Origin of the sequence: Arthrobacter sp. zg-Y750 (assembly GCF_020907365.1) — a bacterium.
Lineage (GTDB): Bacteria > Actinomycetota > Actinomycetes > Actinomycetales > Micrococcaceae > Arthrobacter_B.
Genome location: NZ_JAJJOC010000013.1, coordinates 509,424 through 556,529 on the forward strand (window position 1 = coordinate 509,424; position 47,106 = coordinate 556,529).

General features: G+C 65.5%; 38 protein-coding genes (1 of these 38 cut by a window edge). 16 read left to right on the plus strand and 22 right to left on the minus strand.

The genetic code is table 11. The annotated features are described in order from the left end of the window. From LOC57_RS10280 to LOC57_RS10290, 3 genes are all read right to left on the minus strand, one after another. On the minus strand, positions 1–267 hold the 5' portion of the coding sequence (locus tag LOC57_RS10280) for a fluoride efflux transporter FluC (protein ID WP_229959510.1). 192 nt of this gene lie to the left of the window's left edge; only the first 267 of its 459 coding nucleotides appear in the window; it begins with the start codon at positions 265–267; its stop codon lies beyond the left edge, outside the window. Positions 268–420: 153 nt separating this feature from the next. Continuing rightward, positions 421–3,978, minus strand: coding sequence for a S41 family peptidase (locus LOC57_RS10285; protein ID WP_229959512.1), 3,558 nt, complete (start codon positions 3,976–3,978; stop codon positions 421–423). 47 nt (positions 3,979–4,025) lie between these two features. Next, positions 4,026–5,837 carry a protein kinase domain-containing protein gene (locus LOC57_RS10290; protein WP_229959514.1) on the minus strand — a complete coding sequence of 604 codons (1,812 nt, stop codon included), beginning with the start codon at positions 5,835–5,837 and terminating at the stop codon, positions 4,026–4,028. Positions 5,838–6,001: 164 nt separating this feature from the next. Here LOC57_RS10290 and lipB point away from each other — a divergent pair, with 164 nt between their 5' ends. From lipB to LOC57_RS10305, 3 genes are all read left to right on the plus strand, one after another. Beyond that, on the plus strand, positions 6,002–6,727 hold the full coding sequence (gene lipB, locus LOC57_RS10295; protein ID WP_229959516.1) for a lipoyl(octanoyl) transferase LipB: 726 nt from the start codon (positions 6,002–6,004) through the stop codon (positions 6,725–6,727). Then, entirely contained in the window at positions 6,724–7,728 is a 1,005-nt protein-coding gene (gene lipA, locus LOC57_RS10300) for a lipoyl synthase (RefSeq protein ID WP_227910892.1), read from the plus strand. The genes lipB and lipA overlap by 4 nt, the downstream gene beginning before the upstream one ends. 93 nt (positions 7,729–7,821) lie before the next feature. Then, on the plus strand, positions 7,822–8,574 hold the full coding sequence (locus LOC57_RS10305; protein ID WP_227910891.1) for a DUF4191 domain-containing protein: 753 nt from the start codon (positions 7,822–7,824) through the stop codon (positions 8,572–8,574). Between the two features lie 51 nt (positions 8,575–8,625). On the opposite strand, the gene LOC57_RS10310 is transcribed toward LOC57_RS10305, so the two are convergent. Continuing rightward, positions 8,626–9,723 carry an NAD-dependent epimerase/dehydratase family protein gene (locus tag LOC57_RS10310; protein WP_229959518.1) on the minus strand — a complete coding sequence of 366 codons (1,098 nt, stop codon included), beginning with the start codon at positions 9,721–9,723 and terminating at the stop codon, positions 8,626–8,628. A gap of 37 nt (positions 9,724–9,760) precedes the next feature. After that, complete coding sequence (locus LOC57_RS10315; protein WP_229959519.1) at positions 9,761–10,201, minus strand: RDD family protein; 441 nt, start codon at positions 10,199–10,201, stop codon at positions 9,761–9,763. Between the two features lie 248 nt (positions 10,202–10,449). Between LOC57_RS10315 and glnA the strand changes: the two genes are divergently transcribed. Together glnA and LOC57_RS10325 are read left to right on the plus strand one after the other, a co-directional pair. Then, the gene (gene glnA, locus LOC57_RS10320) at positions 10,450–11,874 is read left to right on the plus strand and encodes a type I glutamate--ammonia ligase (RefSeq protein ID WP_227910888.1); all 1,425 of its coding nucleotides are present in this window, start codon (positions 10,450–10,452) and stop codon (positions 11,872–11,874) included. Between the two features lie 440 nt (positions 11,875–12,314). Next, entirely contained in the window at positions 12,315–15,578 is a 3,264-nt protein-coding gene (locus tag LOC57_RS10325) for an RHS repeat domain-containing protein (RefSeq protein ID WP_229959521.1), read from the plus strand. A 949-nt stretch (positions 15,579–16,527) separates the two neighbouring features. On the opposite strand, the gene LOC57_RS10330 is transcribed toward LOC57_RS10325, so the two are convergent. Together LOC57_RS10330 and LOC57_RS10335 are read right to left on the minus strand one after the other, a co-directional pair. Continuing rightward, positions 16,528–17,181, minus strand: a complete 654-nt coding sequence (locus LOC57_RS10330; RefSeq protein WP_229959523.1) for a hypothetical protein — start codon at positions 17,179–17,181, stop codon at positions 16,528–16,530. A 168-nt stretch (positions 17,182–17,349) separates the two neighbouring features. Then, positions 17,350–17,526: a hypothetical protein gene (locus LOC57_RS10335; protein WP_227910886.1), complete on the minus strand. Its 177-nt coding sequence runs from the start codon at positions 17,524–17,526 to the stop codon at positions 17,350–17,352. A gap of 296 nt (positions 17,527–17,822) precedes the next feature. On the opposite strand from LOC57_RS10335, the gene LOC57_RS10340 reads away from it, so the two are divergent. Then, positions 17,823–18,506, plus strand: a complete 684-nt coding sequence (locus LOC57_RS10340) for an alpha/beta hydrolase family protein (protein WP_229959525.1) — start codon at positions 17,823–17,825, stop codon at positions 18,504–18,506. A gap of 16 nt (positions 18,507–18,522) precedes the next feature. On the opposite strand, the gene LOC57_RS10345 is transcribed toward LOC57_RS10340, so the two are convergent. After that, the gene (locus tag LOC57_RS10345; protein WP_227926567.1) at positions 18,523–19,074 is read right to left on the minus strand and encodes a dihydrofolate reductase family protein; all 552 of its coding nucleotides are present in this window, start codon (positions 19,072–19,074) and stop codon (positions 18,523–18,525) included. A 93-nt stretch (positions 19,075–19,167) separates the two neighbouring features. Between LOC57_RS10345 and LOC57_RS10350 the strand changes: the two genes are divergently transcribed. Continuing rightward, entirely contained in the window at positions 19,168–20,064 is an 897-nt protein-coding gene (locus tag LOC57_RS10350; RefSeq protein WP_229959527.1) for an alpha/beta hydrolase fold domain-containing protein, read from the plus strand. A gap of 24 nt (positions 20,065–20,088) precedes the next feature. Here the strand turns inward: LOC57_RS10350 and LOC57_RS10355 are convergent, their stop codons facing one another. From LOC57_RS10355 to LOC57_RS10385, 7 genes are all read right to left on the minus strand, one after another. Then, positions 20,089–21,102: an ATP-dependent DNA ligase gene (locus LOC57_RS10355; RefSeq protein ID WP_227910882.1), complete on the minus strand. Its 1,014-nt coding sequence runs from the start codon at positions 21,100–21,102 to the stop codon at positions 20,089–20,091. A gap of 9 nt (positions 21,103–21,111) precedes the next feature. Further along, positions 21,112–21,519 (minus strand): SdpI family protein, encoded by a 408-nt coding sequence (locus LOC57_RS10360; RefSeq protein ID WP_229959529.1) that lies wholly within the window; start codon positions 21,517–21,519, stop codon positions 21,112–21,114. A 68-nt stretch (positions 21,520–21,587) separates the two neighbouring features. Beyond that, positions 21,588–22,277 (minus strand): NUDIX hydrolase, encoded by a 690-nt coding sequence (locus tag LOC57_RS10365; protein WP_227910880.1) that lies wholly within the window; start codon positions 22,275–22,277, stop codon positions 21,588–21,590. Between the two features lie 57 nt (positions 22,278–22,334). After that, complete coding sequence (locus LOC57_RS10370) at positions 22,335–23,063, minus strand: amino acid ABC transporter ATP-binding protein (protein ID WP_227910879.1); 729 nt, start codon at positions 23,061–23,063, stop codon at positions 22,335–22,337. Beyond that, on the minus strand, positions 23,060–24,520 hold the full coding sequence (locus LOC57_RS10375; protein WP_229959531.1) for an amino acid ABC transporter substrate-binding protein/permease: 1,461 nt from the start codon (positions 24,518–24,520) through the stop codon (positions 23,060–23,062). The genes LOC57_RS10370 and LOC57_RS10375 overlap by 4 nt, the downstream gene beginning before the upstream one ends. A gap of 110 nt (positions 24,521–24,630) precedes the next feature. Then, positions 24,631–27,645, minus strand: a complete 3,015-nt coding sequence (locus tag LOC57_RS10380) for a bifunctional [glutamine synthetase] adenylyltransferase/[glutamine synthetase]-adenylyl-L-tyrosine phosphorylase (protein ID WP_229959533.1) — start codon at positions 27,643–27,645, stop codon at positions 24,631–24,633. Positions 27,646–27,665: 20 nt separating this feature from the next. Beyond that, the gene (locus LOC57_RS10385) at positions 27,666–29,006 is read right to left on the minus strand and encodes a glutamine synthetase family protein (protein WP_229959535.1); all 1,341 of its coding nucleotides are present in this window, start codon (positions 29,004–29,006) and stop codon (positions 27,666–27,668) included. Between the two features lie 162 nt (positions 29,007–29,168). Between LOC57_RS10385 and panB the strand changes: the two genes are divergently transcribed. Then, the gene (gene panB / locus LOC57_RS10390; RefSeq protein ID WP_229959538.1) at positions 29,169–30,035 is read left to right on the plus strand and encodes a 3-methyl-2-oxobutanoate hydroxymethyltransferase; all 867 of its coding nucleotides are present in this window, start codon (positions 29,169–29,171) and stop codon (positions 30,033–30,035) included. Here the strand turns inward: panB and LOC57_RS10395 are convergent, their stop codons facing one another. Next, positions 30,036–30,200, minus strand: coding sequence for an SPOR domain-containing protein (locus tag LOC57_RS10395; protein ID WP_227926574.1), 165 nt, complete (start codon positions 30,198–30,200; stop codon positions 30,036–30,038). It abuts the gene before it with no gap. Between the two features lie 69 nt (positions 30,201–30,269). On the opposite strand from LOC57_RS10395, the gene map reads away from it, so the two are divergent. Continuing rightward, the gene (map, locus tag LOC57_RS10400) at positions 30,270–31,148 is read left to right on the plus strand and encodes a type I methionyl aminopeptidase (RefSeq protein ID WP_229959546.1); all 879 of its coding nucleotides are present in this window, start codon (positions 30,270–30,272) and stop codon (positions 31,146–31,148) included. A gap of 36 nt (positions 31,149–31,184) precedes the next feature. Further along, a complete protein-coding gene (gene ppgK / locus LOC57_RS10405) occupies positions 31,185–31,988 on the plus strand; it encodes a polyphosphate--glucose phosphotransferase (protein ID WP_227910872.1) in 804 nt (267 codons plus the stop codon). Between the two features lie 115 nt (positions 31,989–32,103). Here the strand turns inward: ppgK and nrdR are convergent, their stop codons facing one another. From nrdR to LOC57_RS10420, 3 genes are all read right to left on the minus strand, one after another. Beyond that, the gene (nrdR, locus tag LOC57_RS10410; protein WP_227910871.1) at positions 32,104–32,604 is read right to left on the minus strand and encodes a transcriptional regulator NrdR; all 501 of its coding nucleotides are present in this window, start codon (positions 32,602–32,604) and stop codon (positions 32,104–32,106) included. A gap of 133 nt (positions 32,605–32,737) precedes the next feature. Next, positions 32,738–34,096, minus strand: coding sequence for a histidinol dehydrogenase (gene hisD / locus LOC57_RS10415; RefSeq protein ID WP_442860716.1), 1,359 nt, complete (start codon positions 34,094–34,096; stop codon positions 32,738–32,740). A 55-nt stretch (positions 34,097–34,151) separates the two neighbouring features. Then, positions 34,152–35,333 carry an ROK family transcriptional regulator gene (locus LOC57_RS10420; RefSeq protein WP_229959550.1) on the minus strand — a complete coding sequence of 394 codons (1,182 nt, stop codon included), beginning with the start codon at positions 35,331–35,333 and terminating at the stop codon, positions 34,152–34,154. A 262-nt stretch (positions 35,334–35,595) separates the two neighbouring features. Here LOC57_RS10420 and LOC57_RS10425 point away from each other — a divergent pair, with 262 nt between their 5' ends. The 6 genes from LOC57_RS10425 (at position 35,596) to LOC57_RS10450 (ending at position 41,778) form a co-directional block, all read left to right on the plus strand. Further along, positions 35,596–36,324: an amino acid ABC transporter ATP-binding protein gene (locus LOC57_RS10425; protein ID WP_229959583.1), complete on the plus strand. Its 729-nt coding sequence runs from the start codon at positions 35,596–35,598 to the stop codon at positions 36,322–36,324. A gap of 48 nt (positions 36,325–36,372) precedes the next feature. Then, on the plus strand, positions 36,373–37,323 hold the full coding sequence (locus LOC57_RS10430) for a glutamate ABC transporter substrate-binding protein (protein ID WP_227910868.1): 951 nt from the start codon (positions 36,373–36,375) through the stop codon (positions 37,321–37,323). 101 nt (positions 37,324–37,424) lie between these two features. Next, positions 37,425–38,069 carry an amino acid ABC transporter permease gene (locus LOC57_RS10435; RefSeq protein ID WP_227910867.1) on the plus strand — a complete coding sequence of 215 codons (645 nt, stop codon included), beginning with the start codon at positions 37,425–37,427 and terminating at the stop codon, positions 38,067–38,069. After that, positions 38,066–38,986, plus strand: coding sequence for an amino acid ABC transporter permease (locus LOC57_RS10440; protein WP_229959553.1), 921 nt, complete (start codon positions 38,066–38,068; stop codon positions 38,984–38,986). The genes LOC57_RS10435 and LOC57_RS10440 overlap by 4 nt, the downstream gene beginning before the upstream one ends. Positions 38,987–38,998: 12 nt before the next feature. Continuing rightward, on the plus strand, positions 38,999–40,033 hold the full coding sequence (locus LOC57_RS10445; protein WP_227910865.1) for an asparaginase: 1,035 nt from the start codon (positions 38,999–39,001) through the stop codon (positions 40,031–40,033). A gap of 41 nt (positions 40,034–40,074) precedes the next feature. Beyond that, positions 40,075–41,778, plus strand: a complete 1,704-nt coding sequence (locus LOC57_RS10450) for a copper homeostasis protein CutC (RefSeq protein WP_229959555.1) — start codon at positions 40,075–40,077, stop codon at positions 41,776–41,778. 30 nt (positions 41,779–41,808) lie between these two features. Here LOC57_RS10450 and dnaE read toward each other — a convergent pair whose 3' ends face one another. From dnaE to lspA, 3 genes are all read right to left on the minus strand, one after another. Beyond that, positions 41,809–45,285, minus strand: a complete 3,477-nt coding sequence (dnaE, locus tag LOC57_RS10455) for a DNA polymerase III subunit alpha (protein ID WP_229959585.1) — start codon at positions 45,283–45,285, stop codon at positions 41,809–41,811. Between the two features lie 150 nt (positions 45,286–45,435). Beyond that, positions 45,436–46,371 (minus strand): RluA family pseudouridine synthase, encoded by a 936-nt coding sequence (locus LOC57_RS10460; protein ID WP_227910862.1) that lies wholly within the window; start codon positions 46,369–46,371, stop codon positions 45,436–45,438. Beyond that, positions 46,368–46,952: a signal peptidase II gene (lspA, locus tag LOC57_RS10465; RefSeq protein ID WP_227910861.1), complete on the minus strand. Its 585-nt coding sequence runs from the start codon at positions 46,950–46,952 to the stop codon at positions 46,368–46,370. Before lspA ends, LOC57_RS10460 begins: the two co-directional genes overlap by 4 nt. Positions 46,953–47,106: the final 154 nt, after the last annotated feature.

The following is a 47,106-nucleotide window of genomic DNA, read 5'->3' on the forward strand; positions in this document are numbered from 1 at the left end:
GAAGCCACCGCAGAAACCGGTGCCCAGCAGCAGCTTGAGGTTCGCACCGGTCGGACGCGCCTTGTCGAGACGGGTGACCGCCTCGTAGAGGTAGCCGAGCAGAAACGCACCCACCACGTTGATGATCGGGATCGCCACCGGCACCGAGCCGAGATTCGGGATCACCAGACTCAGACCCTCGCGGCTCGCGGCACCCGCTGCGCCGCCGAGGGCAACAAGCCCTATGGGCCCCCAGCGCAGATACGAAGGGCGGATTCCGGTACTCATTCCTTGCTCCCATCTTGAGCGGTGCCAGCGACGGCTGGTTGCTTGGGGAAATCGCGGGAAATGCCCATCTTTGCGAGGCTACTCCTACGCCCCCACGCCTTCAACGCCGGAAGGGCCCGGACTGCGTATTGAAGTCCAGGCCCTTCGACGCCGTTAGTGCCGGTTGTCCTTGGCACCGTCATTACCTGCCGCGCCTGCGGACACCGGTGCCGGAATGGACAGGCCGCCGTCGTCCTGCGGCCGCTCCCCCTGCCGGCCCTGCGGCCGGGGCGGCAGGGGTGCGGGCTGGAGGACGGGATAGCCTTCCCGGGCCGGAGGCTGGTCCGTGGGCAGTTCAGTGAGCATTTCCCGCAGGATTCCCACGCCGTGCTCAAGCTGGGGATCGTCGCCTGCAACGTAGGCGTGCGGCGGGAAGGCCACCTCGATGTCCGGTTCCACGCCGCGGTTCTCCACTCCCCAGCCCACCCCGCCGGTAAACCAGTAGGCGTAACGCGGCTGGTTCACTGCGGTTCCGTCCACCAGTTTGAACCGGCCGTCGATGCCGACCACACCGCCCCAGGTGCGGGTGCCGACAACCGGACCGATCCCCCGAAGTTTCGAGGTCTGGGTGATGATGTCGCCATCGGAACCCGCGAACTCATCTGTCAGGATCACTACAGGTCCGCGCGGTGCGTGCGCCGGATAAGTGGAAGGCTGGCCGCCGCGCGGGTTTTCCCATGCCGTGACCTTCCGTCCGATCTGCTCGGCAACCAGCTGCGAGGTGTGGCCGCCGCGGTTGCGGCGGACGTCGATCACCAGCGCCTTGCGGGAGGCTTCCTCATCAAGGTCACGGTGCAGCTGGGACCAGCCGTTGGCCACCATGTCCGGGATATGCAGGTAGCCGAACTCGCCGTTGGAGGCCTCCCGGACAGTATGCCGGTTGGCGCTGACCCAGTTTTGGTAACGCAGCCTCTCTTCCGAGGCCAGCGGAACGACGGCGATGCGCCGCTGTCCGGGTGCCTCGCCGTCCGCGGACGCAGAGACGATTGTCAGCTCCACGGCGCGGCCGGCAGCACCGGCCAGCAGGGCAGCCGGTCCCTGGTCCGCCGGAACCGGAACGCCGTCCACTGCGGCGATGATGTCTCCGGGGTGGACATCGGCACCCGGGGCGCTCAGCGGCGAGACCGCCTGCGGGTCGGAAGACTCGGCGGCCAGGATCCGTACCACTTCCCAGCCTCCGGCTGCCGGGCGCAGATCCGCACCCAGGAAGCCCTGGGCGCCGGAGCCGGGCTCCGCTGCAGGAGCGGGGGTGACATAGGCGTGGGAGGTACCAAGTTCACCGTGCATTTCCCAGAGCAGGTCAACCAAGTCATCGTGGCTGCCGAGGTTCTGCACCAGCGGGCGGTAGCGGTCCCGGACGCCTTCCCAGTCAATCCCGGCCATGTCCGGGGCCCAGAAGAAGTCGCGTTGCAGCCGCCATGCCTCGTCAAAGGCCTGGCCCCACATCTTGACCGGGTCAATGCGTACCCGGATCCGGCCCAGGTCTACCCGGACGTTGTCTGCTGAGTCTTCCTCCACGCGGGAAGCGGTCGGGACCACGCGGAGGTTCCCCTCGTGCTGCAGCACGAGCCGCGAACCGTCAGCGCTGACTTCGTAGGTATCCAGTGCGGGTACCAGGACAGACACGTCCTTCTTGGCAAGGTCGAACCGTTCCAGCCGTGATGCCGGTTCCCTGTCTGCAGACGTAGCCCGGCCGTCACCTGTGACGCCGAAGATGTCCGTGGCCTGCCACAGGAGGGCATTCCCGGCAGTGCGGAGCTTTTCGTAGCGGCCTTGCGGCACCGGTACGGCAATGATGCGGTCGGCGATGCGTTCAGCGTCAACCCGGACTTCAGGGACCGGCTGGTTCTCCTCTTCGCTGCCGCTGGTTTCCTCTGCTGCGGGTGTTCCGCCGGACACCGCCGGACCGAACGGCGACGGCGTGCCGGCGGCAAGGGCGACCATGAAGGGCTTGGTGGAGGACGGGAAGCTCAGATCGAACCGGTGTGTGTCATATACCGGGTCAAAGCTGCGTTCGGACAGGAAGGCCAGGTACTTGCCGTCTTGGGTGAAGGCCGGGTCATGATCGCTGAAGCGGCCGTCCGTGACGTCGATGATCCCCGCTTCGCTGCTGCTGCTGACAGACCGCAGCCGGATCCGGGACCGCCCACCGCCCGCACTGGCCGGCTCCGCCCACGCGAGCCACTGCGAGTCCGGGGAGAATGCCAGGTGATCCACTGCGCCGAAATCAGAGGAGGCTACCGGGTGCAGTTCCCCGGTCCGGACGTCCAGGAGGAAGACTTCGCCGTATTCGGTGGCAACGCCCACGCTGTTGCCGTCCGGGCTGGCCGCCAGCTGGCTGACGCGGGTGGGGCGGTCAAATTCGATGCGTGCCGTTCCGGCCGGCGAATCAGCATGGCCGGAATCGCCGGGCTCGGGCGTCTCACCCTGGTGATCGTCAACCGGTGAGGCGACCGGCGTGGCGGCTGCTGTGCGGCCCGTTCCCGCTGCGGAAACCGGGCGCGGAAGGACAAGCCCGCTGGCCGTGTCCGCCGCCGGCGCCGATTCGGTTCCCTTGCGGCCCGCTGTCCCGGCAGCCGGAAGGTCCTCGAAAACGTTTCGAATGTAGACGGCCTCTTCGCCGTCACGGTCGCTGACGTACACCGCACGGGAATCTCCCAGCGGCCGGCCGAGCCGGGCACGCACCGAGGAGTCCGCTTCGATAACACGGGAGGGTCCGTCCCGGTGGGCAAGCCAGTGCAGCGTGCCGTGGGTTTCCACCACGCTCGCGTTGCCTGCGGCATCCGGCACGGCTTCGGCGAGGTGCTTGGCAGCGTCGAGCGGCCGGGGGCGCCGTGCGGTGCCTGCCGAACCGAGGACAATGTCCAGCGGCTGCGCTTCGGCATCCAGCGACGGCAGGAGCCAGATGCGGCCGGCGGATTCGAACACGATGCGGCTGCCGTCCGAGGACGCGTGCCGGACGTAGAAACCTTCAAAGTCAGTGTGGCGGCGGAGGTCCGTTCCCTGCGGCGTCACGGAGTAGAGGTTGCCGTAACCCTCGTGGTCGGAGAGGAAGACAACGCGGCCGTCGATCCACATGGGGTCCGAAAGGTTGCCGTCCAGTTCGGGCACCAGGCGCTCGAACTCGCCGTTGCCGTCGGCATCAATCCACAGCTTGCCTGCGGTGCCGCCGCGGTAGCGCTTCCACCAGGCCTGCTCGCGGGTGAGCATGCTGCCGATCACCAGCGGGCGTTCATCACCGACGGCGGGGCCCTGGGCCAGCGTTTCCACCGGACCGTAGGGCAGTTTGACGGGCGCCGCACCGTCCAATGGAACTTCGAAGGCCCAGCGGAGCCGGTTGTCCTCCTGCTCCACGGACGTGGTCGCGATGACCCGTCCGGCGGAATTGAACCCCTTCAGGCGCGTGCTCTGGCTGCCCCAGTAGGTCAGCTGGCGGAAGTCTCCGCCGTCGGTATTGGCCGTAACGATTTCCGGCGCGCCGCCCTGCACTGCCTGCCAGGCCAGCCGGGTGCCGTCCGGGGAGAACTTGGGGCTGCGGGCCGGCAGCCCCATGGCGGACACCCGCCAGGCCCGGCCGCCGGCGACGGGAGCCATCCATACATCGTCTTCCGCCACAAAGGTGACCAGGGCGTTGTGCAGGTCTGGGTAACGAAGGTAAGCAGTTGGACTCATAGACCGATCCTATCTTTCAGCTCACGCTAGATCCGGCAGCAACCTGCCTAATCCGTGCCGAGGACGGTGCTGATCTTCCAAGTGCCGCCGCTTTGCACGAGCACCAGCACCACTTCCTGCTGCCGGGCGGATGCGTCTTCCAGGACCAAACCGTCCCTGCCCACGCGCTGGTAGGCAGAAACCTCCAACCTGACCCGCAACTGCACCGTGACCTCAGCCGGCGCGGCGGATCCGCCGGCAGCGGGGGTGTCCGGAGCCAGCACACTTGCCTGCATCTCCAGACCCCGCAGGGCCTGTCCGTCCCGGGCCAGCCTGCCCACCTGTTCCTCATCTGCGGACAAAGCCGGCGATTCCGGTGCGTCCACATGGGCCAGCAGGCGCGGGTCGCCTGTACGGAACGCCCGGGCGCGCAGCTCGGCGAGCGCCGGGACCGCCTCAGCCGGATCGGCGGCAGCAGCCGTGGCCAGCAGGACCTCCACTGCCGGCGTTTGCTCCCCCTGCATCCCCTGCGCCTCTCCCCTCCCCTGCCCGGCCGCACCGTAACCCGTGTCATCGCCGGAGGCTCCGTCCGGATTGCCGTGCCCAACATCCTCTGTACGGGTTTCCGCGCCCTCGCCGCTGCCGCGGTCCGGCCGCGGTTCCACGGGAGCATCCTTGGCCGGCCCGGCGGACCGGTTGGTTTCTACCTGGAGAAGGTCGGGCGCTGCGAGCGCCACTCCGGCCAGCAGAAGCACTGCAGCCACCAGGACAGTGGCAGCAACGCGGACAAAGGTGCCCGCCGACCTGCGCCGGTGCGGAGGAAGCGGCCGCCGGAACTGCCGCGTACCCCTCCCGCTGATGCGGCCCCTTCCCCTGTTCCGCTCCCCCTCCCTGTTGGGCTCCTTCTGGGGGCGCCTTCCCCGGCCCTTCTTCGTTCCGCCTGCACGGGCAGCCGAACCTGTCCGCCGGGTCAGCAGGTCCGGGCGCACCTCGGGGTGGGCGGAAGCCACCAGGTCCACCGGCAGCGGGCGGGCGCCGCGGTAGGCCCATGCCGCCATCTCGTCTGCCCCGGGACGCACGCCCGGGTCCTCCGAGAGTCCCGCCTCCAGCAGGGCGGGCAGCTCCCGCCCCACCCCGGGAACCAGAATCGACAGCGGCGGGCGGTCCCGAACAGGCGGAGGAGGCTTGCCGGTGAGCAGGAACCAGCCCACGGCGGCGAGCGCATAAACATCGGCGGCTGCCCCGAGGGTACTTTGCCGGGAGCGCTGCCTCTGGCGGCTGCCGCCAACCTCCGGCGCTTCGAACCCCGGGGTGGCCGGCGCCGAGGTTCCCGGCTCTCCCAGCAGGCGCGCCTGGCCGAAGTCGGCAAGCTGCGGCTTGCCCTCGGCCGTGAACAGGATGTTGGCCGGAGAAACATCTCCGTGCGCTGCCCCGCGCGCATGGAGGTAGCCCAGCGCCCCGGCAATCCCGACCAGCACAGTGACTGCTTCACCGGGTTGAACCGGTCCCCTGGCAGCGACCAGGGCTGCGGCGCTGCCTCCGGCGGCATACCCCACCAGCAGCCCCTCACCCTGGTCGGTCTCGGCCACCCCGTGCAGCTGGACCAGATGCGGATGCTCCATCCGGGCCAGCACGTTCACTTCCCGCCGGGCTTCAAACCCGTGGTGTCCCGCCCCGGCCGGGACCTTAAGGGCAAAGGCCGAGCCGGCGGCGTCGCGCACCAGCCAGACGGCACCGCTGCCGCCCGTTCCAAGCAGCCGGTCCACGGAGAACCCCCGTACAGCAGGAGCGGTGCGGCCCGGGGCATCGGTGCCGGCTTCCGGGGAAAAGGTCTCATGCGGCGGTACGCCTGGGCGTCCGTCATTGGGCGTGGTGTCCATGGCACCCAAGTGTTAACCTGCCCCGGACGGGCACGCCGGTTATCCACAAGGTAGTCGCCCCCGGGGGCCGGGCCGGGGCCTGCCGCAGCCGCGCGGAACCTCCGCCTGCGCCGCCGTCGGGGATGTGGTCCACATTACGTCTGCGGGGGTTTAGGCTAGGCCCCATGGCTTTGGAGTTCACCCGCGTAGGCCTGGCTCCGCACTACGTGGATTATTCAGCAGGCTGGGATCTCCAGCAGCAGCTGCACCGGCAGGTCCTTGAGGGTTCTTCCCCCGATACGGTCCTGCTCCTTGAGCACACCCCGGTATACACGGCGGGGCGCCGTACCGAACGGCATGAGCGCCCGTTTGACGGAACTGCCGTGATCAACGTGGACCGCGGCGGAAAACTCACCTGGCACGGCCCCGGCCAGCTGGTGGGCTATCCGATCCTGCGCCTGGCCGATCCGGCCCACGTGAAGGCATACGTTGCGGCCCTGGAGGCCGCCGTCATCGCCGTCCTGCAGGAATACGGGATTACCGGCACCCGGATCGAGGGCCGCTCGGGAGTGTGGCTGCGCGGAGACGGGCAGCCCTTCGGCACCCCGGACCGCAAAATCGCCGCCGTCGGCATCCGCGTCCACCAAGGCGTAACCATGCACGGCTTCTCCCTGAACTGCAGTAACGACCTTTCTCCGTACAGCCAGATCATTGCCTGCGGCATTACCGACGCCGGCACCACCTCCATCAGCGCCGAAACCGGCAGGACCGTGTCTCCGGCCGACGTCGTTGACCGGATCGAGTCCGAGCTTGCCGCCCGTACGGCGGAACTGACCGGCACCACCCCGACAGAACTCCCCGGCCGCGGCGCCATCCCTGCCGACGGCCGGCCGAAAGGAGCCCTGCTGTGACCCTCGCCCCTGAAGGACGCCGCCTGCTGCGCATCGAACAGCGCAACGCCGCCGTCCCGGTGGAACGCAAGCCCGAATGGATCAAGGCCAAAGTGAACATGGGCCCGGAATTCGTGGAACTGAAGAAGCAGGTGAAGAAGGAAGGCCTGCACACCGTCTGCGAGGAGGCCGGGTGCCCGAACATCTTCGAGTGCTGGGAGGACCGCGAGGCCACCTTCCTCATCGGCGGGTCCGAATGCACCAGGCGCTGCGACTTCTGCCAGATCGACACCGGCAAGCCCTCCGCCCTGGACCGGATGGAACCGCTCAAGGTGGCACGCTCGGTGCAGCAGATGAACCTGCGCTACGCCACGGTGACGGGCGTGGCCCGGGATGACCTGGAAGACGAAGGTGTCTGGCTCTACGCCGAGACGATCCGCAAGATCCACGAACTCAACCCGGGCACCGGCGTCGAAATCCTCATTCCCGACTTCTCCGGCAAGGTGGAGCACATCATCGATATCTGCGAGGCGAAGCCGGAAGTCTTCGCCCACAACGTCGAAACGGTGCCGCGCCTGTTCAAGCGCATCCGGCCCGCATTCCGGTACGAGCGGTCCCTGGATGTGATCACCCAGGGCCAGAACATGGGCATGGTGACCAAGTCCAACCTCATCCTGGGCATGGGCGAGACCCGCGAAGAGGTCTCCGGTGCCTTGAAGGACCTGCGCGATGCCGGCTGCGACCTGCTCACCATCACCCAGTACCTGCGCCCCAGCGAACGCCACCTCCCGGTGGACCGCTGGGTCAAGCCGCAGGAATTCGTGGACATCAGTACCGAAGCAGAGGAACTGGGCTTCCTGGGCGTGATGAGCGGTCCGCTGGTCCGTTCCTCCTACCGCGCCGGCCGGCTGTGGGCCGGAGCAATGCGCCGCAAGGGCCGGGAACTGCCCCCGCAGCTGGCACACATCGAGGATTCCGGCACCACCCTGCAGGAAGCCTCCTCCATCCTCGCCCGCAGCTGAGGCACCCGCCCCGCATACCGTTGCACCACGGCGCGTGTCACATCCGCACGCCCTTCAATACAGCACGCCCGCATCACGTAGAATTGACTTATTATGGCCAAAAGCACTGATTCCGACGCATCCCAGACCCCCCGCAAGGGCGCCTTTTCCCGCAAGCCGAAGGGGGAAAAGAAGCCCAAGAAGCAGGGGCGCATGAAGCAGATGGTGGACATCTTCAAGATGACCCGCCGGAATGACCCGAACGTTGTATGGCTGATGCTTGGTGCCTTCTTCGGCATCATCGCCGTGGGCCTGCTGATCGGCCTGCTCATCGACAACTGGATCACACTGCTGATCATCGCCATCCCGCTTGGCCTGCTCGCCGCGGTGTTCATCCTGTCCCGGCGCGCAGAGCGGGCGGCGTTCTCGCAGATCGAAGGACAGCCCGGTGCCTCCGGTGCAGCCCTGAGTGTGCTCCGCCGCGGCTGGATCCTCGAAGAGCAGCCCGTTGCGGTCAACCCGCGCACCCAGGAAGCGGTGTTCCGCGCCATTGGCCGTCCCGGCATTGTCCTGGTCACCGAAGGCTCCCCGACCCGCGCCCGTGCACTGGCCGACGGCGAACGCCGGCGCATGAACCGCATCGCCCCCAAGGTTCCGGTCACCGTCATCCAGACCGGAAACGGTGAAGGGCAGGTCCCCCTGGCCAAGGTGGCCCCCACGGCCAAGAAGCTGCCCAAGCAGTTGACCAAGCAGGAAGTCGCCGCCGTCAACCAGCGTCTCTCCGCACTGGGAACCCGGCTGCCGATCCCCAAGGGCATTGACCCCTACCGTGCCCGCCCGGACCGCAAGGCTACCCGCGGACGCTAGCCGTTCCTACCAAAAGGGCCCCTCTCGAGGGGCCCTTTTGTTGTATCCGGCCTAGGACTCGGCCTTTCCCCGTCCAGCCGTGACCGCGCCTGGGCCAGCATCAAGGCGCGCCAGCAGTTCCCGCTCTTCGTTGCCGGACAGACCGGCGCCGCGGGGCCGGTCGATGCCTTCGTTCTCTTCCCAGGCCAGTGTGTCCGCAAGGGTCTGCTCCAGGGGCCGGAGCGTCAGCCCTGCCCGGCGCGCCCGCGCATTCGAGCGGGCATTCATGCCTTGCCAGTCCTGATCTTCCAGCCACAGCGGGAGCGAGCGGGGACCGGACCATTCCCCCACACCCTGCTCACGCAGCCACTGCTGGGCGACGGCGACGGCGCTGCCCTGTTTCTCCCCGGCCGCACCGGTGCTTGCCGGTTCGTGCTCCGGCAGCGGTATTCCGGGGCCTGCGGCGGAGGCGGCGGCCGCCAAGTGCTGCGCCAGGGGAACGGTATCCCCCACGGCATTGAAAATCCCCGCGGTGCGTTCCCGGGCCACGTCCACCAGCCACTGGGCGAGGTCGCGTACATCAATGAGCTGTGTGGGCTGCGCGCCGGCGTCGGGCACCAGGACCCTGCCGCCGGCGTCGGCGGGATGCGCGAAGCGCAGCGGCCAGTATCCGCTGCGCCCGGAGTGGTCGCCGGGACCGCCGATCAGCCCCGCCCGCACGATCGCCCGCCGCGACGGGCCGAACCCGGACGTTACGGCCTGCTCGCAGGCCACCTTGGCCGGGCCATAGCTCTCCATGGACTCCATGACGTCGGACGCCAGCGGTGGCAGCAGCGGTGCGTCTTCGTCCTGCCCGTACTCCTTCTGGCTGGCATAGACGTTCCCAGTGGAGACAAATACGTAGAAGTCCGCCGCGTCGGCCAGGTCCCGCACGGCCCGCCGGACCTGCCCGGGCTGCCGGGACACGTCGATGACCGCGTCCCACCGCTGCCCTGCCGCTTCCGCCAGGCCGCCGTCGGCGTCGCGGTCAATCGACAGGAACGCGGCCCCGGACGGCGGGGCGCCGGAGATGCCGCGAGCTGCGCAGGTGACCTCATGTCCTTCCGCCGCGGCGGCCAGTGCGGTGCGGTGTCCAAGCCAGGCGGTGCCGCCGAGAATAAGGAGCTTCATGCCCCGAGCCTGCCGCAGGCATGCGGAAAAGGAAAGCTTAGTGTTTAACCTTCACCAGGACGGTTCCCATGGCACGGTCGTGCAGTCCGCGCTGGTCGGCGTCGAATACAACAGCCGGGAGCACCAGGCACAGCAGCAGGGTGCGGACAATGCCGGCCGGAATACCCGCGGCCCGGCCGTCCATTTTCTGCACCTGCAGGCTGAACACACGGTGGCCGATGCTGTAGCCGAGCAGGCTGACCAGGACTATCTGTTCGACGGCGAAGATGCCGAGGATCGCGAAGTCGTCACCGCCGAAAAGCCAGTAGGCGATCAGGGAAGCGATGGCCCAGTCAATGACCAGCGCGCCCAGGCGTGGCCCTACGCGGGCTATTGAACCCGGACCCGTCCGGGGCCGGCCAAGGCCCTTGCCCGGCCAGGTGCTCTCGTCGGAGGGAGGGCCTTGCAGCCAGGAACCTATATCGCTTCTATCGACCACGGTTAAAGACTACCCGGGTGGCCGGGCCGTAAATAAACCTCCTATTATCACTGCCCCGGACAGTTGCGGATAGGGTGGAAGGGAGACCACCGACTGCGTAACGTGCCGGAAACACACGTGTCACCGCCGGGAAACCGGGTCCTTCTAAGGTCAAGGTGTTGCGCCGGACGGTCAAAGGACCGGGCGCCAGCTTTGGTCTTGCAGCCCGAGGTCCTCCATCCAAACAGTTGTATAGGAGCACAGAAACGATGTTCAAGAACGCGGACGAAGTCCTCAAGTTCATCGCTGACGAGCAAGTGAAGTTCGTCGACATCCGATTCACCGACGTTCCCGGAGTGCAGCAGCACTTCAACGTGCCGGCCAAAACCGTAGATGCCGATTTCTTCGTCAACGGTCAGCTGTTCGACGGCTCATCCATCCGTGGCTTCCAGGGCATCGCCGAATCCGACATGCAGCTCATCCCCGACGTCACCACGGCGTTCCTGGATCCGTTCCGCATCGAGAAGACGCTGGCCCTGAACTTCTCCATCGTGAACCCGCGCACCGGCGAGCCGTACCACCGCGATCCGCGCGGCGTGGCTGAGCGTGCCGAGGCCTACCTCGCGTCCACCGGCATCGCCGACACTGCGTTCTTCGGCTCCGAGGCCGAGTTCTACATCTTCGACAACGTGCAGTACGAATCCGCCCCCAAGGGCAGCTTCTACAAGGTGGATTCCATCGAGGCACCGTGGAACAGCGGCCGCGAGGAAGACGGCGGCAACCTGGGCAACAAGACCCCGTACAAGGGCGGCTACTTCCCGGTGGCCCCGGTTGATAAGCAGGCCGACCTGCGCGACGCCATCAGCGTCGAGCTGGACAACGTGGGCCTCGCCGTCGAACGCGCCCACCACGAGGTCGGCGGCGCCGGCCAGGCCGAAATCAACTACAAGTTCACCACGCTGACGCACGCCGCTGACGACCTGCAGAAGTTCAAGTACATCGTCAAGAACGTCGCCGACGCCTGGGGCAAGTCCGCCACCTTTATGCCGAAGCCGATTTTCGGTGACAACGGTTCGGGCATGCACTGCCACCAGTCGCTGTGGAACGGCGGCGAGCCGCTGTTCTACGACGAGAAGGGCTACGCCGGCCTTTCGGACCTGGCCCGCTGGTACATCGGCGGCCTGCTCAAGCACGCTTCGGCTGTGCTGGCCTTCACCAACCCGACGGTCAACTCCTACCGCCGCCTGGTCAAGGGCTTCGAAGCCCCGGTGAACATGGTCTACTCGCAGGGCAACCGCTCCGCTGCCATCCGCATCCCGATCACCGGTTCCAACCCGAAGGCCAAGCGCCTCGAGTTCCGCGCACCGGATCCCTCCTCCAACCCGTACCTGGCTTTCTCGGCCCAGCTGATGGCAGGCCTGGACGGCATCAAGAACCGCATTGAGCCGGCGGACCCGATTGACAAGGACCTCTACGAGCTGCCGCCCGAAGAGGCCAAGCACATCCAGAAGGCTCCGGGTTCGCTCGAAGAGGCACTGGTGGCCCTGGAGAACGACAACGAGTTCCTGCAGGCCGGCGGCGTGTTCACCCAGGACATGATCGACAGCTGGATCGAGTACAAGCGTGAATACGAGATCCTGCCCCTGGCCATGCGTCCGAACCCGTTCGAGTTCGAGCTCTACTACGGCGTCTAGCTGGAATCCGCGGCTAAACGGGGTTTAGTCCGCAAGGAGTCCGCACGAGCGGCCAGCACTTCGGTGAGGGCTGCACGTGCGGACTCTTCTTTATCCGGGAACATTTGCCCGTTAGTATCCAGTGTCACCTTCACTGAGACGTGACGCAGGCACCGCGGAACTACTTTCACATCGAGGCCTTAAGCAATCAACAATGAGGCGCACCAGTAGGCAGATAGGGGTTGGTGCTGAAGGTGCGGTGAGAAATTTCCTCGAAGTCATTGAGACGCATCCCCTTCGTTCCCGGCGTTGCCTCGAAGTTCCAACAATCTGCAACTACCTGTATTTCGGCGAGAAAACGGGTATTCCACTGCTACAGACAAAGGACATGCCCCAGGCTTTGCGTGCACTCACCGGAGCAATCAGCCTCCGCGTCAGTCTCGGATTTCTCGGGGGTCATCATGTCAATAGCGCTATCCCGCCGTGCCCAAAAAGCCGGCTCACTCGCTGCCGCCGCAACGGCCGCAGCCCTGGTCCTGGGCTTCGCCGGCCCGGTCCAGGCCTACGCACCCTTAGCCGTTCCCGGTGCATCAACCGGGGCGCAGAACACTATAGGACTCCTGGGGTCCCGTCCCGGGGCAACCCCGTTACCAGTCCCGGTCAGCGATACAGTCAGCGCCTCAGTCGACGTCGGAACTGGCAACCTCTCCGTGTCCATCGGTGCCCTCAGCCTTCCCGGCATTAACGGCGACGCGAGCCTGGGCATGGTTTACAACTCCCGTTCCACGGACGACGCATCGTCGTTCACCAGTCCGCGCTGGAATCTAGCCCTGGCTTCCGCCGGCACCCTCTCCACCACTTCCAAAGGTGTTCTATTCACTTCCGGGGACGGCTACTCCGCCCTCTTCACCCCGGTTTCCGGTTCCACCACAGCTTTCACTCCCCCGGCGGGTGTGAAAGCGGACCTGGTTAAGACCGCCACCGGTTACACGTTGACCTCCCGTACCACCGCCGAAGTTCAGACGTTTAACGCGGACGGCAAAGCCGTATCCCTGGCCGACCGCAACGGCAACAAGACGACTCTGACCTACAACGGTGCCCGTCCCACGAAGATTGTCGGCACACGGGCCAGCGAGGCGGCCCGCACCGCCACCGTCAGCTACGGATCCCAGAGCGGACTGGTCGAAAAAATCAGCCAGACCGCTGGCAGCAACACCCGGTCCGCGACCTTCGGCAAGGACGACTACAGCCAGAACATGGTCATCTACCAGGACGTGAACGGCAAATCCACAAAGTTCGGTTACAGCGGGTCGCTGTTGACCCGGATCACCTCACCCACGGGATCGGCAGTGACTTTCACGTACGATAACCAGGGCCGCGTCACGAAGATCGAGCAGCTGAACGACAGCGCCGGCTCTCCCGGCGATTCCACCACCAGGCTCTCCTACGTCTCGGCCACCCAGGTGCTGCTCGCCGGACCGAATACCGATCAGGCCGCCGCCGTGAATGCCGTCCCGCGCACCACCTACACCCTGGACGGCACCGGACGGGTCACCAACGTTGTGGACGCGGCCGGACGTACCCGTTCCAGGACCTACACCGCAGACTTCGACACCCTCACCGCAACCCAGGGCACCGGCACCAGTGCCGGAACCACCACCAACACCTACGGGGCCAACACCGGGCAGTCCCTCACCGGCTCATCCTCGGCAACGGGCGCAAAGGGGGCGGCCGAATACGGCAACACCGCAGCGAACACCAAGTACCTGGCCACCTCCAGCACCGACGATGCCGGGAACAAAAGCACCTACACCTTCAACGGGTCCGGGAACATGCTCTCCTCCTCCGATGCCCTCGCCGCCACTGCCGCGTTGACATACAACGCCGACGGCACCGTGGCCACCGCCCAGGCACCGGGCAACGGCACCAACACCACCAAATACACCTATAACGCCGAACACCAGCTCACCCGGGTCACCCCGGTGACCGGCTCTTCCCTGGCCGCCAAGGACTTCACCTACGACGAATGGGGACGAACCAAAACGGCCACCGACGGGCGCGGAAACACCACCACCTACACCTACGACACCCTCGGCCGGATCCTCACCCAATCCTTCTCCGACGGCACCGGGAAAATCACCTACACCTACAACGCCGACGGCCGGACCACCAAACGCGTCGACGGCTCCGGCACCACCACCTACGCCTACGACCGGCTCGGACGCCTCACCTCGCGCGCCAACTCCGCAGGCGGCGGAACGATCGACTACGGATATGACAAAGCCTCCAACCTGGTCGCTACGACCGACAGCCGCGGCACCACCAAATACGAGTTCGACGACGCCGGGGTGCCGGCCACCTTGAAGTATCTGCTGGACGGTACGGAAAAGACCCTCGCGTTCGCTGTCGATGACAAAGGCAGGCGTACCGACTCCTGGCTGCAGGCCAACAAGGACCGCACCGGGTGGGCCGCCCACACCCACACCGACTACGACTCTGCTGGGAAGGTCACCCGCGTCACCGCCCAGACCGGGCCGGGCAATACTGACAACACCCCGGTGATGGACTTGTCCTACTGCTACACCACAGGCACCACGGCACCTAACTGCACACCCAACCCCGCCTCGGACCGCACCAAGGTCCAGTGGATTAAGGACAACCTGTCCGGGGCTGTCTCCGCCTACACATACGACGGGGCAGGACGGCTCACCAAAGCAGTTGTCAACGGCGGGCCATCCCCGGCAACCTACACCTACACCTACGACGCCCGCGGCAACCGGCTCACCGCCGGCGGCCCCTCCGGCACACAAACCCTGGCCGCGAACGCCGCCAATCAAATCACCACCGCCGGGTACGCCTTCGACGGCGCCGGGAACCTCACCGCCGATCCCGCCGGATCATACAAATACAACGGGGCCGAACAGATGACGACAGCCACCGTTGGCGGGAAGGCCTACACCTACAAATACGCAGGCCCAGCCCAGAACGAGCTGCTGTCCCAGACCACGCCTCAGGGCACCTATCAGCTCACCTACGGCCGAACGGACGCCCAGGGCCAACCGGTGATCGAACAGTTGAAGAAGGACAACCTCACCGCCTATGTGGAACACGACCCCGTCACCGGTGAACCGCTGATGCTGCGCACCAGCTCCGGCATGCAGTCCCTCTACGTTTACGACGGAACCGGCAACCCCGCCGCCCTGATCACCAGCGGCAAGTATGTGGCCTTCGCCTACGCCTACGACCCCTACGGCAAGCCCACCCTCACCGAAGACTCCGGGGGCCTGGGTGTGCCGCAGAACCCGTACACCTTCAAGATCGGGCTCCAAGACCGGGCCACCGGCTGGGTAAAATACGGACAACGCTGGTACAACCCGGGCATCGGCCGCTGGACCCAAATGGACACCTTGGACGCGCCCCTGGACCCAGCTAATGCCAACCGTTATGCTTACTCCGCCAATGATCCAATCAACAACTCGGACCCACTCGGTCTCCTGGCAGGCGAGTGCGCTTTCTCTCAAGGAGCGCTGCTGGTGTCAGCTGCGGCTATCGTGTTTTCGGCCGCATCTATTCCCGTGACGGGTCCAATCGGCGCAGGAGCGGCTATTAATCTGTCCCTGGCCTTGATAGGCGGAGCAGCGGCGGGAACGTCCACCGTCGTTGCTTGCGACGATCCTTTTTATCCGCGTCAAGCTCTACCGCCCGTTCCACTGATAATTGATTAAGATTACGTCTGCGGTAGGTATGGCCGTCGAAAGGAGACACTTTGGGCCGTCGGCTTTGGCTTATCTCTATGTCTTTATACACAATATTTTCTGTGATGCTCTTAACAAGCGCCTTGATAAGAACTAGTTCTTTGGCTTGGCTATACGCAGCCATGGCCTTACTCGGCGTAGCCGCAATCGCGGGAACCGTCTACCAATCTAGACGTCGATAATTTTTGACCTTGATCCTAGATTCGCTATTTCTTACAAACAGCGGGGCCGGAACCTTCCGTGGGATTCCGGCCCCGCCCTGTCTTTGTTGTTTCCATTCGGAAGTGCACTGTCAAGCGTGAAAGACTAAGTAGATTTGCTGACTCCAGGTTCCGGGTTTTTGTGCCTGGCAAACCGGTGGAGGACCCAAACGGAACCGGCACGCTTCTCATGTTCCCTATCTTTGGCTGTATCGCATTTGGAGTGTGTCTCATAATATTTTCCATAACTGGTGTTCTAAAATGAACCCTTGAGCATAAGGGGGACCATGTGGTCGCTGTTGGTAATATTGATGATCGTCGGTTGCCTTTGCGGTGTCACGGCGTTCGTACACGCGATTACCCATAATCCACCAACGCGGACTTGCACCCACGGAATTCTACTATCGCGATACTCTTCATAGTAGCGGCGCGGACTGCATTTCTATTTTTCTGAGCACGGCTAGGAACGATACGTGGAGTTGCATTTTTGCGCTTATAGCTGATGTGCAAATCCACTGTCAGGTCGCTGATCGGTTTAATAATAGGCACTGAGATACGGCCGAGCCGACCAATTGGCAGACCGCCCGCCTAATCAAAATCGTAGGCCGGAGATCAGGGTGGCTACAGCGAACAGTTATCCCACGGCTTGAAATTGATGTCACACGACTTCCCATCGACCGTCGTGCTGCTCCAGATAGAGGATGATCGCCGGCGCCGTCCTACAGTGTCACGCCGTCGGGCAGATCCGGGGCGTCAAACTTCTGCCGTTCGCACTCCGCGGCCAGCTGCGGATAGGTAGCGGCGATCAGGTCCAGGATCCGGTTGCGGACCACCAGGTACGCTTCACCAACGCCCACCACTCCTTTGAACTCCTTGAGCTCCGCCTCGTAGGAGGTCTGCTGGTGGCGCAGGTAGTTCACGGTCAGCCGGTTCAGCCGGGACGGAGCAGTGGACATGCTCGCCGGAGACTGCTTGCCGCGCAGCCGGCCGTTGAAGTGTTCAATCGCCTTGCGCTGCACGCTCTCCCACGGCTCCGGGACGATGCGCAGGTCCAGTGACTGCGCGACGCCGACGGCGGCCTTCTTCTTCACCAGGGCACGTTCCCGGGCGGCCAGCTGGCGGTTGCGGGAGGCTTCGCGGGCCTTCCGGTACTCCGGGGTAGCCTCGAGGGCTTCTACGCGCTCGAGCGCGTATAGCTTCATCGGCGCGGCCTTGCGGGAGAACGGGTTGCGCGCCGTCTGATCCGGTTCCGGCAGGAAAGTCTTAATCTGTCCGTCCGTCCAGCCGCGCTCCTTTTTCAGGTCGTTGGCGATGAGCAGTCCCTCGCTGTTGGCCGGCTTGGGACGCGGTGGATGGTGTTTGCCTCTGGGCACGGTGCTCCTGCGCGAATGTAGTGGTTGTGTGCCCTCCATTCTAGGAGCGCCCGCCGACGGACCGGAAAAGCCCAAAATAAAACGCCGCCATTCCCGGTACGGGAACGACGGCGGAGACTTCGTTGCGCCCCGTGTACTGCAGGCGCTGCACAGTGTGCTGCTTGTGTCCTAGGCGGATGCCTCGGCGATGACCGGGCTCGGGGCCGGTTCCGCGGTCAGCATACCGATTTCGGCTGCGGATACTCCCCCGGCAACCAGCGCGCAGGCGGCCGAGATAGCGGCGATCTGTGCGGTGAATCGTGAAGTGGTGGTCCTGGTGCGCGTCACGGCGACGTGCTTCAACATATAGTTGATGCTCCCTTCAGAGGCATGTGGTGGAACTCCGGGCACGCCGAACACCGGCGGGTTCCTTCTGGTGTGGCTTCAGCGCCGGAGTGGTGACTGCGGTTCGTCGCCCAAGGCGGACCGCGGGGTTTCAGGAGAGGCTGCGCTGTGTACATACGATCTACATATGCGATCTATACGTGCGCTGGCGCCGGTAAGCGCGCCTTGGCCTTCAAATCCTGTCCGTTATCCAGTCTAGAGGCATTGACGCCCGCTCTCAAGGAGGAGACGCCCGGGACTGCAGTAGATTAGGACACATGCAGCCCGAGCCGTTGTCTCTCTCCGTTGGCGAAGCAGTTCCTTCAGCGGTTTTCGCCCGGCCTGCACAGCCCGCCGCCGTCGTCGTTGTGGCGCACGGTGCCGGAGCCGGAATGGAGCACCCCTTCCTGACGGGATTCACCGATGCGCTGAACGACGCCGGTCTGGCCACGCTCCGCTTCAATTTCCCCTACCGGGAGGCGGGCAGGAAGTTTCCGGACAAGGCGCCGGTAGCCGTCGAGACGTGGAAGGCGGCCATGGACGCAGCGCTTTCGCGCGGCGGCGATCTGCCGGTGTGGGCGTGCGGGAAGTCCTTCGGCGGGCGGATGGCGTCCATGGCGGTAGCAGAGGGAATGCCTGCCGCCGGGCTGGTGTACCTGGGTTATCCGCTGCATCCGCCGGGGAAGCCCGAGAAGCTGCGCGATGCCCACCTGTACGGACTTCCCCTGCCGATGCTGTTCCTGCAGGGCACAAGGGATCCGTTTGCCCTGCCGGGCGAACTCGAACCTGTCGCCGAACGGATCGGTCCCAATGCCGTGATCCAGCGTGTTGAGGGCGGGAACCATTCGTTCGAAGTCCGCGGGCAGAAACGGCCGGCGGACGTCATCGGAGCCGGATTGGCAGGGCCGGTGGCAGACTTCGTCCGGGCGCACTTGCCGGCAGCTGATCAGCCCGCAGGCTGATCAGTCCGCACGCTGGTCAGTCCGCACGCCGTGCGTACGTGAGCAGGGCATTGCCGGAGGACGTGATCCGGGAGCTTTTCAGTTCAAGCCGGGTAGTGGGGTCTTCCGGCCGGAAGAGCCGCTCACCTCCGCCGGCGACGACGGGGTGGACCATTAGGGTCAGTTCGTCCAACAGCCCCGCGAAGAGCAGTTGCCGGACCACGGAGATGCTGCCCTGGATGCCGATGGTGCCGCCTTCGCTCCCGCGCAGGGCTGTGACGAAGTCTTCCAGCCCGCCCTCGATGAGCGAGGAGTTTTCCCATTCCAGCGGTCCGTCCAGGGTCCGGGACGCCACGTATTTCCGGACCGGGTTGATGAAGTCTCCGAACTCGTCATCATGGGCGGGGTCCGGCCAGTAGCTGGCCCACTGCTCGTAGGTTTTGCGGCCCATCAGCACCGTGTCCATATCGGCCAAAGCGGCTTCCATGGCCGGGCCCATGTCCTCATCGAAGTGGTCGAACTGCCAGAGATTGGGTGATTCCACCACGCCGTCAACGGAGCTGAACAGGGACGAGGTCACTTTGCGCATGGCAGCAACGTTCCGGGCTCAGGTGGTGCGTGTCAACCGTGTAGTCTTCCGGCAGGTTTGTGTCTTGTTCCAAGCGGGGTGAAGGGGTGTTCGATGGCTAGTATGCCGCTGAGGCTGTTGACGCCATACCTGCGGCTGACCCGGAAACCCCTGACGGCAACCGCGGGGCGGGCGGAGAAACGGCTCACAGCGCCCAAGCGCCCGTCGCCTCCGCCCCGCCGGCTCCGGCGCGGTTTCCGGGTGGACGAACGCACCGTCAACGGCTTCACCTGTTACAGCGTGCAGCCCCGCGACCCGCGCCCTGCCTCCGCCTCCGCCTCCGCGGTGATGTATCTGCACGGGGGCGCCTACACCAGCCCCATCACCGGCTGGCACTGGCGCTTTATCGCCGGGCTGGCCGCCGCCGGCCACCGCGTTGAAGTCCCCTTGTATGGCCTGGCGCCCCGGTACAGCCACCGGGACACGACTGCGCTGCTGGCATCGCTCTACCAATCGATCCTGGCCGACATCCCGCCGGAGCGGGTGGCTTTGGCGGGCGATTCGGCCGGCGGCGGACTGGCTTTGGCCTTCGCCCAGCAGCTGCCGGCCCTGTCACTGCCGGCCCCGGGCCGCATGGTCCTGCTGTCCCCCTGGGTGGATCTGGCGATGGAGAACCCGGAACTGGACGAGGTGGAAAAGCATGATCCGTGGCTCAGCCGCACCGGGCTCCGTGTGTCCGCCCGCGCCTGGGCATCAGGAACCCCGCTGACGGATCCGCGCGTCAGCCCGCTCTACGGCGGCCTTGCCGGGCTGCCGCCCACCCTGCTGTTTGCCGGGACCCGGGACCTGCCGTACCCCGACATCCGCAAGCTGGAAACCCGCATGCGGGCTGCAGGCGGCCAAGTGTCCCTGCGGGTGGCCGACGGCGGCGTCCACGTCTATCCGCTTCTGCCCGTCCCCGAGGGCAGGAAGGCGCGGAAACAGGTTCTGGGGTTTCTGGAAGAAGCCTGATCCGGCACCGGTGCCGGCCCCCCCTCAGCGCAGCGCGGCAGGCAGCTCAATGTCCCCGGGATCCATGTCCGGACGCGGACGCAGGAAGCGCAATGCATGCCGGAACGAGGTCCCCGTAAACGCGGTGTCCGCCGACACCTCAACCACCACAGGCTCCACGCGGATGATCCGGGTGGGCTCCGCTCCAGCGTTGAACCGGTCCATGGCAGCGGACTTGATCAATTCCGGCCAGGGGTGGCCGTCGCCGGAAGCGTTCAGGTGTGCGGCCAGCATCCGGGCAGCAGCAGGCTTCAACGGGGCGCTGCGCCCGACTATCCGCAGTTCGCCGTCAATGACCAGCCCGGCCACCACCTCCTGCGGACGTGCCAGCGAACCGGTGACCGCCCCGCAGAGGACCTCCACGGTGTCCCGGTGCCGCAGCTTCAGCCACTGACGCTGCCCGCCCGCGTAGGCCTGCCCGGCCCCCTTGATCACCAGGCCCTCGACGCCCGTGGCAGGCAGGTCCCGCAGCCACTGCTCAGCCGTGTCCGGATCGGATGTTACCGGCGAAAGGTTCAGCGGGGCCTGCCAACTCCGGGCCAGTTCCGTCAGCAGCGCGCGGCGGTCCCGCAGGGGTATGCTCCGGATGTCCTGTCCGTCTACGGCCAGCAGGTCAAACACTGCCAACGACGCCGGTTTTGCACGTACCAGGGCGGCGATTTCCCGTCCTGCCACCAGGCGTTTCTGCAGGGCATCAAAGTCCAGCCGGTCGCCGGAAAAGACCACGGCTTCGCCGTCCAGCACGTACCCGGGCGGCACCTGGTCCGCCGCGGCGGCGGCCAGCTCCGCAAACACTGCGGTGAGGTCCTTCCCGTTGCGCGACTGAACCCGCGCACCGGCGCCGGTGACTATGACGGCAACCCGGAAACCGTCCCATTTGGGTTCATACAGGCATCCGCCCGGCAGCGCACCGGGACCGGGGAGCCGGTCCACCGGCCGGGCCAGCGCGAGCTCGTAGCCGCCTTCAGGGACGGATGCACGCAACGGTTCCGGCGTCACGATCCGGCCCTACTCAGGGGCAGACTGCCCTGGCTTGCTACCGTGCGGGACCGGAACGCCCGGGACCGCCCGTTCCTGAGCCACAACCCGGTAAGCGGCCCGGTTGGCTCGAACCGCGGCCCACAGGACCAGCCCCAGTACCGCCGCTGATCCGGCGATCACCGCAAAACCGGCCACGTCTTCCGAGCCGCGGAAGACAAGCGCGAACACGCCAAGTAGGGCGAAAACAGCGGCCGCCGCATGGGTCGGGACCCGGGCTGCACGGTGGCCGGCGAGCCACGCCGCATCGGAAGCGGTCACGTAACCCACCCGGATGCCAACCAGGGAGTTGATCCCCATCCGGCCCCTGGCGGTGGCCTCAGCCGCCCACGAAAGCACAGCACCGCATCCAATCATCAAAACCCCGGTAAACCCCATGCAGGGAGTGTACCCGCCGGAACGCATGCCCACGGAACAACACCCGCCGCCGGCCCTCCCCGGTGCAGCTAACTGCGTTCGTACCGCCAGTTCGTCCCGTCCATCACCAGGCGGTGCCGGGGCGCCGGTGATCCCGGCACTGCCGACGTTCCATCCACCGGGGACGCCGCGCCGTCGTACTCTGCGTCCCCTTCCCAGCCGACCACCTTGACTGTGCCGTACCCGGCAAGCGGGCGGGTCCGGAAGGTTTCCGGTTCCGCGGCGGAGATGCGGGCCAGGGCGGCATCGGCGCCGCTGTCCTGCTGCAGGCCGTACAGGGTGACCCATGTGGGCGGTACCAGCTGCATCAGGCCGTTGCGGTGCCGGTCCAAGGCTTCAGCGGGGGCGAGCCACAAATGGTTCAGCAGCTCTCCCGGGTTGAGCCGGATATCGCCTGCTGGTGCCTTTACCGCGAAAAACCAGGTCTGGTACCGGCGAGGGATGTTCTCCGGCGGATACCAGCATGACAACGGCACCAGGTCTTCCGGATGCAGCAGCAGGCCGGTCTCTTCACCGGTCTCGCGGGTCCCGGCCCGACGGGCGGCCGCGGCTTCGGGTTCACCGCTGCGACGGTCCCCGGGGTCCACCCGGCCGCCGGGAAAGACCCAGGCGCCGCCGAAGGAACCCGCCGTCGGGCGCTCCAGCAGGAGCACCTCGGGCCCGGCGCCGGAGTCCCGCAGCAAAACGACAGTGGCCGCCGTACCGGTCAGTTCAGTCATGCCCAGAAGCATAACGAACAACGGCAGGCGGCCACTGCGGGCACAGCTGGGCTCGGGCTAGAGCACCTTTGCCAGGAAGTCCTGCAGGCGGGGTGCCTGCGGGCTGCCGAAGAGCTGGTCGGGGACGTTTTCCTCCACGATGTGCCCGTCGGCCATAAAGATCACGCGGTCCGCCACTTCGCGGGCAAAGCCCATTTCGTGGGTGACCACCACCATGGTCATGCCCTGCTTGGCCAGGTCACGGATAACCTGCAGCACCTCGCCCACCATCTCCGGGTCAAGGGCCGAGGTGGCCTCGTCGAAGAGCATGATGTCCGGCTTCATGGCCAGCGCACGGGCAATGGCCACGCGCTGCTTCTGGCCGCCGGAAAGCTGTGCGGGGCGGGCGTTGGCCTTGTCTGCCAGGCCCACCCGGTCCAGCAGGGCAAGGGCGGTCTTGCGGACCTCGGCCTTGGATGCCTTCTTCAGCTGCACCGGGGCCAGCATGATGTTTTCCAGCACGGTCATGTGCGGGAACAGGTTGAAGTGCTGGAAAACCATGCCGATGTGCTGGCGGACCGAGTTCAGGTCCACCTTCGGATCGGTCAGGTTGACGCCGTTGACCGAGACCGTGCCGCCGGTGATGTCTTCCAGCTTGTTCAGGCAGCGCAGGAACGTGGACTTGCCGGAGCCGGAGGGACCGATGACGCATACTACTTCGCCCTCGGCCACAGCCACGTCCAGGCCCTTGAGCACCTCGTTGGAGCCGTAGGACTTCCGCAGCCCGATGGTTTCGATCTTGCTCACTTGTTAAACCTCTTATCCACGACGTCAGCCAGCTTGGTCAGCGCCGTAATGACGATGAAGTACAGCGCAGCCACAATGAGGAGGACCTCCGCGGTGCGGAAGTTCACGGCGTAAACCTGCTGGCCCTGGTAGGTCAACTCCGCGAAGCCGATGACGGCCAGCAGCGACGTGTCCTTCAGCGTGATGACGAACTGGTTGATGAAGGACGGCGTCATGATCTTGATGGCCTGCGGAATGATGACCTTCTGCATGGTCTTCACGTAGCCCAGCCCCAGGCTGCGGGCCGCTTCCATCTGGCCCGGGTCCACGGACTGGATGCCGCCACGCACAATCTCCGTCATGTAGGCACCGGCGTTCAGGCTCAGTGTCAACACGCCGGCAGTCAGGACATCCACGGGACGGTCGATGATCTGCGGCAGGCCGAAGTAGAAGAAGAACGCCTGGACCAGAACGGGAGTGCCTCGGAAGATGCTCACGTAGATGGTGGCGATGCCGCGCAGGACCTTGTAGTTGCCGACCTTCAGGAAGCCGAAAAAGACACCCAGGATCAGCGCGAAGAACAGGGACAGTGCGGTGGCCAGCAGGGTCAGGCCCAGCCCCTTGGCGAAGGCCGGAGCGTTGTCCGTGACCAGGGCCCAGAAGCTGGAATCCGCGGCGCCTGCCTCAAGATAGGTGTCCAGGATTTCCTGGTACTCCCCGCTCGCCTTCAGCTCGGCGAGGCCCTCGTTGAAGGCCGCAAGGAGTTCGGCGTTGGTGCCCTTGTTAACGGCAAAGCCGTAGGAGCTGCCGGCTTCCTTCTCCGTGACGGTTTTCAGCCCGTTGCCGGACTTCACGCCGTAGGCAAGCACCGGGTAGTCATCGAACACGGCAACGGAACCGCCGGCTTTGACGTCGTCGTACATCTGCGCGGACTGCGCAAAGGCAACCACTTCGAAGCCGTATTCGCCCTTAATGGACTCTGCGAACGTCTGGCCCTCGGTGCCGGTCTTGACGGCAACACGCTTGCCGCGCAGATCCTCATAGCCCTTGACGTCATCATTGTTCTCGGCAACGGCCATCTGGATGCCGGACTCAAAATACGGGTCCGAGAAGTCGAAGACCTTGCGGCGTTCGTCGGTGATGGACATGCCCGCAATGACGCCGTCCACCTGGTTGGACTGCAGCGACTGCAGTGCAGCGTCAAAGCCCAGGGACTGGATTTCGACGCCGAAACCCTCTTCCTCGGCGATGGCGTTCATAAGGTCCATGTCGATGCCCACGAGTTCGCCGTCCTGGCGGAACTCGAACGGCGCGAAGGTGGTGTCGGTGCCGACGATGAAGGATTTATCCTCCACGCCGTCCGCTGCGAAAGCCCCGGCCGCAGGTACACCCAGCAGCAAAGCCAGGGTTGCGAGGAATGCGGTCAGCGGTACGGCCAGTTTAGCCGGGCCCTTAAAGGCCCGTTTGCCACTAAGCAAAGTTAACGTCTCCTAGCTCTTTCACTGCGGCTGGCGCCGCAAATGCCCCCATAGAGACTACCTAGAGCAGTGGCAATGCAACGAACCGGAACGGCCCGTAGAAACGTGAGCTACGTCCCGTAGCCGTAGAAATACCGTTCGAAAACGGCCCGCGCATGCCGGGTGTCGCGCAGGTAATCCTCCTCCAGGACCCCGCCCTGACCTGCGCCGTAGCCGCACCAGCGGGCCACGGCATCCAGTTCCCGGCGGGACGAGGGCAGGACATCGGCGTTGCGGCCGCCCCGGATAACGTTTGCGCTTCGGATCCGGCTGGCGAGCAGCCAGGCGTGCCGCAGCGTCTCGACGTCGGCAGCAGGAAGCAGCTTGGCGGCCTCGATCGCGTCCAGTGCCGGTATGGTCGCCGTGACGCGCAGTTCCGGGATCCGGTGGGCGTGCTGGAGCTGCAGCAGCTGTACCAGCCACTCCACGTCGCTCAGCCCGCCCCGGCCCAGCTTGAGCTGCCGGGAGGGGTCGGCGCCGCGGGGCAGCCGTTCCGCCTCCACCCGGGCCTTGATGCGCCGGATCTCGCGCACATCCTTGTCGGTAACCTCGCCGGGGTAGCGCACCGGGTCAATCAGCGCCATGAAATCTTCGGCGAGGGCGTCGCTGCCGGCCATCGGACGGGCCCGCAGCAGGGCCTGCGCTTCCCAGGCCAGGGACCACCGCTCGTAGTAGCCGCGGTAGGATTCCAGGCTGCGCACCAGCGGACCCTGCCGCCCTTCGGGCCGCAGCCCGGCATCCAGCACCAGGGTGCGTTCGGCCAGGATGGCCGGGGTGCAGGGCTGCTGCAGGAAGGTCGAAATGGAGGACACGATTTTTTCGGCCTGGGCCTGCGCCGCCGCCGGATCAGCCCCGGCCAGGGGCCGGTGCACGTACATGACGTCCGCATCCGAGCCGTAGCCGATTTCGCGGCCGCCCTGCCGGCCCATTGCCACCACCAGCATGTCCGTAAGTTTGCCGCTGCTGCCGAAGACTTCCCCCTCCGCAACGTTTAGGGCGCCGAGGACAGCAGCCCGGTCGGCGTCGGCCAGCGCCTGTCCCACCTCCTGCTGGCTGAGCAGTCCGGCGCTGTCGGCCACCGCAATGCGCAGCATTTCCCGGCGGCGGATCAGCCGGATCAGCCGCATGGCCTCCGCCGGCCGGGGATGGCGGGACATTTTGGACTGGATTTCCTGCCACTGCGTGGCGAAGGGGACGGGGACCAGGTCCTTGTCGGAGCCGAGCCAGGCGGTGGCCTCGGGGGAAACTTCCAGCAGGTCCGTGATGAACCGGCTGGAGGACAGGATGGAGCACAACCGCTCCCCCGCCGCCGAGGAGTCCCGCAGCATGCCCAGGTACCAGTGGGTGTCCCCCAGGTTCTCGCTGAGCCGCCGGAACCCCAGCAGCCCGGCGTCGGGATCCACGCCGTCGGCCAGCCAGGCCAGCAGCACCGGCAGCAGCTGCCGCTGGAGGGCTGCGCGGCGGCTTACCCCCACGGTCAGGGCTTCAATGTGGCGCATGGCTCCGCGGGGATCGGCATATCCGAGCGCGGCCAGGCGGGCCTGCGCGGCTTCGGGGCTTAGCCGGACCTCATCGGCGCTGAGGTTCGCTGCGGTGCTCAGCAGCGGACGGTAGAAGATGCTCTCATGCAGCTGCCGGACCAGCCGTTTGGTGCGCATCCACTGCTCACGCAGGCGGTCTGCGCTGGGGCGCTCTGCAGTCAGCGATCCGGCGCTGGCCTTCGCCAGGGCGCGCAGGGCGGTGTCGCTTTCGGGCATCAGGTGCGTGCGGCGCATATGCACCATCTGGATCCGGTGTTCGAGTACCCGCAGGTAGCGGTAGGACTCGTCCAGTGCCCGGGCGTCGGTGCGGCCGATGTACCCGGCGTCGCTCAGGGCGGCAATCGCCGCCGTAGTACCGCGCACCCGCAGCGACTCGTCGACGCGTCCGTGCACCAACTGCAGCAGCTGGACGGTGAATTCGACGTCGCGCAGCCCGCCGCTGCCCAGCTTCAGCTGCCGGGACTCCTCGTGGGCTGGAATGTTCTGGGTGACCCGGCGGCGCATGGCCTGGACCGATTCCACAAACCCGTCCCGTTCGGAGCTGCTCCAGATCAGGGGTGCAACCGCTTCCTCATAGCGGCGTCCCAACTCCGCATCCCCGGCCATGGCACGCGCCTTCAGCAGGGCCTGGAACTCCCAGCTGTGCGCCCACCGCTGGTAGTAGTTCAAGTGCGAATCCAGGGTTCGGACCAGGGGCCCGTCCTTGCCCTCGGGCCGCAGGTTCGTGTCCACTTCCCAGAGCGGCGGCTCAGGTGCGGAGGCATTGATGGCCCGGGAGATGCCGGCGGCCAGTGCCGTGCCGATGGCCGAGGCGCGCTGCTCGTCCAACCCGTCGCCGTCGATCACGTAGATCACGTCCACGTCGGAGATGTAGTTCAGCTCCCGTGCTCCCGCTTTGCCCATGCCGATCACCGCCAGCTTTACGGCAGCAATATCCTCGGCCGGGTAGCTGGCCGCAAGTTCCGCGCGGGAGACAGCTAAGGCAGCTTCCAGTGCCGCACCGGCGAGGTCGGCCAGTTCGCGGCCGGCCGCCGGGAGGTAGTCCGTGGGCGACGCCGCCCCGAGGTCGCGGACGGCCAGGTCCAGCACGTGCCGGCGGTACCGGGCGCGCAGCTCCACGTAGGCATCGGCGCCCGTAACCCCGGCCACGGGGGCTGCTCTGCTGCCGGCGTGTACGGCGTCCAGCAGCGAGGCGCGCAGCGCCGCCCCGTCGGTACTGCCGGGCTCGGCACGCAGCTGGCGCTGCAGCACCCCGACGTCACCGGGATGGCGCATCAGGAACTCCGCCAGGGCCTCGGACGCGCCGAGCAGGCGGAACAGCGCTTCGCTCTCTTCGGCACCGGCGTTGACCAGGTCCACCAGTTCCGGTGCACGGCCGATCAGCCGCACCAGCGACTGCAGTGCCAGGTCCGGATCCGCCGAGAAGTTGAACCCGGCAAACAGTGCGTCCTCATCCACCGGGGCAAGTTCGGGCGCGGCCAGGAAACGGGTGCTCTTCTCCAGGTCGTGGAACCCCGTGGCGATCATCCGCCGGGACAGACTCATGGGTAGTACCGTGCCTTCGCCTAAAGGATGCCCAGGTTTTTCTGCAACTCGAACCGGGTCACGTGCTGGCGGTACTCGTTCCAGTCCGCCCGCTTGTTGCGCAGGAAATTCTCGAAGACCTGCTCGCCGAGAATGTCCGCCACCAGTTCGGATTCCTCCATAACGCGCACGGCATCATGCAGCGACGCCGGCAGCGGGTCGTGGCCCATGGCGCGCCGTTCCGTGGCGCTCAGGCTCTCAATGTCGTCTTCGGCGCCCGGCGGCAGCTCGTAGCCCTCTTCGATGCCCTTCAGGCCGGCACCAAGCAGCACGGCGTAGGACAGGTACGGGTTGGCGGCGGAGTCGATGCCGCGGTATTCGATGCGGGCGGACTGCCCCTTGTTCGGCTTGTAGAGGGGCACGCGCAGCAGCGCCGAGCGGTTGTTGTGGCCCCAGGAAAGGTAGCTGGGTGCTTCCCCGCCGCCCCAGAGCCGCTTGTAGGAATTTACGAACTGGTTGGTGACCGCAGTGAATTCCGGAGCATGGCGCAGGATACCGGCCATGAACTGGCGGGCAGTCTTGGACAGCTGGAACTCGGCGCCGGCTTCGAAGAAGGCGTTGGAATCGCCTTCGAAGAGCGAGAAGTGCGTGTGCATGCCGGAGCCCGGGTGGTGCGAGAAGGGCTTGGGCATGAAGCTGGCGTAGCAGTCGGTCATCAGCGCCACTTCCTTGACGACCGTGCGGAAGGTCATGATGTTGTCCGCGGTCTGCAGGGCATCGGCGTAGCGCAGGTCGATCTCATTCTGGCCGGGGCCGGCTTCGTGGTGGCTGAATTCCACCGAGATGCCCACGGCTTCGAGCATGGACACAGCGGTGCGGCGGAAGTCCTGGGCAACGCCGCCGGGCACGTGGTCGAAGTAGCCGGCCCGGTCCACGGGAACCGGCTCGCCGTTTTCATCCAGCTGGTCCGACTTGAGCAGGTAGAACTCGATTTCCGGATGGGTGTAGCAGGTGAAGCCCATGTCGGCGGCCTTGGCGAGCTGGCGCTTCAGGACGTTGCGCGGATCCGCGGCGGAGGGCTGGCCGTCCGGCGTCAGGATGTCGCAGAACATCCGCGACGTCTGCTCCTCGTCGCCGCGCCAGGGCAGGATCTGGAAGGTGGAAGGGTCCGGCTGGGCCAGCATGTCGGACTCGAAGATGCGTGCCAGGCCCTCGATCGAGGAGCCGTCGAAGCCCAGGCCTTCCTCGAAGGCGCCTTCCACTTCCGCAGGTGCCAGCGCCACGGACTTCAGCGAGCCCACGACGTCGGTAAACCACAACCGCACAAACCGGACATCGCGCTCTTCAATGGTGCGCAGAACGAATTCCTGCTGGCGGTTCATCCTTACCTTCTTTCTGTACCTGCTCAGGGGCATGTGAAACTTTCTTCACTCTACCTACGTGCGCGCGGTTTGGGCCGCAGCGGTGCGTATGCGGCCGTTGCGTTACGCCGGGCGGATACCGCGGGCCGGTTCGCGGCGGCCGTTCTTTAGTAGGCTCAAGTAATGACCAGTGCCGAACAGACTTCCCCGTACGCCGCCGCACCCGCGGACCCTTCAGCTCCCGCGGCACCGCCGCTGAAGAAGATCCGCATCTCCCACCTGCAGCAGCTCAAGGACAACGGCGGCCGGTTCGCCATGCTGACCGCCTATGACCAGTACGCCGCAGGCATCTTCGATGAAGCCGGCATCGAAGTCCTGCTGGTGGGCGACTCCGCTGCGAACAACGTGATGGGACACGCCACCACCCTGCCCATCACCATGGACGAGATGATTGTTTTCGCCCGCTCCGTCACCGCCGGCGCCAAGCACTCCCTGGTGGTCTGCGACCTGCCTTTCGGCTCCTACGAAGTCTCCCCCGCACAGGCCATCGAGTCCTCCGTGCGGCTGATGAAGGAGGGGCTGGTGCACGCCGTCAAGATGGAAGGCGGCCGGCACTACGTTGACCATGTGCGCGCCATGACCGCCGCCGGCATCCCCGTGATGGCCCATGTCGGCTTCACGCCGCAGGCCGAGCATGCCCTGGGCGGCTACAAGGTGCAGGGACGCGGAGAAGCCCGTGCCGCCGTCGTGCAGGACGCCGTGGCCCTGGCAGAGGCCGGCGCGTTCTGCGTGCTGATGGAGATGGTGCCCGCCGATGTGGGCGCCGAGGTCGACGCCGCGGTGCGCGTGCCGACCATCGGCATCGGGGCGGGCAATGCCACCACCGGGCAGGTGCTGGTCTGGCAGGACATGGCCGGGCTGCGCGGCGGAAAGCAGCCGCGGTTCGTCAAGGCCTTTGCCGACCTGCGCAGCGAGCTGTCCCGGGCGGCGAAGGAATACGCCGACGAAGTACGCAGCGGTTCCTTCCCCGGCCCGGAGCACAGCTTCTAGCTAGTTGTCCTCGTCCGCGTCCCAGGCCTTGTTCCGGGCCTGGACCTTCTGGAGCGCCAGTTCGGCCTCTTCGCGGGTAGGGTAGGGCCCCAGCAGCTTCGTCCAGTCCGACTGCGGGCCTTCCTCCACCTCGTGCGTTACGACGTTGAACCAGTAATCGGCCATCAGCTGTCCTCCTGTTGCTTGGTGTGTGCTCGTCCCCCGGCCGCAGCCGCTGGCGATAAGATCGATGGTATGCCCCAAAAACTTGCCGCAGCACCCGTTGGACACCTGTCGCCCGGGAGCGTGAGCCCCCGGCTGCGCGTTCCCGCGTCAATCCCGCGTCCCGAATACGTGGACAAGGAAGCACCCGCCCCCTTCACCGGTTCCGAGGTCAAGTCAGCCGAGACCATCGAGAAGATCCGGATTGCCTCCAAGGTGGCGGCGCAGGCCATTGTGGAGGTCGGCAAGCACATTGCCCCCGGCGTCACCACTGACGAGCTGGACCGGGTGGGGCACGAATTCCTCCTGGACCACCATGCCTACCCCTCCACGCTGGGTTACCGCGGGTTCCCGAAGTCGCTGTGCTCCTCCATCAACGAGGTCATCTGCCACGGCATCCCGGACACCACGGAACTGTCCGACGGCGACATCATCAACATCGACATCACCGCGTACATGGACGGCGTGCACGGCGACACGAACTGGACCTTCCTGGTGGGCGACGTGGACGAGGAATCCCGCCTGCTGGTGGAGCGCACGCAGGAATCGCTGCGCCGGGCCATCAAGGCCGTTGCGCCGGGACGGGAAATCAATGTCATCGGCCGTACCATCGAGTCCTATGCCAAGCGTTTCGGCTACGGCGTGGTCCGTGATTTCACCGGCCACGGCGTCGGCGAAGCCTTCCACACCGGCCTGATCATCCCGCACTACGACGCCGCACCGGCGTACAGCAGGCTGATTGAGCCGGGAATGGTGTTTACCATTGAACCAATGCTCACGCTCGGAACCATTGAGTGGGACATGTGGGATGACAACTGGACAGTTACGACCAAGGATCGCAAGCGTACGGCGCAGTTCGAGCACACCCTGCTCGTGACTGAGGACGGCGCCGAAGTTCTGACCCTTCCCTAATCCGCAGACCGAGCTCAGAACTACTACTGGAGAACCATGGCCAAGAAGCATAAGTCCGACAAGCACGTCGACGCCGTCATCGGAATTGATATCGGCGGTACCGGCATCAAGGGCGGCATTGTCGACCTGTCCAAGGGCAAGCTGATTGGCGAACGCTACCGCATTCCCACCCCGCAGCCGGCCACCCCCGAAGCCGTAGCCGGGGTTGTGGGGCAGATCGTCGCCGAGCTCTCCTCCCGCCCGGAGGGACCGGGCCCCGATGTTCCGGTGGGCGTTACGTTCCCGGCCATCATCTCCCACGGCATCGCCCGCTCCGCGGCCAACGTCGACAAGAGCTGGGTGGACACCGACGTCGACGCGCTGCTGACCAAGGCGCTCGGGCGCGATGTCCAGGTCATGAACGACGCCGACGCCGCCGGCCTCGCCGAGGCACGTTACGGTGCCGGCCGCGAAGTGGACGGCACCGTACTGGTGATCACCCTGGGCACCGGTATCGGCTCGGCGCTGATCTACAAGGGCGTGCTGGTCCCCAATGCGGAACTGGGCCACCTGGAGATTGACGGCCACGACGCCGAGACGAAGGCTTCCGCGTCCGCCCGCGAACGGGACGGCATCAGCTGGGAAGAATACTCCAAGCGGCTGCAGCGCTACTTCTCCCACGTGGAGTTCCTCTTCTCCCCCGACCTGTTCGTGATCGGCGGCGGCATCTCCAAGCGCAGCGAGGACTTCCTGCCGATGCTGGACCTGCGCACCCCGCTGGTCACCGCCAACCTGAAGAACAACGCCGGCATTGTGGGCGGCGCCCTGCAGGCGGCCCTGCACTTCAAGTACATTAAGTAGCCGGACGGCAGCACCGCACAAAAACGGCGCGCAAAAGCGGCGGAAGGGATTCTCCCTTCCGCCGCTTTTGCGCATCTAAAGCTATTGGGTCCCCTGGCCGGATCCGGCCCGGGACCTACTGGGCGCCCAGCGGGCGCTGCGCGCCGGACGGGACCCGCCCGCGGTTTTGCTGCGCTTCGGCCCGTAGTTTTTCAATGGCCGTCTCGAAGTCTTCCAGCGAGTCGAAGGACTGGTAGACGCTGGCAAAGCGCAGGTACGCCACCTGGTCCAGTTTCTGCAGCGGGGTGAGGATGGCCAGCCCCACGCCGTTCGCGTCGATTTCAGCCACACCGCTGGCCCGGATGGATTCCTCCACTTCCTGGGCCAGCATGGCCAGGTCATCCTCGCTGACCGGACGGCCCTGGCAGGCTTTGCGCACGCCGTTGATGACCTTGCTGCGGCTGAAGGGTTCGGCTACGCCGGAACGCTTGATCACGCTGAGGCTGGTGGTTTCCACCGTGGAGAAACGGCGGCCGCACTGCGGGCACTGCCGCCGGCGGCGGATGGCCGACCCGTCGTCGGCCAGGCGGCTGTCCACGACGCGGGAGTCGGCGTTGCGGCAAAACGGACAGTACATGTCCCGTCCTTTCGGGAAGGCGCCTTATGGTGCTCCCACTATAGGGCGCACTTTGCCTGAGCACCAAGTGGAGGACCACAACATGTAGTAGGTGCTCCTACTACATGTTGCGGGTATCCCGAAGGGTTAGCGGTTATTCGAAACGGACCGTAACCGCGTCCCCGTGCGCCGGCAGATCCTCGGCGATGGAAAGGGCAACAATGTCACCGCTGACTTCCTGCAGCGCCTCACGGTCGTAGTTGATCATCTGGATGGCGCGCATAAAGGTGGTGACGTTCAGCCCCGAGGAAAAGGCTGCGGTGCCGCCGGTGGGCAGCACGTGATTGGACCCGGCGCAGTAGTCACCCAGGCTCACGGGACTGTAGTTGCCCACGAAGATGGCACCGGCACTGCGGATTCGGCCAGCCACGGCTTCGGCATCGGCCGTCTGGATTTCCAGGTGTTCGGCAGCGTAGGCGTCACATACCGCAATGCCCTGCTCCAGCCCGTCCACGAGGATAACGCCGGACTGGGGGCCGGACAGGGCCGTGCGCACACGGTCGCTGTGCTTGGTGGCCCGGACCTGGGCGTCCAGTTCAGCCCGGACCTTTTCAGCGAGGGATTCGGACGCCGTGACGAGGACCGACCCGGCATTGGGATCGTGTTCGGCCTGGCTGATCAGGTCGGCGGCCACGAGCCGCGGGTCAGCGGTTTCGTCGGCGAGAACCATGATTTCCGTGGGTCCCGCTTCGGAGTCGATTCCCACTACGCCCTTGACCAGCCGCTTGGCGGTGGCCACAAAGACGTTGCCCGGGCCGGTAACCACATCCACCGGCAGGATGGCGGCATTATTTTCATCCTCCCGCACCCCGTAGGCGAAGGCGGCAATGGCCTGGGCGCCGCCCACGGCATAGACCTCGGTGATGCCCAGCAGCTTGGCCGCAGCGAGGATGGTGGGGTGCGGCAGCCCGCCGAATTCCTTCTGCGGCGGCGAGGCCAGTGCCAGGGAGGAAACTCCTGCGGCCTGCGCCGGCACAACGTTCATGATTACCGAGGAGGGATACACCGCAAGCCCGCCCGGAACATACAGTCCCACCCGGGAGACCGGCACCCATTTGTGGGCCAGGAGGGCACCGGGGCGGATTTCCACTTCGGCGTCGGCAGGACGCTGGGCGGCAGCGAAAATCCGGGTCCGCTCAATGGCCGTTTCCAGTGCCGTACGGACCGCCGGGTCCAGCTGCTCCAGCGCTGAGTCCAGCGCGGTTTCGGGCACCCGCACCGTGTGCTGCTGAACGCCGTCGAAACGCTCTGCCAGTTCCGTCAGCGCGGCGAATCCGCGGGTACGGACGTCGGTGATGATGGCTGAGACGGCGTCGGACGCGGCGTCGAACGTCGTTTCGGCACGCGGCATGGCACCCTTGAGCTCCGCGGGGCGCAGGTGCCGGCCGCGCAGGTCGATGGTGCGGAAGGAGTCAAAGGCTGCTTCGGGACTGGTTGGATTCACGCATTTCATTCTACCCAGCCAAGCCTCCGGGGCCCCTACCAGTTCCGCTGTGCGTCGCCGGGCGTCAGGCCCGGAACTCCTCCCCGGAGAAGATGTCATCAAGCATCAAGCGGGCGGCGCCGCGCAGGCCACCGGTTTGGGGATGCCGGGCGACCTCCACAACAAGTTCCGCAGTGGCCATGGGCGGACAATCCGAGTAGAGGGTCGAGCGCACCGCGGCAACGAAAACCGCTGAACCCGCCAAGACGCCGCCAAGGACCAGCCGGTTCGGATTAAAGAAATTAATGCTGGTTGCGAGGACACCGCCGGTCATCACTCCGGCGCCGCGCAGCAGTCCGGTTGCAGCGGGATGGGCGTCGCGGGCGAGGTCGATCATCGCCTCCACCGTCTGTACATCATGGCCCTGCAGCTGCATCTCGCGGACAAGCGCGGTGCCGGAAGCGAGCACGTCCAGGCATCCCGTCCGGCCGCAGGAGCAAGGCACCGCAGGAGCACCCTGCACCGCCGCATGGCTGATGTCCCCTGCCCACCCGTTACTGCCCTTGTACAGTTCACCGCCGGCAATGATCCCGCAGCCGATACCGGTGCCGGCTTTGACGAAAATCTGGTGCGGATAGGTGACCGGGTCAGTGCCGTTGAGCAGTTCCCCGGCAGCCATGAGATTGGCGTCGTTATTAACGATGACGGGCACCCCCAGCTCCCGCTGAATAATCTCCGCTGCGTTCGTTCCGTTCCAGCCGGGCATGCGGGACGGGGCAACAATGCGGGAATCAGCGCTCGACACCGGTCCGGGCACTCCCACCGAAACACCCCTTAGCCGGCCGGATCCCGTTGCCTCGGCCTGCTCGACCATGTCTTTGAGCCGGGCCGTTGCGGAAGTCAGGATAATCTCCGGACCAGCTGCAAGATCGAGGGCCGCATGGTGTTCAGCGAGGAGATTACCAGCGAAATCGGCCACCCCGAACGAGGTGCGGTCAACGCCAAGGTCAATACAACCCACCAGCCCGGCATCCGCCCTGATTTCCAGGCGCCGCGGGCGGCGTCCGCCGCGTGATTCCCCCTCGCCAACCTCTGCAACGTGCCCCCGCGCGATCAAAGCGTCGATCCGCGTTGCCACCGTGGAGGGAGAGAGTCCCGTGGCTTTTGCCAGTTCCGCGCGGGATCCCGCGCGGCCCGTTCGGATAAGTCCGATCAGGTCCACAGTGCGGGAGGGGCCAGCAGCATTTCCGCTCAATCGTTCAGCCATGTTTTCCCAATCTCTTCGATAGCTCCCTCTCAACTTAGTCCAACTTTATAGAAAGTTAATCGAAATATCTGTGAAACTTTTACTGCTTAGGTTTATTTTTGGAAAACCTCGGATAGTGTGTGGTGAGTCACACCAACGACAGAACACGGCGCCGCGGCCGGCTAAAGCTGCAGGCCCGGGTTCAGGAAAAGGCAGCTCGATGGCACTGGTTAATGATTCCTCCGGCCTCCCCGGACCCGTTGCTCCGGATAAGCCGGGTGCCATGGTGGTACTGAGGGATGTGCAGAAACACTTCGGTGAGCACCACGTCTTGAAGGACATAAACCTGAGCGTGGCCACCGGTGAGGTGGTAGTGGTGGTTGGCCCGTCAGGATCCGGCAAGTCCACCCTCTGCCGGTGCATCAACCGGCTGGAGACGGTAACCAGCGGGCAGATCCTCGTGGACGGCAGGGACCTGCCGGCAGAGGGCAGGGCGCTTGCGACGCTCCGCTGTGACGTTGGCATGGTTTTCCAGTCCTTCAATCTGTTCGCGCACCGCACCATCCTCGAGAACGTCACGCTCGCACCTGTCAAAGTGCGGCGCGTTGCCCAGAAGACGGCCCGGGCAGACGGAATGGAACTGCTTGAACGTGTTGGCATCGCCGACAAGGCCGACAGTTATCCGGCCCTGCTTTCGGGCGGACAGCAACAGCGCGCAGCTATTGCCCGCGCGCTGGCAATGCGCCCCAAGGTTCTGCTTTTCGACGAACCAACCTCGGCCCTGGACCCCGAAATGGTGACTGAGGTGCTGGACGTTATGGTCTCCCTCGCCCAAGAAGGAATGACCATGGTGGTAGTCACCCACGAAATGGGTTTCGCCCGGCGGGCCGCCGACCGTGTTGTTTTTATGGACGAGGGCCGCATCGTCGAGCACGGCTCACCGGAACGGTTTTTCGCCCGTCCGGATTCTGAACGGGCCCGGGCATTCCTCTCCAGAATCCTTACTCACTGACCAACTATCAGCGGCGCCTGCCGTCCACATCAGAAGAAAGGCCACACCTTGCGCAGCACATCCCCCTTCCGGCGGCTCCTACCTGCCGTACTTGCACTGACTGCACTGCTGAGCGTTTCGGCTTGCGGCGGCGGCGATACCGCCGTCCCCGGAGCCGAAGCCGGCAGTTCGACCCAGCCCTCCAACCTTGAGGAGGTTTACGCAAACGCGGTCGTGGCCGACGCCGCAGCCATACTGCCCGAGTCCACCATGGCCCGGATCAAGGAACGCGGAACGCTGATCGTCGGGGCCGCGCTCGACGCACCGCTGCTGTCTCAGCAGGACCCCGCAAACCCCGAAAGCATCGAAGGATTTGATGCCGATCTCGCGAAACTGCTGGCTATCTACATCCTGGGCGAACCGAATATCAAGATCGTCCCGCCGGCGTCCGAGACGCGTGAAGCCCTGCTCCAAAACGGAACGGTCGACGTAGTGTTCAATACCTACACGATCACCGAGGAGCGTGCCGAGCAGATCTCCTTCGCAGGACCGTATCTGGAATCAGGGTTGGCCGTTGCCGTGAAAGGCGACAACAAGGACATCAACGGCATCGATGACCTCGGCGGAAAAACCGTTATTGTCGGCGCAAACACACCTGCAGTGACTGCCGTACCCGAAAAGCAGCCGACGGCCACCCTGGTGTCCTTCGGCACCGATCCGCAGGCACTGCAGGCACTCAAGCAGGGCCGCGGGGACGCCTATGTGCAGGACTTCACGCTCCTGGCCTCACACAGTGCAGATGACACCTCCATTAAGGTGGTGGGCCAGCCCTTCACTACGGAGTCCTACGGCATCGGCCTGAAGCACGACGATGAGGAATTCAAGGCATTCATCAACGAATGGCTCCAGAAGATCCAGGCCGACGGGACCTGGGGCAAGGTGTGGGATGCCACGCTCGGCGAAGCCGTGGAGGCAGAGGCACCCAGCGCCCCCGAAATCGGTTCCGTTCCCGGCAGTTAGTCCGCCTGCCCGGCGCCCGGTGTCACTGCACGCCGGGCGCCGCGGCAGCGCCGCCGGGCGCCGTACCGGGCATTCGCCCGCCGCATACTCAAAGGAAATAGATGGACATCTTTGCCGACAGTGCCGACGCCTTCCTCCATGCCCTTGGAACAACGGTTGTTATGGCAATCATCGCCGGGGCGGGAGCACTGATCCTCGGCACACTCGTGGCCGCCGCCCGGATCAGCCCCATTCCGCCCCTGCGGGCTGCTGCCTTTGCCTACGTGCAGTTCTTCGTCAATGTTCCCCTGCTTGCCCTCCTGATCCTTGCCGTCTTCGCGCTGCCGGATGCCGGTTTCATCCTGCCGCTCACCCCAACGGCCGTCCTTGTCCTCACGGCCTATGAAGCTGCATACGTTTCCGAAGCCATCAGAAGCGGAGTCAACACCGTGGGCCACGGACAGATAGAGGCCAGCCGCGCCCTGGGTTTCACCCTCCGGCAAACACTTGGCCTCGTCGTCCTGCCGCAGGCACTGCGGGCGGCCGTGCAACCCATCGGCAACGTGATGATCGCTTTGACCATGAACACAGCGCTGGCCGCTGCCGTAGGTGTGGTGGAACTGACGTCCGCAGCCAACAAGCTGAACCTAGTTGAAGCACAGCCCATCCTGATCTTTTCCGCCGCGGGGTTGACCTACATGCTTCTTGCCCTCTGCATCGGACTCAGCGCCGGCCGTATCGAGCGAAAGGTGGCTGTTCTCCGATGACTACCGCCGTACCTGCCAAGTCCGCTGCCCGTACCCGCGTGCAGGCGCAGGCGACCCTGTCCCTCTATGACGAGCCGGGCCCGAAGGCCAGGCGGAACATACGTATATGGTCCGTGATCACAATCTTCGCGCTTCTGGGCGTGATTATCAGCGGGCTGATCCAGTTCGGTTCCAAAGGCCAGCTCCACCCGGACAAGTGGACGCCGTTCCTCTCCTGGCCCATCTGGCAGTACCTGTTCGTTGGACTGTGGGGAACTCTGCAGGCCGGAGCCCTCGTTGCCGTCCTGGGCGGGACGCTGGGACTCCTCCTTGCCCTCGGCCGCCTGAGCCGCTTCTCACCCGTGCGATGGATCTGCGCAGGCTACATCGAAACCGCCCGGACAATACCCGTGCTGTTGCTCATCTACCTGATGCTGTTCGGCCTTCCGCAGCTGGGCCTCAACTTCCCCCTGATCTGGAAGCTGGTCATCCCGCTCACCGTCGCCAACTCGGCTGCCTTTGCGGAGATTATCCGTGCCGGGATCCTCGGCCTCCCCCGCGGCCAGCGGGAGGCTGCACTCAGCCTCGGCATGTCGGAGGGGCAGGCAAGCCGTCTTGTTGTCCTGCCGCAGGCACTGCGTTTTGCCACGCCGTCCCTCGTGACGCAGTTGGTAAGCCTCATCAAGGACACCTCGCTCGGATACATAGTCGCCTTCACGGAGCTGTTGTACCGCGGTCAGGTGCTCTCCGCCTTCAACGGGCTGCTCATCCAGACATTCCTCGTGGTGACCCTCGTTTATCTCGTCTTCAACGGCATCCTTTCCGCCCTCGCCGCCCGCCTGCGGACACGCTCTCCCAAACGAAGCCCGCGCAGGGCCGCTGCAGGACCGGTACCTGTGGCCGGCGCACCCTTTTCCGACCTCCCCCGCCCCCAGTAAAGGAGCACCCCCGTGGTATCCCCCGCCGCGCCTGGCACGGCCAGCGCCCGCATATCCAACGCAGCCGAACAGCTCGCGGAACTCGCCGTCGTCATAAGGTCCGGTGTCACTGAAAGCCGCCATTTCGGCTGGTTGGCGGCACTTGACGCAGATGGAAACGTCGCCGCCAGCCTCGGTGCCGGCTCAGGGCAGGTGCTGCCGCGTTCGACCACCAAGCCGCTGCAGGCTCTTGCCTGCCTGCGCGCCGGCGCCGACCTGTCCGGCCCGGAACTGGCGATCGCCGCCGGAAGCCATACCGGGGAGGACGCCCACGTAGAGGCGGTGCGCAGCATCCTGGAGCGGGCGGGATTGGATGATTCCGCCCTTGCCTGTCCGGCCGATTGGCCCGAGGACGAAGCAAGCCGTGAGCGCCTGATAAGAGCCGGCAAGTCGCGCTCCCGGGTCCACATGAACTGCTCGGGTAAGCACGCCGCCATGCTGCTGGCCTGCACCGCAAACGGCTGGGACACCGCGGGCTACCTGGACCCGGCCCATCCTTTGCAGCTCATGGTCCGGGACACCGTGGAACGCGCTACCGGCGTTCCGGTTGAGCACGCGGCCGTCGATGGATGCGGAGCGCCGTTGTTTAGCACCACGGTCCTTGGGCTTGCGCAGGCGTTCCGCACCCTCGTCACCGCGTCCCCCGGGACTCCGGAGCGCCTGGTAGCCGATGCCATGCGTGCCAACCCTTTCCACGTCGGCGGAACAGGGCATGCAAACAGCAGCGCCATGACCCTTGTACCCGGCGTCCTTGCCAAGGGCGGGGCGGAAGGGGTTATCGGCATGTCCGCGTCGACCGGCCAGGCAGTAGCCATGAAGATTGTCGACGGCAACCCGCGGGCAACCACGCTGATAGCCCTTAAGGTCCTGGAGGCCCTCGGAGTCGACACTTCCGGTGCCGGAGCACTGATGGACCTGCCGATCAACGGCGGCTCGGAACGGGTTGGCCGGATATCGATTGGTTCGGACGTTGCTGCCTGGGCCGAAAACCCGGTGCCCCGGTGGTGAGGTCAGCAAACGGGTGTACGCCTGCAGTGCGGCGCATAGCCGTGGAACTCTGCGTCGATGACGTCGACGGGGCCCTGGTGGCGGACCGTTCAGGTGCGGACCGGATCGAGTTGTGCGCAAACCTGGGCGAAGGCGGCACCACGCCGAGTATGGGTGCGGTTCTGGCCGTGCTGCGGGCGGTGAACCGGGTAGGCGTCCAAGTCATAGTACGGCCGCGCGGCGGCGATTTTGTCTACAGCGACGCTGAACTCGAGACAATGTGCCGGGACCTGGAAGCAATCGAAGCCGCGGCGTCCGGGGCCGGCACCCCGGTAGGAGTCGTGACGGGCGTGCTCACCAGCGACGGCGAGGTGGATGTAACCGCAATGCGCCGGCTAATGGCGGCCGCAGGCACCCTCCCCGTGACTTTCCACAAAGCCTTCGATCTGGCACGGGATCCACTTAAGGCGTACCAGGAGCTCACGCAGCTGGGTGTCCAGCGTGTCCTCACCTCGGGCGGCCCGCACCCGGCAGCCGAGGGCATCGGAATGCTGGCTGAGCTGGTCCGCCTCTCCAAGGCCGCTCCGTCCGCGCCGTCGGTCCTGGTGGGTGGATCGGTCCGCCCTGCCAACGTGAGGGAAATTGTCGCAGCGACCGGTGCAGGCGAAATCCACCTGCGGGCCCAGACTCCGTCGCCGCGCATGGACGGAACGCTGCAGACAGACCCGGACATGGTCCGCAGCCTCTTCGCGGCACTGGAGTCCGCAGCAGCAGACGACCCACCCTCTGCTCCCCGTCACGACGCAGTGGTTCTCGCCGTGGATGTAGGCGGCACCAACATCAAGGGAGCGCTGGTGGCGGCATCAGGCCGGACCCTGCTCTCCCGTACCGTCCCGGCAGGTGTTACGGGCGACGAATCCATCGAGCGGATACTGGCCCTCGCGGAGGACCTCCGCGACTATGCGGAGGATGACGGCTGCGTTGTCGCAGGGGCAGGCGTCGTCACGCCGGGAATGGTGGACTCCCAAAAGGGAATCATCCGGTATGCCTCTTCCCTCGGCTGGTCCAACGTTCCGCTGAAGCGCCTCCTCACGGAGAGGCTCGGTGTCCCCGTCCACATAGACCATGACGTCCGAACCAGTGGCCTGGCCGAAGACCTTTTCGGAGCTTCACACGGTTCCGGCGACTCCGTGCTGGTTGCCGTGGGAACAGGTGTTGCCGCGTCAATCCAAAGCGGGGGCCATCGTATTTCCGGCGCGTCTGCCACAGCCGGTGAGTTGGGCCATATCCCGGTCATACCGGACGGGGAACGCTGTACCTGCGGCCAGTTCGGCTGCTTGGAGGCCTACTTCTCCGGCGCAGGGGTGGCCCGGCGTTTCGCCGCCTCCGGGGGCGAGGCAGGGTTGGACGTGTCGGGCATTGTTGCCCGGCTGGGTATCGATCCGCTGGCCGACCGCGTGTGGAGCGAGGGCATCACGGCCCTTGCGCTGGGACTCAAGACGCTGACCCTGCTGACCGATCCTGCCGTCATCGTCCTGACCGGCGGCGTGTCCCGCGCCGGGTCAGCCTTACTGGACCCGCTGCTCCGGGAGTTGTCCGGCTCACTCGCATGGCGGGATGCCCCCGATCTCCGTCTCTCCACGCTCGGGACCTCCGGCAGCCGGATTGGAGCAGCAGTCCTGGCGTTCAGGGCCGCCGGAATGGATAACGTGGTGTCCCGCTGGACCACGGAGGACGTCCTGATGCCCGTGTCCAGCGCCAGCTAGGGCGTCGGCCCGGCCGGCCTGCCTAAACGCCTAGGCGTCCAGGCAGGCCGGACCCAGCAGCACCTTCAGGTCGCCGAACAACGACGGCGTGGGGTTCACCCGCATGTCCACGCCAAGCTTCATGACTTCCACGGTGCGGGAGCCGTTCAGCCGGATCTGCACCTCGGACGTGCCCGGGTGGGTGCGCAGCACGTCACCCAGCTGGGAGACCACCGTTTCCGTGGCCTTGTAGGTGGCCATCGAAATGACCACCGGCCCGGAGTGGCCCTCGCTGAGGTCGGGAACGGTGAGCTCCTGCGCGTTCAGGGTCACCGCGCCGTCGTCGCGGCGCTGCAGCCGGCCCCGGACCACCACAATCAGGTCCTCGGCCAGCACGGCCGCGATGGGACCGTAGACCTGGCCGAAGAACATCACTTCCATGGACCCGGCGAGGTCCTCGATCTCACAGCGTGCATAGGCGTTGCCGCTGTTCTTGGCGATCCGTCGCTGCAGCGAGGTGATCATGCCCGCAATGGTGACAATGGCGCCGTCGGGCGGCCCGTCCTCCCCCACGATGTTCGTGATTGAGGAGTCGGCGTGCTGGCTGAGGATGCCCTCCAGGCCCTGCAGCGGATGGTCGGAGACGTAAAGCCCCAGCATGTCGCGTTCAAAGGACAGCTTGTCCTTCTTTTCCCACTCCGGCAGGTCCGGGATATCGATGCTGATCGAGTCTTCCGGTTCCTGGTCCGTAATGGCCGCGAACAGGTCGAACTGGCCCACGGCCTCGTTGCGCTTGAGCACCACCACAGAGTCAATGGCCTCTTCGTGGATCATGGCCAGCGGACGCCGGGCATGGCCCATCGAGTCGAACGCGCCGGCCTTGATCAGGGACTCGATGGTTCGCTTGTTGCACACCACCGCGGGGACCTTCATCAGGAAGTCCTTGAAGTTGGTATACGCGCCCTTTTCCTCGCGGGCGGCCACCATGGCCTGGACAACGTTAGCGCCGACGTTGCGGATGGCGCCCATGCCGAAGCGGATGTCCGTGCCCACAGGGGTGAAGTTCACCGAGGATTCGTTCACGTCCGGCGGCAGCACCGTAATGCCCATCTTGCGGCACTCGTTCAGGTACAGGGCCAGCTTGTCCTTGTCATCTCCCACGGAGGTGAGCAGGGCGGCCATGTATTCGGACGGGTAGTGCGCCTTGAGGTACGCGGTCCAGTAGGACACCAAGCCGTAGGCGGCCGAGTGGGCTTTGTTGAAGGCGTAGTCGGAGAACGGGAGCAGGATGTCCCATAGCGCCTTGATGGCTGCCTCCGAGTAGCCCCGGTCCACCATGCCCTGGTGGAAGCCGGCGTACTGCTTGTCCAGCTCGGATTTCTTCTTCTTACCCATGGCGCGGCGGAGAATATCTGCCTGGCCGAGCGAGAAGCCGGCCACCTTCTGGGCAATGGACATCACCTGCTCCTGATACACGATCAGGCCGTAGGTGGTATCCAGGATTTCCCGCAGCGGCTCTTCCAGCTCCGGGTGGATGGGGGTGACTTCCTGCACGCCGGTTTTACGCAAGGCGTAGTTGGTGTGCGAGTTCGCGCCCATGGGACCGGGACGGTACAGGGCGATGACGGCGGAAATGTCTTCGAAGTTATCCGGACGCATCAGCTTGAGCAGGGACCGCATGGGCCCGCCGTCGAGCTGGAACACACCCAGGGTGTCGCCGCTGGCCAGCAGGTCGTAGGAACCCTTGTCGTCCAGCTCCAGCTTTTCCAGGTCCAGGTCCACGCCCTGGTTGTTCTTGATGTTCTCGATCGCGTCGGAAATGATCGTCAGGTTCCGCAGGCCGAGGAAGTCCATCTTGATCAGGCCCAGGCCTTCGCAGGTCGGGTAGTCGAACTGCGTGATCACCTGCCCGTCCTGCTCGCGCTTCATGATCGGGATGATGTCGATCAGCGGGTCCGAGGACATGATGACGCCGGCGGCGTGCACGCCCCACTGGCGCTTCAGCCCTTCGAGGCCCAAAGCGGTGTCGAAGACGCGCTGCGAGTCCGGATCGGACTTGAGCAGTTCACGCAGTTCGTCGGCTTCGCCGTAGCGCTTGGCGTCTTTGTTATGCACGTCCTGCAGGGACAGGCCCTTGCCCATCACGTCCGGCGGCATGGCCTTGGTGAGCCGCTCGCCCACGGAGAACGGATATCCCATCACGCGGGAGGAGTCCTTCAGTGCCTGCTTGGCCTTGATGGTTCCGTAGGTGACGATCATGGACACGCGGTCCGCGCCGTACTTCTCGGTGACATAGTGGATCACCTCGGAGCGGCGCCGATCATCGAAGTCGACGTCGAAGTCAGGCATGGAGACACGGTCCGGGTTCAGGAAGCGCTCGAAGATCAGCCCGTGGTTCAGCGGGTTCAGGTCGGTGATGCGCATGGCGTAGGCGACCATGGATCCGGCACCGGAACCGCGGCCCGGTCCCACCCGGATGCCGTTGTTCTTGGCCCAGTTGATGAAGTCGGCCACCACCAGGAAGTAGCCCGGGAAGCCCATCTGGGTGATGATGCCGATCTCGTACTCGGCCTGCTTGCGGACGTCGTCGGGAATGCCCTTCGGGAACCGGTAGTGCAGGCCGGTCTCCACTTCCTTGATGAACCAGGATTCCTCGTTTTCCCCGGGCGGGCAGGGGAAGCGGGGCATGTAGGACGCTTTGGTGTTGAATTCGACGTCGCACCGCTCGGCAATGAGCAGGGTGTTGTCGCACGCGTCGGGGTAGTCGCGGAAAATGGCCCGCATTTCCTCCGGGGACTTCAGGTAGAACTCGTCGGCGTCGAACTTGAACCGCTTGGGATCTGCCAGCGAGGACCCCGACTGCACGCACAGCAGGGCCGCGTGCGCGGACGCGTCTTCGGCGTGGGTGTAGTGCAAGTCATTAGTGGCTACCAGCGGCAGCTGCAGCTCGCGGGCCAGCTTGACCAGGTCCGCCTGGACGTTGCGCTCAATGTCCAGCCCGTGGTCCATCAGCTCGCAGAAGAAGTTCTCCTTGCCGAAGATGTCGCGGAAATCCGACGCCGCCTGCACGGCTTCCTTGTAGAGGCCCAGCCGCAGCTTGGTCTGTACTTCACCGGAGGGGCAGCCTGTGGTGGCAATCAGGCCCTTGCCGTAGGTCTGCAGCAGGTCCCGGTCCATGCGCGGCTTGTAGAGGTAACCCTCGAGGGAAGCCAGCGAAGACATGCGGAAGAGGTTGTGCATGCCCTCGGTGTTCTCGGCCCACATGGTCATGTGGGTGTAGGCACCGGCACCGGAGACGTCGTTGCGTCCGCCGTCGCCCCACTTCACACGGGTTTTGTCCGCACGCGCGGTGCCCGGTGTCAGGTAGGCTTCCACGCCCACGATCGGCTTGATGCCGGCGCTGCGGGCCTTGTTCCAGAAGTCGAAGGCGCCGAACACAAAGCCGTGGTCGGTGGTTGCCAGGGCATTCATGCCCAGTTCCTCGGCGTGGCTGAACAGGTCGGTCAGCCGTGCTGCGCCGTCCAGCATGGAATATTCAGTGTGGTTGTGAAGATGGGCAAACGATTTGGACGTACTAGTTACTGAAGCCACCTGTACATTCTAGGCCCCGGCGCGGGAGCGCTTTGCCGCCGCCGCGCCGGGGCCTGCGTCACTGCCGGGCCGGGCCGGGGTGCGTGCCTAGACCTCGCCGCTGCGCAGGGCGTCGACGGCGTACTGAAGGTCCTGCGGGTACTCGCTGACGAACTCCACATGCTCACCGGTGCCGGGATGCGTGAAGCCCAGCTGTCGGGCATGCAGCCACTGGCGCGTAAGCCCCAGCTCGGCGGCAAGCTTGGCGTCAGCGCCGTAGGTGAGGTCACCGGCGCAGGGATGGCGCAGGGCAGAAAAATGGACGCGGATCTGGTGCGTGCGCCCGGTTTCCAGGTGCACCTCCACCAGGGAGGCCTTCCCGAAGGCCTCCAGCACCTCATAATGCGTCACCGACGGCCTGCCGCCCTCGACCACGGCGAAGCGCCAGTCATAGCCCGGGTGCCGCCCGATCGGGGCGTCAATGGTGCCCTTCAGCGGATCGGGCAGGCCCTGGACGACGGCGTGGTACATCTTGTCCACGGTCCGTTCCTTAAAAGCCTGCTTCAGCAGCGTGTAGGCGTGCTCCGTTTTAGCCACCACCATCACCCCGGAGGTGCCGACGTCGAGCCGGTGCACAATGCCCTGCCGTTCCGGAGCGCCGGACGTGGAGATCCGGTAGCCGGCAGCGGCCAGGGCACCCACCACGGTGGGACCGACCCAGCCGGGAGAGGGATGCGCTGCCACACCCACGGGTTTGTCGATGACCACGAAGTGCTCGTCATCGCCCAGGATCTTGAGGTCCTCCACCGGCTCGACGACGACGGCCAGCGGGTCCCGCTGTTCGGGGACGTCGGCGGTGATCTCCTGGCCGGCGTGCAGTTTGTCTGACTTGCCCAGCACCTTGCCGGCGGAACTGAAGTACCCGTCGGTGCACCATGTTGCGGCAGTGGAGCGGGATACATCCAGCAGGCCGGCCAGGACGGCGTCCGCGCGTTTGCCGTCAGCTTCGGGCGGGACCGCGAACACGGCGTGCAACTCGTTCATCGCTGCTCCTCGCCGTCGTTGGCCGCAGCGGGTTCCTTGGCGGCGGGAAGCGTGCGTGTCCCGTCGAGGCTGATGCCGCGGAGGGTCAGCAGGCAGACCAGGATCACGCCGCACACCACGCAGGAATCGGCGATGTTGAAGATGGCGAAATTGGGGAAGGCGATAAAGTCCACCACGTGGCCCTGCCCGAAGGAGGGCGCACGGAAGAGCCGGTCCGTCAGGTTGCCAAGGGCACCGCCGAGCACCAGGCCAAGGGCCGTGGCCCAAGCAAGCGAACGGACCCGGATCATCAGGTACACGAGGAAACCTGAAACCAGCACCATGATGATGGTGAACACCCAGGTGAACTCGGTCCCGATCGAAAACGCAGCTCCGGGATTGCGGATGAAATGCCACCGCAGCAGCGGCGGCAGGACATCGGTGACCTGTCCCTCGGTCATGGTGCGCACTACCCACAGTTTGGTGAGCTGGTCCGCAACGAGGGCGGCGGCCGCCAGGGCGAGCATGGCGAAGGCCGCTTTGGCCTTGGCAGGACGCCTGGCTCCGGTGTCCTGCGGGGTGTCCGGTGAAGAGTTGGTCATGGTGCTTTCTGTACTGCTGGGCGGAGCTGGGGGCGGGAAACGAGCGGCGCGCTCAGGCGCCGGAAACAAATGCAGCGGGGGGGGGGGGGGGGGGGGCCCCCCCCCCCCCCCCCCCCCAGGAGGATTAAAAGAAACACAACCCCCGCCCGCGCCG

Bases quoted from the DNA above. Each gene is read 5' to 3' on its own strand.
- lspA (WP_227910861.1), bottom strand. From the start codon at position 46,952: ATGACCAACTCTTCACCGGACACCCCGCAGGACACCGGAGCCAGGCGT.
- LOC57_RS10440 (WP_229959553.1), top strand. From the start codon at position 38,066: ATGACTACCGCCGTACCTGCCAAGTCCGCTGCCCGTACCCGCGTGCAG.
- LOC57_RS10350 (WP_229959527.1), top strand. From the start codon at position 19,168: ATGGCTAGTATGCCGCTGAGGCTGTTGACGCCATACCTGCGGCTGACC.
- ppgK (WP_227910872.1), top strand. From the start codon at position 31,185: ATGGCCAAGAAGCATAAGTCCGACAAGCACGTCGACGCCGTCATCGGA.
- glnA (WP_227910888.1), top strand. From the start codon at position 10,450: ATGTTCAAGAACGCGGACGAAGTCCTCAAGTTCATCGCTGACGAGCAA.
- LOC57_RS10380 (WP_229959533.1), bottom strand. From the start codon at position 27,645: ATGAGTCTGTCCCGGCGGATGATCGCCACGGGGTTCCACGACCTGGAG.
- LOC57_RS10310 (WP_229959518.1), bottom strand. From the start codon at position 9,723: ATGAAGCTCCTTATTCTCGGCGGCACCGCCTGGCTTGGACACCGCACC.
- LOC57_RS10305 (WP_227910891.1), top strand. From the start codon at position 7,822: ATGGCCAAAAGCACTGATTCCGACGCATCCCAGACCCCCCGCAAGGGC.
- LOC57_RS10460 (WP_227910862.1), bottom strand. From the start codon at position 46,371: ATGAACGAGTTGCACGCCGTGTTCGCGGTCCCGCCCGAAGCTGACGGC.
- nrdR (WP_227910871.1), bottom strand. From the start codon at position 32,604: ATGTACTGTCCGTTTTGCCGCAACGCCGACTCCCGCGTCGTGGACAGC.
- LOC57_RS10360 (WP_229959529.1), bottom strand. From the start codon at position 21,519: ATGGGGTTTACCGGGGTTTTGATGATTGGATGCGGTGCTGTGCTTTCG.
- LOC57_RS10325 (WP_229959521.1), top strand. From the start codon at position 12,315: ATGTCAATAGCGCTATCCCGCCGTGCCCAAAAAGCCGGCTCACTCGCT.
- map (WP_229959546.1), top strand. From the start codon at position 30,270: ATGCCCCAAAAACTTGCCGCAGCACCCGTTGGACACCTGTCGCCCGGG.
- LOC57_RS10340 (WP_229959525.1), top strand. From the start codon at position 17,823: ATGCAGCCCGAGCCGTTGTCTCTCTCCGTTGGCGAAGCAGTTCCTTCA.
- LOC57_RS10420 (WP_229959550.1), bottom strand. From the start codon at position 35,333: ATGGCTGAACGATTGAGCGGAAATGCTGCTGGCCCCTCCCGCACTGTG.
- panB (WP_229959538.1), top strand. From the start codon at position 29,169: ATGACCAGTGCCGAACAGACTTCCCCGTACGCCGCCGCACCCGCGGAC.
- LOC57_RS10435 (WP_227910867.1), top strand. From the start codon at position 37,425: ATGGACATCTTTGCCGACAGTGCCGACGCCTTCCTCCATGCCCTTGGA.
- LOC57_RS10290 (WP_229959514.1), bottom strand. From the start codon at position 5,837: ATGGACACCACGCCCAATGACGGACGCCCAGGCGTACCGCCGCATGAG.
- LOC57_RS10345 (WP_227926567.1), bottom strand. From the start codon at position 19,074: ATGCGCAAAGTGACCTCGTCCCTGTTCAGCTCCGTTGACGGCGTGGTG.
- dnaE (WP_229959585.1), bottom strand. From the start codon at position 45,285: ATGCTGGACGGCGCAGCACGGCTGACCGACCTGTTCAGCCACGCCGAG.
- LOC57_RS10425 (WP_229959583.1), top strand. From the start codon at position 35,596: ATGGTGGTACTGAGGGATGTGCAGAAACACTTCGGTGAGCACCACGTC.
- LOC57_RS10335 (WP_227910886.1), bottom strand. From the start codon at position 17,526: ATGTTGAAGCACGTCGCCGTGACGCGCACCAGGACCACCACTTCACGA.
- LOC57_RS10285 (WP_229959512.1), bottom strand. From the start codon at position 3,978: ATGAGTCCAACTGCTTACCTTCGTTACCCAGACCTGCACAACGCCCTG.
- lipB (WP_229959516.1), top strand. From the start codon at position 6,002: ATGGCTTTGGAGTTCACCCGCGTAGGCCTGGCTCCGCACTACGTGGAT.
- LOC57_RS10395 (WP_227926574.1), bottom strand. From the start codon at position 30,200: ATGGCCGATTACTGGTTCAACGTCGTAACGCACGAGGTGGAGGAAGGC.
- hisD (WP_442860716.1), bottom strand. From the start codon at position 34,096: ATGAAATGCGTGAATCCAACCAGTCCCGAAGCAGCCTTTGACTCCTTC.
- LOC57_RS10365 (WP_227910880.1), bottom strand. From the start codon at position 22,277: ATGACTGAACTGACCGGTACGGCGGCCACTGTCGTTTTGCTGCGGGAC.
- LOC57_RS10385 (WP_229959535.1), bottom strand. From the start codon at position 29,006: ATGAACCGCCAGCAGGAATTCGTTCTGCGCACCATTGAAGAGCGCGAT.